At 44.5% G+C, this 57,671-nt stretch carries 49 protein-coding genes and 2 pseudogenes; 34 read left to right on the forward strand and 17 right to left on the reverse strand.

Annotation, left to right across the window (positions count from 1 at the left end):
• The first annotated feature begins 12 nt into the window (after positions 1 to 12).
• The gene (locus ACTD55_RS15175; RefSeq protein ID WP_438865256.1) at positions 13 to 165 is read left to right on the forward strand and encodes a GntT/GntP/DsdX family permease; all 153 of its coding nucleotides are present in this window, start codon (positions 13 to 15) and stop codon (positions 163 to 165) included.
• Positions 166 to 185: 20 nt separating this feature from the next.
• Here the strand turns inward: ACTD55_RS15175 and arcB are convergent, their stop codons facing one another.
• Positions 186 to 2,543 carry an aerobic respiration two-component sensor histidine kinase ArcB gene (arcB, locus tag ACTD55_RS15180; RefSeq protein ID WP_438865186.1) on the reverse strand — a complete coding sequence of 786 codons (2,358 nt, stop codon included), beginning with the start codon at positions 2,541 to 2,543 and terminating at the stop codon, positions 186 to 188.
• Positions 2,544 to 2,814: 271 nt separating this feature from the next.
• Between arcB and folE2 the strand changes: the two genes are divergently transcribed.
• The 6 genes from folE2 (at position 2,815) to ACTD55_RS15210 (ending at position 12,091) form a co-directional block, all read left to right on the forward strand.
• Positions 2,815 to 3,741 carry a GTP cyclohydrolase FolE2 gene (folE2, locus tag ACTD55_RS15185; RefSeq protein ID WP_438865187.1) on the forward strand — a complete coding sequence of 309 codons (927 nt, stop codon included), beginning with the start codon at positions 2,815 to 2,817 and terminating at the stop codon, positions 3,739 to 3,741.
• Between the two features lie 527 nt (positions 3,742 to 4,268).
• A complete protein-coding gene (gene gltB / locus ACTD55_RS15190; protein ID WP_438865188.1) occupies positions 4,269 to 8,735 on the forward strand; it encodes a glutamate synthase large subunit in 4,467 nt (1,488 codons plus the stop codon).
• Between the two features lie 9 nt (positions 8,736 to 8,744).
• Positions 8,745 to 10,160: an FAD-dependent oxidoreductase gene (locus ACTD55_RS15195; protein ID WP_438865189.1), complete on the forward strand. Its 1,416-nt coding sequence runs from the start codon at positions 8,745 to 8,747 to the stop codon at positions 10,158 to 10,160.
• A gap of 174 nt (positions 10,161 to 10,334) precedes the next feature.
• On the forward strand, positions 10,335 to 11,243 hold the full coding sequence (locus ACTD55_RS15200) for an AEC family transporter (protein WP_438865190.1): 909 nt from the start codon (positions 10,335 to 10,337) through the stop codon (positions 11,241 to 11,243).
• 69 nt (positions 11,244 to 11,312) lie between these two features.
• Positions 11,313 to 11,804, forward strand: coding sequence for a hypothetical protein (locus ACTD55_RS15205; RefSeq protein WP_438865191.1), 492 nt, complete (start codon positions 11,313 to 11,315; stop codon positions 11,802 to 11,804).
• A 5-nt stretch (positions 11,805 to 11,809) separates the two neighbouring features.
• Positions 11,810 to 12,091, forward strand: coding sequence for a helix-hairpin-helix domain-containing protein (locus tag ACTD55_RS15210; protein ID WP_438865192.1), 282 nt, complete (start codon positions 11,810 to 11,812; stop codon positions 12,089 to 12,091).
• 38 nt (positions 12,092 to 12,129) lie between these two features.
• Here ACTD55_RS15210 and ACTD55_RS15215 read toward each other — a convergent pair whose 3' ends face one another.
• From ACTD55_RS15215 to rssA, 4 genes are all read right to left on the reverse strand, one after another.
• Positions 12,130 to 13,359 carry an ABC transporter permease gene (locus tag ACTD55_RS15215; RefSeq protein ID WP_438865193.1) on the reverse strand — a complete coding sequence of 410 codons (1,230 nt, stop codon included), beginning with the start codon at positions 13,357 to 13,359 and terminating at the stop codon, positions 12,130 to 12,132.
• A complete protein-coding gene (locus tag ACTD55_RS15220) occupies positions 13,356 to 14,078 on the reverse strand; it encodes an ABC transporter ATP-binding protein (protein WP_438865194.1) in 723 nt (240 codons plus the stop codon). The genes ACTD55_RS15215 and ACTD55_RS15220 overlap by 4 nt, the downstream gene beginning before the upstream one ends.
• A complete protein-coding gene (locus ACTD55_RS15225) occupies positions 14,078 to 15,553 on the reverse strand; it encodes an HlyD family efflux transporter periplasmic adaptor subunit (protein WP_438865195.1) in 1,476 nt (491 codons plus the stop codon). The genes ACTD55_RS15220 and ACTD55_RS15225 overlap by 1 nt, the downstream gene beginning before the upstream one ends.
• Before the next feature lie 178 nt (positions 15,554 to 15,731).
• Positions 15,732 to 16,691: a patatin-like phospholipase RssA gene (gene rssA / locus ACTD55_RS15230; RefSeq protein WP_438865196.1), complete on the reverse strand. Its 960-nt coding sequence runs from the start codon at positions 16,689 to 16,691 to the stop codon at positions 15,732 to 15,734.
• Between the two features lie 177 nt (positions 16,692 to 16,868).
• Between rssA and ACTD55_RS15235 the strand changes: the two genes are divergently transcribed.
• The 5 genes and pseudogenes from ACTD55_RS15235 (at position 16,869) to ACTD55_RS15255 (ending at position 20,974) form a co-directional block, all read left to right on the forward strand.
• Positions 16,869 to 17,204 carry a hypothetical protein gene (locus ACTD55_RS15235; protein ID WP_438865197.1) on the forward strand — a complete coding sequence of 112 codons (336 nt, stop codon included), beginning with the start codon at positions 16,869 to 16,871 and terminating at the stop codon, positions 17,202 to 17,204.
• Between the two features lie 107 nt (positions 17,205 to 17,311).
• Complete coding sequence (locus tag ACTD55_RS15240; RefSeq protein ID WP_438865198.1) at positions 17,312 to 17,890, forward strand: DUF2726 domain-containing protein; 579 nt, start codon at positions 17,312 to 17,314, stop codon at positions 17,888 to 17,890.
• Between the two features lie 229 nt (positions 17,891 to 18,119).
• Positions 18,120 to 18,629 (forward strand): annotated as a pseudogene (locus ACTD55_RS15245) (M16 family metallopeptidase); the annotation flags it as partial.
• A 69-nt stretch (positions 18,630 to 18,698) separates the two neighbouring features.
• A pseudogene (locus tag ACTD55_RS15250) lies at positions 18,699 to 19,427 on the forward strand (M16 family metallopeptidase); the annotation flags it as partial.
• On the forward strand, positions 19,424 to 20,974 hold the full coding sequence (locus ACTD55_RS15255) for a M16 family metallopeptidase (protein ID WP_438865199.1): 1,551 nt from the start codon (positions 19,424 to 19,426) through the stop codon (positions 20,972 to 20,974). The pseudogene ACTD55_RS15250 and the gene ACTD55_RS15255, both read left to right, overlap by 4 nt.
• Positions 20,975 to 21,054: 80 nt before the next feature.
• Here ACTD55_RS15255 and ACTD55_RS15260 read toward each other — a convergent pair whose 3' ends face one another.
• The gene (locus ACTD55_RS15260; protein ID WP_438865200.1) at positions 21,055 to 21,696 is read right to left on the reverse strand and encodes a DUF1707 and DUF2154 domain-containing protein; all 642 of its coding nucleotides are present in this window, start codon (positions 21,694 to 21,696) and stop codon (positions 21,055 to 21,057) included.
• A 233-nt stretch (positions 21,697 to 21,929) separates the two neighbouring features.
• On the opposite strand from ACTD55_RS15260, the gene ACTD55_RS15265 reads away from it, so the two are divergent.
• The 9 genes from ACTD55_RS15265 (at position 21,930) to ACTD55_RS15305 (ending at position 30,075) form a co-directional block, all read left to right on the forward strand.
• On the forward strand, positions 21,930 to 22,628 hold the full coding sequence (locus ACTD55_RS15265; protein WP_438865201.1) for a 5'-methylthioadenosine/adenosylhomocysteine nucleosidase: 699 nt from the start codon (positions 21,930 to 21,932) through the stop codon (positions 22,626 to 22,628).
• A complete protein-coding gene (locus ACTD55_RS15270) occupies positions 22,625 to 23,581 on the forward strand; it encodes a cobalamin biosynthesis protein CobD/CbiB (protein WP_438865202.1) in 957 nt (318 codons plus the stop codon). The genes ACTD55_RS15265 and ACTD55_RS15270 overlap by 4 nt, the downstream gene beginning before the upstream one ends.
• A complete protein-coding gene (locus ACTD55_RS15275) occupies positions 23,578 to 24,390 on the forward strand; it encodes a cobalamin-binding protein (protein ID WP_438865203.1) in 813 nt (270 codons plus the stop codon). Before ACTD55_RS15270 ends, ACTD55_RS15275 begins: the two co-directional genes overlap by 4 nt.
• A 131-nt stretch (positions 24,391 to 24,521) precedes the next feature.
• The gene (gene ahcY, locus ACTD55_RS15280; RefSeq protein WP_438865204.1) at positions 24,522 to 25,913 is read left to right on the forward strand and encodes an adenosylhomocysteinase; all 1,392 of its coding nucleotides are present in this window, start codon (positions 24,522 to 24,524) and stop codon (positions 25,911 to 25,913) included.
• 190 nt (positions 25,914 to 26,103) lie between these two features.
• Positions 26,104 to 26,517, forward strand: a complete 414-nt coding sequence (locus ACTD55_RS15285) for a hypothetical protein (protein ID WP_438865205.1) — start codon at positions 26,104 to 26,106, stop codon at positions 26,515 to 26,517.
• Positions 26,518 to 26,521: 4 nt separating this feature from the next.
• Complete coding sequence (locus ACTD55_RS15290) at positions 26,522 to 26,920, forward strand: DUF2721 domain-containing protein (RefSeq protein WP_438865206.1); 399 nt, start codon at positions 26,522 to 26,524, stop codon at positions 26,918 to 26,920.
• Positions 26,917 to 27,495 (forward strand): GNAT family N-acetyltransferase, encoded by a 579-nt coding sequence (locus tag ACTD55_RS15295; protein ID WP_438865207.1) that lies wholly within the window; start codon positions 26,917 to 26,919, stop codon positions 27,493 to 27,495. Before ACTD55_RS15290 ends, ACTD55_RS15295 begins: the two co-directional genes overlap by 4 nt.
• Before the next feature lie 11 nt (positions 27,496 to 27,506).
• Positions 27,507 to 28,859, forward strand: coding sequence for an NAD(P)/FAD-dependent oxidoreductase (locus ACTD55_RS15300; protein WP_438865208.1), 1,353 nt, complete (start codon positions 27,507 to 27,509; stop codon positions 28,857 to 28,859).
• Positions 28,860 to 29,253: 394 nt separating this feature from the next.
• Positions 29,254 to 30,075 carry a hypothetical protein gene (locus ACTD55_RS15305; protein ID WP_438865209.1) on the forward strand — a complete coding sequence of 274 codons (822 nt, stop codon included), beginning with the start codon at positions 29,254 to 29,256 and terminating at the stop codon, positions 30,073 to 30,075.
• Positions 30,076 to 30,097: 22 nt separating this feature from the next.
• Here ACTD55_RS15305 and ACTD55_RS15310 read toward each other — a convergent pair whose 3' ends face one another.
• The 3 genes from ACTD55_RS15310 to tyrS form a co-directional block, all read right to left on the reverse strand.
• Entirely contained in the window at positions 30,098 to 32,260 is a 2,163-nt protein-coding gene (locus ACTD55_RS15310; protein WP_438865210.1) for a tetratricopeptide repeat protein, read from the reverse strand.
• 97 nt (positions 32,261 to 32,357) lie between these two features.
• Positions 32,358 to 34,553, reverse strand: a complete 2,196-nt coding sequence (locus ACTD55_RS15315; RefSeq protein ID WP_438865211.1) for an SLC26A/SulP transporter family protein — start codon at positions 34,551 to 34,553, stop codon at positions 32,358 to 32,360.
• A gap of 207 nt (positions 34,554 to 34,760) precedes the next feature.
• On the reverse strand, positions 34,761 to 35,960 hold the full coding sequence (gene tyrS, locus ACTD55_RS15320; protein ID WP_438865212.1) for a tyrosine--tRNA ligase: 1,200 nt from the start codon (positions 35,958 to 35,960) through the stop codon (positions 34,761 to 34,763).
• A gap of 276 nt (positions 35,961 to 36,236) precedes the next feature.
• On the opposite strand from tyrS, the gene ACTD55_RS15325 reads away from it, so the two are divergent.
• Genes ACTD55_RS15325 through ACTD55_RS15335 form a run of 3 tightly spaced genes read left to right on the forward strand, consistent with a single transcriptional unit; the run spans position 36,237 to position 39,205 of the window.
• Entirely contained in the window at positions 36,237 to 37,541 is a 1,305-nt protein-coding gene (locus ACTD55_RS15325; RefSeq protein ID WP_438865213.1) for an OapA family protein, read from the forward strand.
• A gap of 55 nt (positions 37,542 to 37,596) precedes the next feature.
• Positions 37,597 to 38,709, forward strand: a complete 1,113-nt coding sequence (locus ACTD55_RS15330) for an anhydro-N-acetylmuramic acid kinase (RefSeq protein ID WP_438865214.1) — start codon at positions 37,597 to 37,599, stop codon at positions 38,707 to 38,709.
• Positions 38,710 to 38,731: 22 nt separating this feature from the next.
• The gene (locus ACTD55_RS15335; RefSeq protein WP_438865215.1) at positions 38,732 to 39,205 is read left to right on the forward strand and encodes an Lrp/AsnC family transcriptional regulator; all 474 of its coding nucleotides are present in this window, start codon (positions 38,732 to 38,734) and stop codon (positions 39,203 to 39,205) included.
• A 58-nt stretch (positions 39,206 to 39,263) separates the two neighbouring features.
• Here the strand turns inward: ACTD55_RS15335 and ACTD55_RS15340 are convergent, their stop codons facing one another.
• From ACTD55_RS15340 to ACTD55_RS15350, 3 genes are read right to left on the reverse strand one after another with little or no spacing between them, the layout of a single operon-like run.
• The gene (locus tag ACTD55_RS15340) at positions 39,264 to 39,683 is read right to left on the reverse strand and encodes an SRPBCC family protein (protein WP_438865216.1); all 420 of its coding nucleotides are present in this window, start codon (positions 39,681 to 39,683) and stop codon (positions 39,264 to 39,266) included.
• A gap of 28 nt (positions 39,684 to 39,711) precedes the next feature.
• A complete protein-coding gene (locus ACTD55_RS15345) occupies positions 39,712 to 40,269 on the reverse strand; it encodes an AAA family ATPase (protein ID WP_438865217.1) in 558 nt (185 codons plus the stop codon).
• A gap of 57 nt (positions 40,270 to 40,326) precedes the next feature.
• Positions 40,327 to 42,126, reverse strand: a complete 1,800-nt coding sequence (locus ACTD55_RS15350) for a trans-sulfuration enzyme family protein (RefSeq protein WP_438865218.1) — start codon at positions 42,124 to 42,126, stop codon at positions 40,327 to 40,329.
• Between the two features lie 215 nt (positions 42,127 to 42,341).
• Between ACTD55_RS15350 and ACTD55_RS15355 the strand changes: the two genes are divergently transcribed.
• Entirely contained in the window at positions 42,342 to 43,592 is a 1,251-nt protein-coding gene (locus ACTD55_RS15355; RefSeq protein WP_438865219.1) for an ATP-binding protein, read from the forward strand.
• Entirely contained in the window at positions 43,589 to 44,092 is a 504-nt protein-coding gene (locus tag ACTD55_RS15360) for a response regulator transcription factor (RefSeq protein ID WP_438865220.1), read from the forward strand. The genes ACTD55_RS15355 and ACTD55_RS15360 overlap by 4 nt, the downstream gene beginning before the upstream one ends.
• Before the next feature lie 18 nt (positions 44,093 to 44,110).
• Here the strand turns inward: ACTD55_RS15360 and ACTD55_RS15365 are convergent, their stop codons facing one another.
• Positions 44,111 to 44,689, reverse strand: a complete 579-nt coding sequence (locus ACTD55_RS15365) for a glutathione S-transferase family protein (protein ID WP_438865221.1) — start codon at positions 44,687 to 44,689, stop codon at positions 44,111 to 44,113.
• A gap of 192 nt (positions 44,690 to 44,881) precedes the next feature.
• Between ACTD55_RS15365 and ACTD55_RS15370 the strand changes: the two genes are divergently transcribed.
• Positions 44,882 to 45,667 carry a hypothetical protein gene (locus tag ACTD55_RS15370; RefSeq protein ID WP_438865222.1) on the forward strand — a complete coding sequence of 262 codons (786 nt, stop codon included), beginning with the start codon at positions 44,882 to 44,884 and terminating at the stop codon, positions 45,665 to 45,667.
• Positions 45,668 to 45,703: 36 nt separating this feature from the next.
• Here ACTD55_RS15370 and erpA read toward each other — a convergent pair whose 3' ends face one another.
• Both erpA and ACTD55_RS15380 read right to left on the reverse strand, forming a co-directional pair.
• Positions 45,704 to 46,048 (reverse strand): iron-sulfur cluster insertion protein ErpA, encoded by a 345-nt coding sequence (erpA, locus tag ACTD55_RS15375; protein ID WP_438865223.1) that lies wholly within the window; start codon positions 46,046 to 46,048, stop codon positions 45,704 to 45,706.
• A 115-nt stretch (positions 46,049 to 46,163) separates the two neighbouring features.
• Entirely contained in the window at positions 46,164 to 46,880 is a 717-nt protein-coding gene (locus ACTD55_RS15380) for a DUF6776 family protein (RefSeq protein ID WP_438865224.1), read from the reverse strand.
• Between the two features lie 125 nt (positions 46,881 to 47,005).
• Here ACTD55_RS15380 and ACTD55_RS15385 point away from each other — a divergent pair, with 125 nt between their 5' ends.
• The 7 genes from ACTD55_RS15385 (at position 47,006) to ACTD55_RS15415 (ending at position 55,074) form a co-directional block, all read left to right on the forward strand.
• On the forward strand, positions 47,006 to 48,691 hold the full coding sequence (locus tag ACTD55_RS15385) for a chloride channel protein (protein ID WP_438865225.1): 1,686 nt from the start codon (positions 47,006 to 47,008) through the stop codon (positions 48,689 to 48,691).
• Positions 48,691 to 49,113, forward strand: coding sequence for a CopD family protein (locus tag ACTD55_RS15390; protein WP_438865226.1), 423 nt, complete (start codon positions 48,691 to 48,693; stop codon positions 49,111 to 49,113). Before ACTD55_RS15385 ends, ACTD55_RS15390 begins: the two co-directional genes overlap by 1 nt.
• 62 nt (positions 49,114 to 49,175) lie before the next feature.
• The gene (locus ACTD55_RS15395) at positions 49,176 to 50,543 is read left to right on the forward strand and encodes an MATE family efflux transporter (RefSeq protein ID WP_438865227.1); all 1,368 of its coding nucleotides are present in this window, start codon (positions 49,176 to 49,178) and stop codon (positions 50,541 to 50,543) included.
• 86 nt (positions 50,544 to 50,629) lie between these two features.
• Positions 50,630 to 51,646, forward strand: a complete 1,017-nt coding sequence (locus ACTD55_RS15400) for an aspartate carbamoyltransferase (protein WP_438865228.1) — start codon at positions 50,630 to 50,632, stop codon at positions 51,644 to 51,646.
• A 10-nt stretch (positions 51,647 to 51,656) separates the two neighbouring features.
• Positions 51,657 to 52,937: a glutamate-1-semialdehyde 2,1-aminomutase gene (hemL, locus tag ACTD55_RS15405; RefSeq protein ID WP_438865229.1), complete on the forward strand. Its 1,281-nt coding sequence runs from the start codon at positions 51,657 to 51,659 to the stop codon at positions 52,935 to 52,937.
• A gap of 79 nt (positions 52,938 to 53,016) precedes the next feature.
• On the forward strand, positions 53,017 to 54,126 hold the full coding sequence (locus ACTD55_RS15410) for an adenylate/guanylate cyclase domain-containing protein (RefSeq protein ID WP_438865230.1): 1,110 nt from the start codon (positions 53,017 to 53,019) through the stop codon (positions 54,124 to 54,126).
• Positions 54,127 to 54,135: 9 nt separating this feature from the next.
• Complete coding sequence (locus tag ACTD55_RS15415; protein ID WP_438865231.1) at positions 54,136 to 55,074, forward strand: phospholipase A; 939 nt, start codon at positions 54,136 to 54,138, stop codon at positions 55,072 to 55,074.
• Between the two features lie 18 nt (positions 55,075 to 55,092).
• Here ACTD55_RS15415 and ACTD55_RS15420 read toward each other — a convergent pair whose 3' ends face one another.
• Both ACTD55_RS15420 and mrcB read right to left on the reverse strand, forming a co-directional pair.
• On the reverse strand, positions 55,093 to 55,383 hold the full coding sequence (locus ACTD55_RS15420) for a DUF1244 domain-containing protein (protein ID WP_438865232.1): 291 nt from the start codon (positions 55,381 to 55,383) through the stop codon (positions 55,093 to 55,095).
• 14 nt (positions 55,384 to 55,397) lie between these two features.
• Positions 55,398 to 57,662 carry a penicillin-binding protein 1B gene (gene mrcB / locus ACTD55_RS15425; protein WP_438865257.1) on the reverse strand — a complete coding sequence of 755 codons (2,265 nt, stop codon included), beginning with the start codon at positions 57,660 to 57,662 and terminating at the stop codon, positions 55,398 to 55,400.
• Positions 57,663 to 57,671 lie beyond the last annotated feature (9 nt).

The raw sequence follows: 57,671 nt of genomic DNA on the forward strand, positions 1-57,671 counted from the left end.
GCGGGCAGTTTAATGTGCTCCCATGTGAATGATTCGGGCTTCTGGATGTATAAAGGCTATTTTAACCTGAGCCTCAAAGACACCTTCAAATCATGGTCGCTGATGGAAACGATTGTCGGCGTAGTAGGAATTATCATGGTATTGCTATTAGACGCGGTGGTTTAACACCGCATCTATCATCTTGTTTAAGCTTGTTCACCGGCTAATTGAATATTTAACCAGTCAATTAATTTAGGCAGGTCCTGCTCAAGGGCCTGCTTAAGCTCTTCTAACCAGTCATGTACATTTTCCCACCAAGCCGGATGGTCTTCTTGCTGGATTAAATTTGCCAGTTTCCTTACATGACATAAGCCAATGGAGCTAGCCGCGCCCTTAATTTTATGCGCTTCTTCACACACCTGCTTTTGTTGTTCTGCGGTTAGGTTGGACTCCAATACATTCAAATACTCCGGCATTTTTTGCTGAAACATTTCAACACTGGTTAACAACATCTGCGCCCCGATAGTGTCCACCAACATCGTTAAATTGGTAATATCCAACACGGATTCGTCTTGTACAGATTCAGCATTATTATCTTGCACGGGTTGTTCCTCTTGTTGCACCACTGGGGCGAAAAGTTCGTTCATGACTTCGGTCATACGGCTGACCTTGATAGGTTTGGCGATCACATCATCCATACCATTATCTAAATATTCCTGACGGGTTTTTATCACATTGGCGGTTAACGCCACAATCGGGGTCTGGGTAACTAATTCTTCTTCATGTAGCACGCTGGCAACATCAAAGCCGGTCATATCCGGTAGTTGAATATCTAACAAGATTAAATCAAATTGTTCTTTTCTGGCCATGTCGATGGCTTCATTACCGGTCATGGCAACAGACACGCGATGACCCATTTTTTCCAATACCGCTTTTGCCACAACAACATTGAGCTCGATATCCTCCACCAATAGAATTTTTAAATCCGTTACCAGCAGTTTAGCTTTTTCAATCGGTGTATTCATCACAATCAACGGGATCTGAATGGTAAACTGACTTCCCTGGCCAATGGTGCTCTCAACTCTGATGTCACCGCCCATCATATGTACCATTTTTTGACATATGGCCAAACCGATCCCGGTACCGGTTGCAGAGCTAAAGTTGCTATCTTTCACCTGATAATACATGGCAAAGATTTTCTTTAATTCGTCATTGGGAATACCAATACCGGTATCAGACACTTTGAATTCCAGTACTGGCATACCGGCTTCATTATTGAGTTTATCTATTTCAAAACGCACTTTGCCCCGTTGGGTAAACTTCACAGCGTTGTATAAAATATTCCATAACACCTGACGTAAACGAGTGCTGTCAGCCTCAATAAAGGCGGGTAAATCATCGGCAAACCGAGTTTCATATTGCAGACTTTTTTCATTGGTGATTAAACCGATAACACTATTTAATTCTTTATAAAATAAGCGCAAATCAACACTTTCTTTTTTAAGTTCAAGGCGATCCCGTCCCAGCTTATCCAAGTCAATAATGTCATTAAAAATAATCCCCAAGGTTACCGCACTGGTATAAATGGTATTAACCCAACCCGCTTGTTCTGGCTGCAAAGGGGTATCCCGTAACATGCGGCTGAGTCCCACAATACCGTTAAGTGGGGTACGTAACTCATGGCTGATGGTGGCGATAAAAGCCGTTTTGTCGCGACTGGCTTTTTCCAATGCCATTTCGGCTTCTTTACGTTTGGTAATATCACGACCAAAAGCCAACAGGCCTAAACGGTTACCCTGGTTATCATAAAAAGGCACTTTACGTATTTCGAACAGATGCTTGCGACCACCAGCAAAGTTTAGCCAGCGTTCATCAGTCATTTCCACATTCGATTCCAGTACTTCCTGATCACTCGCAACGATGTCGCCTGCAACATCTTCGGCAAATACGTGGTGCGGTGTTAATCCTAATAATTCGGCCTCGCTTTTACCGGTAACTTGCTCGGCAATCCGGTTACAACCGGCAAATTTTCCCTGTTCATTACGGTAGTAAATTAAATCCGGTGAGGCATCGATGATGGAACGTAATAAAGTGGACAGGCGCTGAGCTTGCTGTTCTTTCTCGGTACGCTCTTTTATTTCCGCTTCTAAATCGGTGTACAGCTCTTCCAGTTCTTTTTGCGCCTCTTTGCGCTGTTCGGCCTCGTGATTAAGCTGATGAATGTTATTTTGCAGCTCGCGATTAAGCAGTATGTCTTCTTCCCGAAGACGCTCCAGTTGACTCACTACCTCGGTTAAATTGGTACGTGAAAGCTCGAGTTGTTTAACCAGCTCACTAAAGAAAAACAACACCCATGGCGCGCTTAATAAAGTCAGTATAATAGCGGTAACAAAATCAACCAGTTGCACTTCACCGGTAACCTGCATTCGCAAGACATAAGAGCCCACCAGCGTAAAAGTCAACGCAATAAAGACAAACAGAAAACTGGCTTTTAGCGTACCTACCCGTTTCACAAAACGGGCAAAACGAAAAGCCCAGGAATCCGCTGGCTGATGTTGTTGCATAGAATAAGTACCCCAATTCCGTTATATGAACAGTTTGAATTAAAATGTTATTATTAGCGGTCAATTCAGCATACGGATTGACCGTCTGGATATTGACTTGAATTTATAAAATTCAATCCCATATTGGGTTTTATCCCAAATTGACTCGCTTAAATAAACTTAAGCAGCAATTTATTTTTAACGGGTTTGTTGTTTTCAGCCTAAATCTGAAAATCAGCGTTATGGCATTGCCTGACGATTTTACCCCAATTAAATGCAGTTCGGAGTAGTAATGCCAACAAATTTACCAGATGTCGCCAATCACCTGACCGCTCAAACAGAAGGAGTGCTTGATCGGGTCGGAATGAGCAACATTGAAGTACCATTAATGCTAGCCAGCGATGATACCCAAGCCAGGGTTGTTAGCGCCAGTGTTTCTGCTTATGTAAATCTTATCCAGCCACAAGCAAAAGGCATTCATATGTCGCGCTTATATTTATTGCTGGATAAATTATCTACCGATGACAGCCTGACGGTAAGCAGCCTTAAAGCACTGTTGGGTGAATTTATTACCAGCCATGGCGATTTAAGTGATAGCGCCCAAGTTATCGTCAAGTTTGACTACCATATGCGCCGAAGTTCCCTTATCAGTGGCAAACAAGGTTGGAAAGCCTATCCGGTGGTGATTAACGGACAATTGCAACAGGGTAAGTTATCGATTGAATTATCGTTGGATGTCCCTTATTCCTCTACTTGTCCCTGCTCGGCTGCCCTGGCCAGACAATTAATTCAGGAAGCCTTTGCACAAGAATTTACAAAAGAGGATAGTGTTGATCTGGAACAAATCCATACATGGTTAGGTTCCGTCCAGGGGATCGTCGCAACCCCACATAGTCAGCGCAGTGTCGCTGAAATTAAAGTAAAGCTGGCTGAAGGGATCACAGAGTTTCCAATAAAAGCGCTAGTCGATAGCGTTGAAAACACGCTCAAAACTCCGGTACAAGCTGCGGTCAAACGTGAAGATGAACAAGAGTTTGCTCGTTTAAACGGCCAAAACCTGATGTTCTGTGAAGATGCCGCTCGGAAATTAAAATACTTGCTGGATAACAGTCCAGCCTATTCAGACTTTTGGTTGAAAGTGAACCATCTCGAATCATTGCATGCGCATGATGCGGTGTCGATTGCCACCAAAGGCATAGGGCAAGGCTATCAAGCCTAAAAGTACTCGTTTATCTGTCCGGCAAGAAGATCAATAGGGTTAAAATTGATCTTCTAACCGGCTGATTACTGAATCATTTCTCATCGAATCGCCCCTAAACTCTTATTTATGCAAAATAAATAATTATTTATGCATAAATTATTCTTTTTAAACTGTCCTTAAAATCTTCGTAATAACTTATTATTTGACCAATTAAAGAAAAATTCTAAAAACATAGCCGACATTTTTTAAATTTGTTTTAACCATATATTTCAATAAGTTAAATAACAAATATAGCGATAACCCTGATTATTCAATCTCTCTTGGATATAGAACAATTGATTTTAGCAAGGGAACTAGGTATGTTCTCCGGTTCCGGTCTGGATAAATGCATAAAGATTCTTCGAAATCACAAAACGCCTAGACGCGCAAAGACGGGACCCCGACGAAATTTCTGTAGTCTAATAATATTGAATAATTATTAGACATAGTTACTTATATACTTAAAAAACTTCCAGCCAATCTACATGTTGAAGGAGCAAATCATCATGAGTTTATATCATCCTAATGATTCGCGGGATAATTGCGGCTTCGGTTTGATCGCCCATACCAAGGGTGAAGCGAGTCACAAGCTGGTACAAACCGCTATTGAAGGGCTTGACCGCATGCAACATCGCGGCGGTATCGCGGCCGATGGTAAAACCGGTGACGGTTGTGGTTTGCTAATGCAAACACCGGATGCTTTTTTCCAGCATGTGGCTAAACAGCAAAACTGGACACTGGCACAAAATTACGCGGTGGGAATGATCTTCCTAAGTCAGGATCCAATCAAAGCGGAACTAGCGCGTACAGTCTTAAATGAAGAACTGGATCGTGAAACCTTAAACATCTTGGGCTGGCGTGTAGTGCCAACAAATCATGATTTATTAGGTGAACTGGCCGCAAGTTGCGTGCCGCAAATTGAACAAGTTTTTGTCAACGCTCCTAGCGGCTGGTCTTCGCATGATTTGGAACGCCGTTTGTTTATGGCTCGTCGCAGAGCAGAAAAACGTCTTGCGGACGACGAAGAATTCTATATTGCCAGCTTGTCATCGCTGGTAACCGTCTATAAAGGACTGGTATTAGCCGGTGATTTACCCAAATTTTATCTGGATCTGGCCGATGACAAAATGCAATCAGCCATCTGTGTATTCCACCAGCGCTTTTCCACCAATACATTACCGCGCTGGCCACTAGCCCAACCATTCCGCTTTTTAGCTCACAATGGTGAAATTAATACTATTCGTGGTAACCGCGATTGGGCCAGAGCACGTACCGGTAAATTCCGTACACCATTAATCCCGGATTTGCATGAAGCAGCCCCTTTCGTCAATGAAGTGGGTTCAGATTCTTCCTCACTGGATAATATGCTGGAGCTGTTTTTAGCCGGAGGCATGGATTTATTCCGTGCGATGCGCTTACTGGTGCCGCCCGCATATCAAAATAACAAAACCATGGATCCGGACTTAAAAGCCTTCTATGAATTTAACTCCATGCACATGGAGCCATGGGATGGGCCTGCCGGTATCGTCTTAACTAACGGACGCCATGTTGCATGTAATCTGGATCGCAATGGGTTACGACCTGCGCGTTATGTACTGACTAAAGACGGGTTAATTACCCTGGCGTCGGAAATTGGTATTTGGGATTACGATCAAAAAGATGTGCTGGAAAAAGGTCGGGTTGGTCCTGGCGAAATGCTGGCGGTAGATACCTATAATGGCAAAATCTGGCGTACTAACGAAATAGACAATGATTTAAAAAGTCGTCATCCATACCGGGAGTGGCTGGACAAAAACATCCGTCATCTGACACCTATCGATCAATGCGAACATCCTGAAATTGGTAAACGACTGTTCGACGATGACATGATGAACACCTATTTTAAGCAGTTTAATTTCTCTTATGAAGAAATTGATCAAGTGGTTAAAGTGCTGGCCAAAGACGGTCAGGAAGCCACAGGATCGATGGGTGACGATACGCCAATGGCAGTGCTGTCCTCCAAACATCGCACCATTTATGACTATTTCCGTCAACAATTTGCCCAAGTGACCAATCCACCGATTGATCCACTGCGTGAAAATCATGTTATGTCACTAGCTACCTGTATTGGCCGTGAAAAAGACGTATTCAGTGAAACCTCCGGCTATGCCGATCGCGTGTTGTTCGACTCACCTATTATGGTCTACACCGATCTGAAGCAACTGCGTAATTATGATGCGGAATATTACTATTCTGAATTTATCGAACTGAATTACAAGCCGACTGAAGGCTTAAAAAATGCCATCAAACGTATTTGTGATCAGGCGGAACATTTGGTTAAACACAAAAAAGCCGCATTCGTTATTTTAACCGATCGGCATATCAAACCTAATTTGATCCCCATTCCGGCAGCTATGGCCGTGGGTGCGGTACAGCGCCGCTTGGTAGATAAAGGTTTACGGTGCGATGCCAATATTGTGGTAGAAACCGCATCTGTGCGTGACCCCCATCATTTCGCGGTACTGATTGGCCTAGGTGCAACTGCGGTATATCCGTTCCTGGCCTATGAAATCATTGAGCAGCTGGTAGAAAGTGGTCAAATTGATCTGACGCCAATGCAGGCCATCATGAATTACCGTAAAGGGATCAATAAGGGCTTGTATAAAATCATGTCCAAAATGGGTATCTCGACTGTGGCCAGTTATCGTTGTTCCAAGTTGTTTGAAGCCATTGGTATCAGCGATAACGTGATGAAATTGTGCTTCAAAGGCATCCCTAGTCGTATCCAAGGCGCTGATTTTGAAGACTTTGAACAAGATCAGATTAACCTTAATCGCATCGCCTGGTTAAAACGTAAAAATATTTCCCATGGTGGCCTGCTCAAATATGTCCACGATGGCGAATATCACAGTTATAACCCGGATGTCGTGACCACCTTGCAAAAAGCCGTGGTGAGCGGTGACTACGCCGATTACCAAAAATTTAGCGCACTGGTTAACGAGCGCCCGATTGCAACATTGCGTGATCTACTCAAATTAGCTCCACAAACGGATTCGATTTCTATTGATGACGTTGAAGGGCCGGAAAATCTGTACCCACGTTTTGATACCGCCGCTATGTCGATTGGAGCCTTAAGCCCTGAAGCTCACGAAGCTTTGGCTATTGCCATGAACCGTTTGGGTGGACAGTCAAACTCCGGTGAAGGTGGTGAAGATCCAAAACGTTTTGGCAATGAACGCAATTCCAAAATTAAGCAAGTGGCCTCGGGGCGTTTTGGCGTGACCCCCCATTATCTGGTTAACGCAGATGTCATCCAGATTAAAGTAGCACAGGGCGCCAAGCCCGGTGAAGGCGGGCAGTTACCCGGTGACAAGGTAAATAAATATATCGCCGAATTACGTCACTCGGTACCGGGCGTGACCTTGATTTCGCCACCACCCCATCACGATATTTACTCTATCGAAGACTTGGCACAGCTGATTTTTGACTTAAAACAAGTTAACCCAAATGCATTAATTTCGGTCAAATTGGTGTCAGAACCCGGTGTTGGCACTATTGCCTGTGGTGTAGCGAAAGCCTATGCCGACTTAATTACCGTGTCAGGCTATGATGGTGGCACCGGGGCCAGCCCGTTAACCTCGGTTAAATATGCCGGCAGCCCATGGGAATTAGGCTTGGCCGAAACCCAACAGGCGCTAGTAGAAAATGGTTTACGCCATAAAGTCCGGGTACAAACCGATGGAGGTTTAAAAACTGGTCTGGACGTAATTAAAGCGGCCATTTTAGGCGCGGAAAGTTTCGGCTTTGGTACTGGCCCCATGGTCGCACTTGGCTGTAAATATCTGCGAATCTGCCATCTGAACAACTGTGCGACAGGTGTAGCCACTCAAGATCAAAGCTTGCGTGATAACTATTTCATCGGTTTACCTGAAATGGTGATGAATTACTTTAAGTTCATCGCGCAAGAAGTCCGTGAGATTATGGCCGGACTGGGCGTGAAGAAACTCGACGACTTAATTGGTCGTACCGAGCTTCTTAGCGTACTCGATGGGATTACCGCCAAACAGAATAAGCTGGATCTTAGCCCTATTCTGGCTAAACCAACAGCCGGTGATCACACTCGCTTATTCTGTAGTGAAGATGAAAATGCCCCTGCCGACAAAGGCGATCTTAACCAACAACTATTGGTGGATCTGCAAAGCGTCATTGAACGTAAAGGTGGTGGAATATTCAAATATTCCATCCGTAATACCGACCGTTCAGTAGGTGCGATGATTTCCGGCAGCATTGCCAAAAGTCACGGTAACAGGGGGATGGAAGAACATCCGCTGAAATTACACTTTACCGGTACCGCCGGACAGAGCTTTGGTGTATGGAATGCCGGTGGCCTGGAAATGACGCTGGTCGGTGATGCTAACGATTACGTAGGCAAAGGGATGACCGGTGGCAAGCTGGTTATTCACCCACCAGTCGGTGTGAGCTTCACCACTAAAGATAGCGTTATTGCCGGTAATACCTGTTTATATGGTGCCACTGGCGGCAAATTATTTGCGGCCGGTTGTGCTGGTGAACGTTTTGCAGTGCGCAATTCAGGCGCGATTGCGGTGGTAGAAGGGATTGGTGACAACGGTTGTGAATACATGACCGGTGGTATTGTTGCCATATTAGGCCGTACCGGGATCAACTTTGCGGCCGGTATGACCGGCGGTTTCGCCTACGTATTGGATGAAAATAATGATTTTGAGCAACGGGTTAACGGTGATCTTGTGGACACCTTAGGCATTGAAGACAAAATGATTCTGTCTGAACACCTCCGTGGCTTAATCAATCAGCATTATGAAGAAACCGGCAGTGAGCATGCGCTTAACTTGCTGACTAATTTTGCTGAATTTTTACCTAAATTCCGTTTGGTTAAACCTAAAACCAGCGATGTTAAAAACTTACTTGGCCATATTAGTCGCTCGACTGAAGAGCTACGTGTGCAGGTTAACTAAGGAGGCGTTATGGCAAAAAATATATACCAGTTTGTTGATGTAGAGCGTATCGACCCTCCCAAAAAACCGGTCATCATCAGACGTGAAGAATTTGCTGAAATTTATCAGCCAATGAGTGACACGCAAGTACAAGGTCAGGCAGATCGCTGCCTTGATTGCGGTAACCCTTATTGTGAATGGAAATGTCCGGTACATAACTTTATTCCTCAATGGCTCAAATTGGCCAACGAAGGACGAATTTTTGAAGCCGCTGAATTATCCAGTAAAACCAATACCTTGCCTGAAGTATGTGGACGAGTCTGCCCGCAGGATCGTTTGTGTGAAGGGGCCTGTACCCTGAATGACGATTTTGGCGCGGTCACTATCGGCAGTATTGAAAAATACATCACCGATACCGCCTTTAAACAAGGTTGGCGTCCGGACATGTCAGGCGTCGTTAAAACCGACAAGAAGGTGGCCATTATCGGTGCTGGACCGGCCGGTTTAGGCTGTGCGGATATTCTGGTACGTAATGGAGTTAAGCCGGTTGTATTCGATAAATACGAGAAAATTGGTGGCTTGCTGACTTTCGGTATTCCAGCGTTTAAACTGGAAAAAGAAGTGATGGAATTACGCCACCAGATCTTTGAGGAAATGGGTATCGAATTCAAACTCAATACCGAAATCGGCAAAGACATTCCCTTCCAGCAATTACTCGACGAATACGATGCAGTATTCCTCGGCATGGGTACTTATAAATATATGCAAGGTGGCTTTGAACATGAAAAAGCCCCGGGTGTATACGAAGCCTTGCCTTATTTGGTCGCCAATACCAATCGTTTGATGGGACTTGAAAAAGATCCCGCTGACTATGTGGATATGAAAGGCAAAAAAGTGGTCGTTCTGGGTGGTGGTGATACCGCCATGGACTGTGTGCGGACAGCCGTTCGTCAAGGCGCTGAGCATGTAATCTGTGCTTATCGTCGCGATGAACAGAACATGCCAGGTTCACGTCGCGAAGTACAAAATGCCCGTGAAGAAGGGGTTGATTTCCAGTTTAATCTGCAACCTTCGGATATCGCCGTCGACGATAATGGTAATGCCTGTGGTGTACACATGGTCAAAACCGAATTAGGCCCAGCCGATGCTGCAGGACGTCGCAGCCCGCAGCCTATTGAAGGCTCTGAGCATGTGTTGGAAGCAGACGCAGTCATTATTGCCTTCGGTTTCCAACCTAGCCCAAGCCCCTGGTTTGCCGATTACGGTATTATTCTGGATGAAAAAGGCCGAGTACGCGCACCTCGCAAAGGTAAATTTGCGTTCCAGACCAGTAATCCACAAATTTTCGCGGGTGGCGATATGGTACGAGGTTCCGATTTGGTGGTCACCGCCATTGACGAAGGCCGCAATGCCGCAGACGGAATACTGGATTATCTGGGTGTGTAACTAACACCGCTAATGTTATGTAAGAAAGGCACTGCAAGGTGCCTTTTTTGTATCAGGATTATGCAACACAGGTGCTTCATCAAGCACAGATATAATTTGGTCAACCGGTAACTATTGTTTTCACAGCTATTTTGCCTATGATGGCAAAAAACCACGCGCCAGGTAGCCCATTCAATGGATAATTTTTACCTAATCCTGATTTATTTATGTATCGGATTTTCACTCAAGCAAATCAAAGCCATTCCGGAAAATACCAGTCTGGTACTGAACTGCTTTGTATTATATGTGTGCTTGCCCGCGGTTATTTTACAAAAAGTGCCCGCGTTAACCCTTTCCAGTCAATTACTTATTCCCATCATCACGCCATGGGTATTGTTACTCTGTGTCGCGGGCATTGTGCTGGGCTTAGCGCATTATTTTAACTGGTCAAAACAGATTGTTGGCGCCTTACTGATAGTGGTGCCTCTGGGTAATACGTCGTTTTTAGGTTTTCCAATGATTGAAGGCTTTTACGGCGCTGAAGGAATGCCTTATGTGGTGATTTATGACCAATTGGGTACGTTTATCGCCTTGGTGGTCTACAGCACAATCATCGCGGCAATGTACGGGCAATCAGACACGCAGGTATCCTGGCAAAAAATTGCGGTCAAAATACTGACCTTTCCAGCCTTTGTCGCCTTAATCGTGGCGTTAGCCATTAAAGGACAATCCTATCCTTCCATCGTCCAACAGGTGATTGATCATTTAAGTGGCACATTGGTGCCAGTCGTAATGGTTTCGGTAGGTTTTAGTCTAAAACTGCAACTCGATAGTCATCACCGTGCTCCGCTATTCGCTGGATTAACCATTAAACTGCTACTTATGCCCTTGCTAGCACTCATCGCCTGGCACGGTATTGGACAAGATAATTTAGCCGTAACGGTATCGGTTTTTGCCGCAGCGATGCCACCGATGATTTCTGCGGGCGCGGTTGCCATGATGGCAGGACTGGCACCTGAGTTAGTTAGTGCTTTGGTGGGAATGGGCTTTTTAATCAGTCTGATTACCTTACCCATACTACACTGGCTATTGACGATGTTGTAAGTCAGCCAAATCAGCATATCCAAAGGCCAATAATCACCTATTTACTGCTTACTAAGAGGAATGATCACTATGTTTACGTTACATCAATTGATAAAAACCACTTACATCAGCTTGCTTGTCGGCTTTATTAGCATAGCCCATGCTAACGACATCGAATCGGATCAACAGGCTGTACTGGACGTCGCCGATAAATTGTTTGACGCTGTAAGCAGCGGCAATCCGGATGATTGGCGAGCCTTGCAACTGGCAGATGGAGTCAATATTGCGTTGATCCAGAAAAAGGACACTGACAATAAAGACTACAGCTTACGCCTTGTTACCAATGAATCCTTTGCCAGCAAAGTGTCCCCCAGTGAACACCATTATATCGAGCGTTGGACGGCTCCCCCAACGATATTAATCCAAGGTCCCATGGCGGTTATCTGGGGTGAATACGAATTCTTAGTCGATGGAAAACGGTCCCATTGTGGGGTTGATTCGATAGATTTGATCAAACAGGATGGACAATGGAAAGTGGCCAATGTTATCTGGACCATGCTACATGAAGGTTGCGAGGGCTAAAAGTGATGCCAACTCACCGAAACAATATTCAGCGTTTTCAAGATATTCCCAATATTGGTCCGGCCATGGAGCGAGACTTTATCCAGTTAGGATTAACTCAGCCAACCGACTTGATTGGTCAGGATCCCTATCAGTTGTATCAACAAATGAGCACTCTTAGTGGTGTCAGGCAAGACCCCTGCGTGCTCGATACCTATATGGCCGCGATCGATTATATGCAAGGTGGCAGTGCCAAAAAATGGTGGGAATTTACTGCCGAACGGAAAAAGCGTTTCCCAGAATGTTAAGCCAGACTGAACCAATCTGACTTAACATAACTGCCAAATTACTCATATCTTAGTGCATCTATCGGTTCGAGTCTGGACGCTTTCAGCGCGGGGTAATAACCAAAAAAGATACCAATAAGAGCAGAAAAACCCAAACTTATCATCACTACATCTGGGTTAATCACTCCACCAGCACCAATACCGTAATGATTGCCCAGATACACAAAACCATAAGCGATTAGCACTCCGATGGCACCGCCCAGTCCGCATAACACAATAGATTCAATTAAAAACTGGCGTAAAATATCTGCCGGTTTGGCGCCTACCGCCATACGCAGACCAATTTCACGGGTACGTTCGGTCACCGACACCAGCATAATATTCATAATACCGATACCGCCCACCACCAGACTCACTGAGGCCACCCAGGCCAACAACGTATTAAATACTTGCATGGTTTCAGCGCGGGTAGCGATCATTTCCGATACATTACGGATACGGAACAAATCATCACCATTGGCCGGAATACGCATCCGCTGGCGCAAAATTTCTGCCATTTGTTGCTCGATATAATCCATATCTTCACCGTCATACACCCCCACCTGAATAAAACGCACCGATTTAGGATTTGTCGAATCAATGCCGGTAATCTTGGTACGCACTGTTTTGATGGGCAGAAAAATCACGTCATCCTGATCTTCACCACGGGCATCCTGACCTTTTTCCACCAACACGCCAATCACCGATACATTAAAGTTCTGTACTCTAATAGTTTGTCCTACCGGATCACTGATACCAAATAGTTCCTTGCGCACCCGTTCACCAATAATCGCCACTTTGGCGCCGCTTTTTACTTCCTGAGCGGTAAATTCACGGCCTGAAGATATTTGCCAGTCTCGTACCTTAAAATAACGGTTATCAATCCCGTTGATCCCGGTTGACCAGTTCAGGTTACCGTAAATCACCTGACCGTTAGAAGACAGGTAAGGTGCTGCAGCTTTGACACCAGGGATCTGTTTTTCAATTAAATTGGCATCGTCCTCGTTAATTCTCACCACCGAGGCAGATCTTGCGCCGCCGCTGGAACGAAACGAACCGGTGACGAAAAACACATTGCCCCCCAAGGATTTAATCTGCTTATCTACCTGTTGCTGGGCGCCCGCCCCCATAGCCACCATAATAATCACTGCCGAAACGCCGATGATAATCCCCAGCATGGTCAGAAAACTGCGTAACATATTCACCCGCAGCGCCGTCATGGCCGTTTTGAGTAAAATGACACTCTTCATGACAAATCCCGCAAGGCAACCTGACGGGGAGATGGATTGACTTGATCCGCGACCAGTTCACCATCGCGAAACACCAAATTACGGCTGGCAAATTCGGCAATATCCGGTTCATGCGTGACCAGAATAATGGTCTTACCCTGACGATTCAGTTGCTGGAATAACGCCATCACTTCCAATCCGGTTTGGGTATCTAATGCACCGGTAGGTTCGTCAGCCAGAATCATCACCGGCTGGTTGACTAACGCACGGGCAATCGCTACCCGCTGTTGTTGACCTCCGGAAAGTTGCGACGGGTGATGCCCCATTCGGGAGCCCAGCCCCACCAACTCGAGACACTCTTTCGCCCTTATCGACCATTCAGATTCAGGAACCTGAGAGTAAAGTAATGGTAAAGTAACATTATCCAGCGCTGTCGTGCGAGGCAATAAATTAAATTGCTGGAAGACAAAGCCAATACGTTGATTGCGGATCGTCGCGAGCTGTTTTTTATCCAGTTTGGACAATTCCAGCCCATCCAATGAAATGCGCCCTTCGCTGGCAATATCCAAACAACCAAGCAGATTCATCATGGTAGATTTACCGGAACCGGAAGAGCCCATAATGGCAACAAATTCCCCCTGCCGTATTTCCAGATCGATGCCTTTTAAGGCCCACACACTTTCTTCACCCATGTGATAGACTTTTTTGGCTTGCTGTACCTTAATTAAGACTTCAGACATTAGCCACCTACCCTTTGCGCACGTACTATAACTGGGTCGCCATCATGCAATTGGTCACTGACTATTTCACTATATTCCAAGTCAGCAATCCCCACCCGAACATTCACTTTATGTGGCTTACCATCACGTAACACCCATATCGTACCTCGTGAATAATCAGAATTTATGCCACCAGCCGCGAAGGTTTTACGGCGTTGCTGATTAAAAGCTGCATATTTTTCCATTTGTTCAGGGCTCAGAAAGCTCTTCAATTCCGCTTCGGTTTTAGCCCGGACTGTCTTCATCATTTCACGTATATCCGCTGGTGGGCCCGGTATTGAAGAACGTGAACTGCGCATTTCCCGTATCGACTGTTGCATGCTTGTCATCACTTTCTCTAGTTTATCTTGCTGGGCGGCGTCCAACGCTAGATATTGAGCTAACTGCTGCACTCGCTCAGACATATCCGGACCTTTATCATGATCATCATTAGCACTTTGCGGACTAAAACGCAGTGCCGAGTTAGCCACCCGCAACACATTACTGCGCTGACCAAGAATAATATCGACATTGGCTGTCATACCGGGTAACAACAGCAAGTTTTTGTTTTCCAGACTAATAATGACTTTGTAAGTAACAACGTTATTAGTCACGGTGGCCGCCTTACGCACCTGAGACACCACACCAGTAAATTTCCGCTCCGGGAAAGCATCTACGGTAAACTTCACTGGTTGTCCTTGTTTAATGCGGCCAATGTCGGCTTCATCTACATCCGCTTCAATCTGCATTTTGACCAGATCCTGAGCAATAGAAAATAACACCGGTGCGGATAAACTGGCCGAAACCGCTTGGCCTTTATCCACTTGACGGTCGATTATCACCCCGTCGACAGGAGAGCGGATGAAGGTACGATCCAAGTCTAATTTAACCTGCTCCAGACTGGATTGAGATTGCTGTACCCTGGATTCCCCCACCAAAATAGCGGCTTTGGCGGTATCAATATTGACTTTGGCTAATTCATAAGCGGTTTGACTAATATCCAGTTCGGATTCACTGACCAGATTCTTTGCCCGTAATTCACGAGTTCGTTTAAATTCTCGCTCTGCCAAGGCTTCTTCAGCTTGAGCTTTGACTAAACCCGCTTTTAATTGAGCTAATGATGCTTTTGATGAGGCCAAATCAGCCTGACTTTGTTTAAGCCGTGATTGCACAGTACGATCATCAATACGGGCAATTACTTGTCCGCTGGTCACCACGTCATTAAAATCCACATTAAGTTGGGAAATCAGTCCCGATAACTCGGATCCCACATCCACGGTGACCACCGGTGAAATCGCACCAGATGAATTTACCGTACTTTCAATGTCGCCTATGGATAGTGGTTGGGTTTGATATTGAATTTGCTGCTTAGCTTGTTGGGGCTGTATAAACCACCACAACGCCAACGCTGGAATCACCACCAGCAGTACTATTTTTGGAAAAGACAGTTTTTGCATAAATTATGTATTCAATTTAACCATTATGTAGATAAAGGATTAAATCATAATTGCTGTAGGCAAACTGTCAGCTTTGTGTAAAGGCAACGAAAGATTATGTTTCAGTCGATGTTAGCTGGAGTGAAAAATGATCGCCCAAGCATGGCAACAAAATGCCATGCTTGACGCATTAACAACATCAATCCAACAGACCTAAACGGTATTTAATTTGTTCAGCCAAACGTGCAACGTTGGCACGCCCTTCAGCAATGAGTTCCTCGGCACGATGAAATTCCATCATACCGACCCGTCCCAGCTGCGGCTCCAGCAGAATATCCGGTGGCTCGCCAGCCAAACGTGAACGGGTAACACGGTCTTGCATAATATCCAATGCGCCGGACATGGTGCCAATCATGGTTGGTGACTTTTTCGGACGACGTTGCCCAAGAGACGGGTTTCCGTCGCTTCCATCTTCATCATCCACTTCATTTTGGCGGCTTTCATCCCCCCACCACTGGGCAACCACACTTTTACTCTTACTTAAAAAATTGGAAAATTGATCTTCACTGGATTTTTGATCTTCTTCTAACTGATCTTCATAGGCAGAGTAAAAATTGGAGTTTAAATTTACCGCTATCACAATATCCGCCCCCATATGACGGCAAAGTGATACCGGTACCGGATTCACCACCGCGCCATCGACCAACCAGGTTCCGCGATACCAATGCGCGGGGAAAATTGCCGGGATCGAACAAGACGCCCGCACCGCATCAACCACGTCACCGTCGGTAAAAGAGACTTCACGTGCACGGTACAAATCCGTAGCCACTGCGCCAAATTTTTTATGTAACTGGCTAATATCCTGAGGTACAAAATCTTCGGCTAATTTAGTAAACACTTTCTCACCGGAAATCAGTCCACCGCGTTTGAATCCGACTCCTAGTAATCCTGCCACTTGCCATTCGGTAAAACTGCTGACCCACTCTTTCAATTCCGGCAGCTTATTATTGGCAAACGCAGATCCTACATAGGCTCCAATTGAACAACCGGCAACAATATCAAATTCAATCCCCAGCTCCTGCAGGGCTTCGATAATGCCAATATGTGCCCAACCACGTGCGGCACCACTGCCCAATGCCAAACCGATTTTCTTGCCCATTCACGACTCCTTTTATCAATCTTTAATTATTCTACCGACTCCTACCCTACTTCGATATACCCAATAACCCAGCAATATACCTGTTAGCCTTGCTTTACTATTGCCGCAATCATGCCAGACCACTATAGTTAAGCTCTAATTCGATGTTAATCATCACTATCAACTGAGGTTTTACGCATGAAAAACAGCCTACTCCTTGCCGGATTGCTGGTCAGCATGGCTGGACATGCTACAACAAATTGTCCCGCCGATTTCCATCAAACGCCGCTTTATCCGGAGGCACGTTTTTGCCAGAGTTTTGATGATAAGTTACCCGCCAGTTTAAGTTATCACGCCAACAGTGATATACAGCAAGCGGCTGATTTTTATCTACAACAGCTAGGGACACCGGATAATGACGAAACCTTGAAAGGTCGACGTGTACTGCAGTTTGACCAGGGCCAAAAAGTGGTGGTGCTATCTGCCGATGGGCAAGGAACCCAAGTAGATATATTAGTTAAATCATCTTCCTAATTCATCAAACGTCAATTATCTAGAGGCTGGCACCTTCTTTGCATTATTTTCTTCAACTGATCCCCGTGGTCAAAAATCTGACGTAGGTCTATTGAAGAGGATATTTTATGGAACTGGCAATTGTGCTGATGATCATGCTCATTGTTGTAGCGGTCGTTGCAATCAAGCTTAATGATACCGGACTGGCCTTTCCGTTTCACAAGAAAACCAATTTGTTTACACCGGTAGAGCGTAACTTTTTAACCTTGCTGGATGTAGCAGTAGGTAATCAATATCGGATTATCTGCCGAGTGAAACTGGCCGATATTTTGTCGATTAGACACGGCACCGACAAAAAAACCTCACAAACCGCATTACTCCGGGCTAACACCAAACAACTCGACTTTGTATTGTGTGACAAAAACGATTTAAGTCCGGTCGTGGCGATCGACTTAGTCCACCCTAATGGAAAAGAAGGTTATAAAACCCAACGTGATTGGTTTGTTAGCAGTTCACTGGACGCGGCTAAAATTCCACATCTGCGTATAAAAGTAAAATCCGGTTATAAACCTCAAGATATTCGCGAATGTATTGACGCAAAATTAGCCCCTTTGCGTTATAAAACCCCTAAAGCCCCGATTATTAAAGGCACAACGGGTTACCAAGAAGACAAGAAAGGCGGTTTACGTAACCCAGTGGCGGCATAACCAGCCCATTTGATTACAGATACCGTCTAAAGGCGGTATCTGCTTCAGCATCACAAGTTTACAATTTCCGTTACATTCTATTTCCTGACCCTATCTTTAATTCTGATTTATTTTAAGCCAGACTGGTATCGCTTACTCTATTTCGAATGACTTATCAGGAATGTTAATAATGAAAAAATTTATCGTCGCCTTTGCATTAGGATTAGTGCTCAGTGCTTGTAGCACCAGCATGAAACCTGATACAACGGCAACCGACAGCAGTAAAATTCTGCCTTATCCAATTTATCAACATAAATTGGATAATGGTCTCAACGTCGTCACTGTGCCATTTGACTCTCCCGGACTGGCCGCTTTTTATATTATTACCCGCGTTGGTGCTCGCAATGAAGTGGAACCGGGTGTAACCGGATTCGCCCACTTTTTTGAACACATGATGTTTCGTGGTACCGATAAATACCCCAAAGAAGCTTATAGTGCCGCACTCAAGTCAACAGGTGCCGCGGCCAATGCCAATACCACTCAGGATCGCACCCAATACCATATGACCGGTAATGCGAATAAATTAGAGCTGATGTTTGAACTCGAAGCCGATCGTTTTCAACATTTGAAATACTCCGAGCATGAATTTAAAACCGAAGCGGGTGCGGTCAAAGGTGAATACACCAAAAACTTTGCCAGTCCATACAGTCAAATTAATGAGAAACTAGCGGAAACCGCCTTTACTACCCATACCTATTCACACACCACGATGGGCTATTTCAACGATATAGTGGATATGCCCAATCAGTATGAATATTCCAAAACCTTTTTTGACCGCTATTACCGCCCTGAATACAACACCATTCTGGTGGTGGGTGACGTTACCGCAAAGCAGGTTAATGAATTAGCCGAAAAATATTTTGGCCAGTGGCAACGTGGCAATTATGTGGCAAAAATTCCTACTGAACCTGAGCAAACCGAAACCCGTTATACCCATTTACAAAACGGTTCGATCCCGCCCTACTTCAGCATGAGCTATAAAGGACCGGCATTTAGTGACAGTAAAATTGATATGCCCGCGCTGGACGTCTTGTCGTCAATGGTGTTTTCGCCAACATCGGATCTCTATAAAAAACTGGTGATTGACGAGCAAAAAGTGCGTTTTATTGGAGGTGGAGCACAGGATAGCCGCGATCCAAACTTGTTTACCATTCAGGTATCCATGGTCAACAAGGCCGACATGCCCTATGTCAAAGCTGAAATCGAAAAAGCCATTGCTAAAGTGCAAGAGCAAGGTGTGGATAGCGCCAAATTACAGCGCACCAAATCTAATCTTAAATATGGCTTTGCCATGAGTATTGATACACCCAGTGCGATTGCGGAATCCTTGAGCCATTATATTCAGTTAACCGGCGATCCCGAGTCCATCAATAAGCTATACGCCCTGTATGATCAAGTCACAGTAAACGATATCAAAATGGTGGCGAATAAATACTTCGATCCGGCCCGGTTAACCATAGCGACTATCACTGACGACGCACAAGGAGCATTGCAATGAGATCTATACTAAAAAATACCATTGTCGTCTTAAGCCTGTTATTTACTATTCAGGCACAAGCCTTGGATGTGGTAGAACTCAAGCAGGATAAATCCAATAAAGTCGTCATCAAAGTCCGTTTTAATAACGGTTCCGTATCGGATCCCGCCGATTTAGCCGGTTTAACTTATGCCACCGCTTCACTGATGGCACAAGGTGGCGCAGGTGGCATGAGCTATGCCGATATTCAGGATAAAATGTTTCCCTGGGCGGCAAGTTATGGCGTCAACGTCGATAAACAAGTGGTGACCTTTACTTTTCAGGTACCTACCGAGTTTGTAGATCAGTTCTATCCCATTGTTAAAAACGTATTACTGGCACCGGATTTTACCCAAGCCGATTTCGAGCGGGTAATGAAGGCCCAGCAAAACTATGTGGATCAAGTGGTACGGGCATCTTCTGATGAGGACTACAGTAAGTTTGCTCTGGAAGATCAGTTATTCCGTGGTGGTAATATGCAACATTTATTACAGGGTACGTCTGCATCGGTAAAACGTATCAGCCTCGACAAGATCAAAACGTTTTATCAACAGGCGTTTACTCGTCACAACGTGTCTTTAGGTATTGCGGGCAATTACAATGACCACTTGCTTAACAAGTTAAAAAGCGATTTGAATCAGTTGTCTGATTCACCCTTTACTCCAGCCACACCATCCAAAGCTAATCATGCCGATGGTATTGAAGTCGAAATAATCGCCAAAGACGGCGCTTTTGGCTCTGCCATATTCACCGGCGCACCGCTGCCTATTACGCGTGCTGATGATGATTTTGCCGCACTGATGATTGCTAATTCATGGATGGGTGAACATCGCAAAGCTTACTCACGCCTATATCAGAAAATCCGTCAAACCCGCTCGATGAACTACGGTGATTATTCCTATATCGAGTGGTATGACAATGGCGGCCGTAATCAACTTCCACCCTCCGGTGTACCAAGAGCATCGAATTATTGGTCCATCTGGATCCGCCCGGTACAAATCGCCGAACAACTTAAAGCTCAATATAAAGAACTGGCGGATATTAATATTGGTCATGCCCACTTTGCTTTGCGACTGGCTTTGCGGGAATTCGACTTGCTGATTAAAAATGGTTTAAGTCAAGCCGATTTCGAGGCAACCAAGACCTTTTTGCGCAGCTATATCAAGCTATATGCACAAGGACCAGAGCAACAACTTGGCTGGTTAATGGATTCCCATTTTTATGGACGGACTAATTATCTGGCCGAAATGGATAAGCTGCTAGCCAATACCACACTGGAACAAGTCAATGCAGCGATTCGCCAATATTGGCAAACCGATAATTTGTTTGTGACTATCGTCACCGATAAAAGCGAAGCGCAACCACTGGCTGATAGCCTGTTAAATAACACGCCTTCACCAATGACCTACTCGAATCTAGTGAAATCAGGATTACCTGCCGACGTGCTGGCTGAAGACGCCGAGATTGCCAACTATCCACTTAACGTAAAGAAAATCACGATAGTGCCCTCGGCTGATACCTTTCAATAACAGGTTAGGGTAAAAAAAGCCGATAAAGATAATCTTTATCGGCTTTTTTAGTTCATGGAGCAATTAAAAGTCAGTGGGTGTTAACCCAACATCTGTTTCAATTGTTCTGCAAATTCCACAAAACGCTGTTTAACGGTACGTTTCATTTTGACATTGGTACTGGCTAACATACAGAGCCCTTCAATAATCACTGTAGGGGCTTCGGGATTGGTTTTGCCTTCTAATTTGGTATTGGTACTGCCTAGCACATTAGAGGTGCGGATAATCACATTAACGTTATCTGGCACATAAATAGTGTCGTCAGATAATAAGCTCATCAACTTAATTCGCACACTAGGGTGGGTAAAACGCGCTTCGCTAAAATCGAGCACCAAGTTTCCCAACAGACTAAAACACTTAAGCTCTTTGGGCACATCCCATTTGCCAATACGCTTATTACTGCTAAGGATATTGGTAATGTTTTCCTGTTCGACAGCATTACCCGGTGTGTAATGTGTTCCCAAAGATTCATTTTTCGATTCAGTGTAGGATTCATCTACCTGTAAAGTCAGATCTTCAACCTGCTTCACGAGTAAATGGTGATCATCGGTTTGATTGGCAATATCCAAGCGTCGCTCGAATGCGGCTAAGGATATTTGTCCATGACTGTAATTCATAATCAGTTGATCGATGACTTCTTCTCGAACTTTTTCGATAGGTCTGTCGGTTAAGGTAACGGTCATATTGAATCCCTGTAATGTGGTTAACCTGAAATATTGCCTCTGTATCCAGAAGCAATTCGTATACCAATATAAAAAACCTTTAATAACAGTGCGTTATGAAAACACATCGCAATGGACGACAGCGAATTACACCAATTATTAGTGAATTATACGAATTACTCTAATTTACAGGTAAACTATTACGCTAATTATTAGGGCAAATAAATTGCCGAAGCCAATATAGAGTAAGCGAAATGAAAATCGGTATTTTGGGCGCGATGGATCAAGAGGTCGCCTTATTACAGTCAACCTTGGACAACATCAGTATCAGCCATTGGGCACATTTGACCTTTTATGCCGGTACCTTGCATGGTGTTGAGGTCGTCGTGGTGAAATGCGGTATCGGAAAAGTGGCCGCATCGGTGGCCACCACCGTGATGATTGATCGTTTCGCACCGGATTATGTGGTTAATACTGGTTCTGCTGGCGGTTTTGACGCCGATCTGGATATTGGTGATGTAGTCGTCGCTTCTGCGGTACAACACCACGATGTAGATGTCACCCATTTTGGTTATGAGCGGGGACAAGTTTACGGGATGCCGGCTATTTTTCCTTGTGATGACAAACTCATTCAAGCCGCCGAGCAAGCCGCGCATGAAGTGGCCCATGTCAAAACCAAACGAGGTTTAATCTGTACCGGTGATTCATTTATTGGTTGTGATGATGCCGTTGCGCGTTTACGTGGATTATTTCCGGATATGCATGCGGTAGAAATGGAAGGTGCTGCGATTGGGCAGACTTGTTTTATGCTCGACACCCCTTTTGTGGTGATCCGCTCTTTGTCGGATATTGCCGGAAAAACCTCCAGCATGTCCTTTACCCAGTACATTGAAATTGCAGCTAAGCATTCGGCCGAACTGGTGATGGGTATGATTGCTATCTTGGCTAAATGACCGAGATTTTACTCGCCCCGCAATTACAACCAATATGGGTCTTATTAGTCACCGTATTAATTGAGCGTTTGTGGGCCTGGCCGGATCGATACCATCCTCTTGGTTTTATCCGGCTATTAGCCAAACGTATGGCCAGTAAAGTTAATCCGCAAGGCAATACTGCGGTACAACAAAAAATATCAGGAACACTGGCACCTGCAGTGCTGTTATTACCCACCATTGTGATCCTTATTCTGTTTATTCAACTAGCTGAATTTCCGTTATTTTTCGACAGTCTGCTACTGTTGATAGCGTTACAGTTTAAATCCGTATTAGATCGTGCCAAACGAATTGGCAATGCCTTGGCACATAATAAAAAAGTGTTATCACGGGATATTCTGCAATCCCTTTGCTTACGGGAAACGCAACAGCTATCCAGTGTCGGAATCAGCAAAGCCTGTATCGAAACCTTATTGCTGCGTTATTGCTATCAATATATTGCGGTGATGTTCTGGTTTTTAGTCAGCGGTGGCGTCGCTGCGCTCAGTTATCGTTTAATTTATGAATTTAGTCAGCACTGGAACAGCAAACTGCCACGCTATCGGCACTTTGGTTTTCCCATTGCCAAATTGGCCGCTTTACTTTACTGGCTGCCGGCCAGATTAATGATTATTGCCTTGATGCTCAGTGAAAATATTAGCACCAGTATCAAGGCGTTAAGACAGCGTAGCGGCAATAGGAATACCCATACTGCTATTTTAGCCGCCAGTGCTGGTGCCTTGCAGATGCAACTTAGTGGTCCGGTCATGTATCAAGGACAAAAGTACCGTCATGCCAAACTGGGGAATAGCCGTTTACCAGTGCCACAGGACATCAAACGCACACTCAATGCACTGGATAAAAGTTTGGTAATTTTATTGGTTTTCAGTTTACTGATTGCAGCATTGTTGTACGGTTTAAGGAAGGTATTATGAGATATTGGTGGTTGCTGTTTAGTGGCTTGAATTGGCTTTGTTATGGCATTGCCTATGCGACTCCCCAAAAAGTCATCAGCCTGTCTCCCCATCTGACCGAATTGGTTTACGCTCTTAATAGTGGCGATAAATTAGTTGCTACCAGCGATTATAGTGACTATCCCCCCGAAGCAGCGCAGCTACCGTCAGTGGCCAGTTATCTCGGAGTCGACTTTGAAGCCATTATGCGCTTGCAACCTGATTTAATTCTGGCATGGCAAGGGGGAAATAAACCTCAGGATCTGCAGCGCTTAGCCAGTCTTGGCTTTACTATTTTCTATTCCCATCCTGACAATCCAATGGACATTGCCAATGAAATACGACAGCTGGGTCAGCTACTCAATCAAAACGAACTCGCCCAGCAGATCAGCGAGCACTACGTAAACCAGCTCAATGCCATTAAGCAACACTATACAGACCAACCACGACTAAAGGTGTTTTACTATATGTGGCCCAAACCCTTGATGACTATTGGGCAGGGAGCATGGGCTAACCATTTACTCGACTATTGTGCAGCCAATAATATTTTTGCTGATGTGGATACTGCGTATCCGGAAGTGGGTATCGAAGCGGTCATCGCGCGTCAGCCACAAGTGATTATCGCAGCACAAAAAGCCAATACCGACGAAGTACAACAATTTTGGCAACAATGGACCCCGTTAATCCAGGATAAGGCCCTGAAAGTAGTACAGGTTAACCCGGATTTGTTACACCGTTTTACCCCACGCTTGGCAGAGGGTATAGGGACATTGTGCGAGAAAATTCGCTAACGATTTATGTTACTCAGCTTGATATCAGCATGGATCAATCTGAACGGTTGTTTTATGCTGCTCTTCCAAACTCATGAACATCTAATCGCTTCCGATAAGCTTTTAATATTTATTCATCACAGGTCGACACTATGACAATTAGCAATACCACACTGAACAATAATGACTATAAAGTCGCGGATATGAGTCTAGCCGAATGGGGTCGCAAAGAACTGACCATTGCCGAAAGTGAAATGCCTGCATTAATGGCCATCCGTGCCAAATATCGGGATCAACAACCTCTGGCTGGCGCCAATATTTTGGGTTGTATTCACATGACCATCCAAACCGGCGTATTGATCGAAACATTAGTGGATTTAGGCGCCAATGTCCGTTGGTCATCCTGCAATATTTTCTCTACACAGGATCACGCTGCCGCTGCGATTGTTGCAGCAGGTGTCCCGGTATATGCCTGGAAAGGTGAAACCGAAGAAGAATATGAATGGTGTCTGGAACAAACTATCCTCAAAGATGGTCAGCCGTGGCAAGCCAACATGGTACTGGATGATGGTGGCGATTTAACCGCCATGCTGCACGACAAATATCCGCAAGTATTAGTCAATGTGCATGGTATAACCGAAGAAACCACTACCGGTGTCCATCGTTTGGAAGAAATGCTGCGCGATGGTAGCCTGAAAGTGCCGGCTATCAACGTCAACGATGCGGTAACTAAATCGAAAAACGATAACAAATATGGTTGCCGACACAGTCTTAACGATGCGATTAAACGCGCCACCGATCATCTGTTAGCCGGAAAAAAAGCCTTGGTCATCGGCTATGGTGATGTAGGTAAAGGCTCGGCTCAATCCTTGCGCCAGGAAGGCATGATTGTCCGAGTTACCGAGATTGATCCGATTTGTGCCATGCAAGCCTGTATGGATGGTTTCGAAGTGGTATCTCCTTATAACTTTGGCAATAACACGGGCAAACTGGAAGATATTAACACTGCGTTGTTAGCCAACACCGATCTGATTGTCACCACCACCGGTAATTCCAATGTGTGCGATGCCAATGTGCTACGAAGCCTTAAATCTGGTGCCGTAGTATGTAATATTGGCCACTTCGATAACGAAATCGATACCGCTTTTATGCGTAAAAACTGGCGTTGGGAAGAAATTAAACCGCAGGTGCATAAAATTTATCGCAGTGAACTGGACGCTGATCATTTATTGCTGCTGTCTGAAGGCCGTTTGGTCAATTTAGGTAACGCCACAGGTCACCCTTCACGGATTATGGACGGCTCTTTCGCCAATCAGGTATTAGCGCAAATCCACTTATTCAAGCAGGGTTTTGCCAATATGAGTCCTGAACAACAACAAACCGCGATGACAGTAGAAGTATTACCTAAACAGCTGGATGAAGAAGTTGCCCGTTATATGGTGCAAGGTTTTGGGGGAGTTATTACCAAACTGACCGAGGCACAGGCCAAATATATCAATGTGGATGTGAATGGTCCGTTCAAATCGGACTTGTATCGTTACTAATCTTACATTTTTCTAACATCCGTAAACTAATCAGGATGCTTCAGCATCCTGTTTTATTGGTAGTTTAATAACCTCGCATAGCCTTGCCAATAATATCAGGTTAAAATTAGAGCGCTTTTTAGAATGGAATCTAACCGATTCGTGCGACAATTATTATCCCCCAATTATTTTTTGAGAGTGACGCTAGATTATGTCGGAAGTCTTCAGTCAACGTGATAAATACGGTCACTATTCAATTCACATTGATGATCGTATTCTGGTAGTGACTGTCGGTGGTGCGTTGGGCAAAGGATTAACGAATAAATACAGCCAAGATCTTCGCACTGCGATTGAATATATTAAAGATAAGCCTTGGGCTTATTTGGCCGATGCCATGGAACTGGAAGCATTGACTAATGACGGGCTTCAGTATTTAACAGAAGCCTTTAAATACAGTATGCAAAATAATTGTGTCGTGGGGGCTTATTGCATGACGTCCAGTCTGGCAATTCACCAAGCCGATAGCGTCAGACGTCAATACGGTGCAGAAGGCACCATTGAACAACGTCTGTTTGATGATGTCACCTCTGCCAAAGCCTTCCTTAATCAGCATTTGGAGCAATAACGCCATGATGATTACCTTAACCACCCCGGCCATTTTATTTCCGGCGATTTCCTTATTGTTGTTGGCTTACACCAATCGTTTTGTGACCTTAGCCAGTATTATTCGTACCTTTGACTCAACTGAAATTAGCGAAAGTGCCCAAAAGCAAATCGCCAACTTACGCAAACGCATTCAATTAATTAAACGCATGCAGGAAGCCGGTGCGGCCAGTTTTTTTCTGTGCGTGTTGGCCATGTTAGCGATTTATTCCGAATACCAGCAATTAGGCAGCTGGATATTCGGTGGTTCACTGGTACTTCTGTTGTACTCACTATGGATGTCGGTTTGGGAAATTAGAATTTCCGTCGAAGCATTAGATGTGCATTTACAAGAATATAATTTGTCCTATAAGAAGCGCAAATGATTCACATTGACTATCAACAGCTCAATCCACAGCATTTCGATGCGGTCATCCAACTGGGTAATCATGTACATGGTGACAATTACCTTGATCAGGCTGCCATTCAGCAAATTTATCAATTGGGTTTAAAAAATAATATCAATGCTAGCTGGGTCGCCTTTAACAAAGATAAACTGGTTGGCTTTCGTTTGACCATCGCTGCCGGGAACTGGCAGCCGGATAAATGGTGTAGCCCTGAATTATGGCCCACTTCAATCGAGACCACCTGTTACTTTAAATGCAACACCGTCAACCCCGACTATCAGGGCAATGGTATAGGTTCATCGATGCTGAAACACTCAATCAAAACCGCCCGTCAACAAGGTGCACAAGCAGGGTTGGCGCATATTTGGTTAGCCAGTCCGGGCAATAGCGCATTTAAGTATTTTTCAAAATGTGGTGGAACACTGGTTAAAGAACATCCGGGAAAATGGTTGGAAAACTGTATTTATGATGGCTACGTTTGCCCCATTTGCGGTACCGACTGCAATTGTGTCGCCGCAGAAATGATTTTACCCTTTGATCAAACAACCTTTTAAGCCCAGTACTCATGTACGATCCATTGGTAGATACTAGCCCCGGTCAAAATGCCCCCTATCCCGCTTCCTATTGGGCTAGTACAGTTGCACCGACCAACTATCCGCACGCCGAAGGTGAGGTGGATACCGATGTTGCCATTATCGGTGGCGGTTATACTGGACTCTCCTGCGCTTATCATTTAGCCCGGCAAGGAGTACAAGTCACCTTGCTGGAAGCCAATCAAATCGGTTGGGGATGTAGTGGTCGCAACGGTGGCTTTGTATTAAACGGGACGGGTCGCTTATCCTTCCCACAAATGCAGCTTCAATGGGGCGAACAGACTGCTAAATTAATTTACGCAGAATATCGCAGTGCCATTGAAAAAGTCGCCGAGCTGATTGAACTGGGTAATATTGCTTGTGATACACAGCCAGGCGGTTATCTCAAAGTTGCGCATCGCGCCAAACTGGTTTCAGGATTAGAGCAGCAAGCCGAGTTAATGCGCAACAGCTTTGATGATCCGGTGCAGTTTGTTGATCGTCAGCAACTACAGCAGCACTATATGAAAAGTGAGCAAGCCTATGGTGGCTTATTATTCCCTTACTGTTTTGGCGTACATCCGTTAAAAATGGTGCAAGGCTATGCCGCACTGGCTCACAACACCGGCGTACAGTTGCATCAAGGTTCACCGGTCATTAACTGGCAAAAACAGCAGGATAAACAAATACTGCATACCCCTTCGGCTCAGGTTCGCGCTAATAAAGTGGTGATTGCCAGTAACGGTTATACCCTGAATAAATTTCACCCCGAGATCGATAACCGCCACTTTCCGGTTTTGTCCAGCATCATTGTCACCGAACCGTTAACACAACAGCAGTTAACCGACTGTGGATTAAAACCGGGCTTAATGGTGATGGATACCCGATCGCTTAAATATTATTACCGTTTACTGCCGGATAATCGCATCCTGTTTGGTGGACGCGGAGCAATTTATGGCAAGCAGGCCAATGATCCGGTTTATCAAAAACGGCTTTTAGCTGCACTTAAACAAAGTTTTCCGCAACTTACCCAACTTAACGCCGAGTTTTTCTGGAGTGGCTGGGTCAGCGTCTCGCTGGATGACTATCCGCGCATTGCACAAGCTCAAACCGATGCCAATATCTTTTATGCGATGGGTTATTGTGGTTCGGGGGTGTCTTTTTCTACTCAGGCAGGATATCGATTAGCCCAGCGTGTGATGGACGAACCTATGACTGGAAATACTAGCCTGCCCGATTTACCCTTTTTTAACTCGCCACTGAAAAAATTCCCCTTCTCCCCCTTTCGCCGCATTGGGTTATCCGCATTTTACCACTGGGGCCGCTTTAAGGATGAATGGCTGTGAGCTTAGCCTATGGTGCGCTGAAAATGCTGAGTGGCAATGGCAATAAATGACATCACCTAGGCTTTTGTCATATCTGGCTTTGAGACTCCATAGAGCTTACGTTTGATGCCATCAGAGGTTAGCTATAGCGTGCAACTAAGTTGTTGTTCTACCTATGTTTTGACCAACAAACCTAGCACTAAAGCAATATGGTAAAAGCAGCGAAACAAATACGGAAAATGGTAAGGTAAACTAACCACAAGCACAGTCCGCTGCATAGCGGTGTTTATCAATTATCCAAAATAACTAAACTATTTTGACAATACTGATTTTAAATTACGCTTATATCATTATGAGGTTCCGCACAGCGCAAATGCATTAAATCTGCAACAGTTTATAGATAAGGAATAAGTCAATGACCACCAACAGAACATTTTATGGGTTAGCTCCCCTGGCTCTTGTGTTGATAGCTTTAATGGCCAGTCAGGCAGAAGCACGCATTATCCGCAGCGGCGGGTCAATAAAAGGTACAGATTCGTTTAACCATACCGTTAAGTTGGTGGATCAAAGTAATATTAATAGCGTAGGGTTAAGTGGTGGTAATGACTATGGCAGCTACTCCTACAATAGTTTTAGTCATTACGTTTATGCGACCCCTGCAATGGACTGCCACTATAAGATTGAGGATACCCGTGATGGCTTTATTCGCACCGACTGCGATTATGAGTTTGATTTGGGCGACCGCCTGCAATTACAAGGTTTTGTGGAAGTTTTCCTTAATAATTCAGCCAGCTACGACATTGTGTGGGAAATATTTCAGGGCACTAATAGTTGGGTATTTAGTGGCAGCGATACATGGTTAGCCGAAGATGATGATCCCGCCAGTGATAGCGATGATATCAAGAAAAATATCTTTCTGGACGCAGCTATGCCTCTGGATATGCTTGCCGGTGATTATACTGTGGCGTTAACTTTTAAGCAGTTCGCAGCTGATGGACAGCAGTACTTCAGTTACGATAGTCTTCGTGAGTTCTATGAATGTGAGCAGCACCAAGTAGCTCAGGATGAATTTGAAGAATTGTGTGGTCAAAGAGGTTTTGCAAGCGATGTTGACTCATATACCTCTTATAGAGAAGATTTGCACATTTTAGCCACTGATGTGCCCGAACCACCATTATTTTCGCTAATATTGGCTGGGTTTGGCGCCATGAGTTGGCGTCGGATTAAACGAGCATAATATATGAAATATGGGGGACGACTTATTTGTCTCCCTCACCGTCTACTTCTTTTTGTTGCTGTAAAAACGCACTGGCTTGCTCTGACTGTTGCTGCAATTTAGCTTCAATCTGCTTAAATAAAACCTGCGCTTCGGGATTTTCTTTTATGACATTGATTAGTGGATCTTTGCTGGTCCACCATTCTAACCAACCTGCATCCACCACTTGCTGTAAACGTTCTATGGCTAATTGAGGATCGTTGTTTAATGCAGCGATTCTGGTCATCAGGTACGTGTAAATATTATCAATCCCACCCACATTCAACGCCGCTGTTACTTGCTTATGGCACTGTGATATCAGTTTCTGTGCACTGTCAGTTTGCTCACTTTGTTGCAATGCCCAAGCGATTTCAATCGCCGGACTGCAATAAGGCATGGCATAGAGCTCTTGTTCAGAAAAAAGTGGATAGGCTTGTAATAATAGTGTGATTCCACGCTGGTCATCCCCAACCAGCATTTGATACCAACCCGCTTCGAACATGATCCACGGATCATCCGGATTAGCCGCCAGTTGGAAGTCCATTAGTTTAAATAGCTCATCATACTGACCAGATAGCAGCAAAAACGTCGGCTGATAACCTTCATCATCGGTAAGCGATTGGGCTTGATCGACCATTTTTAACTGCAGTAACACATTCAAATATTGTTGTTGAAAGTTGCTGTCCTCAGGGGAGATATCCAGTGTTTTTTTCCAGTATTCTAAACTGTCTGCCAAATGCCCTTGGTTATAGGCAACTCCGGCTAATCCCTTATATCCCATAGGCGAAGCCGGGAAGTCTTTAATTAACTGTTCGAATTGCAACTGTGCCTTTTGATAGTCAGCTTTACGAAAATATTCGTAGCCCAGATTATATTGCGTCGCAATGGATACGGGATCCAGTCTGGCTGCTATCTGCAATGATTCCAATGCTTCGTCATAACGATTTTGTCGCTGCAATTCATTAAATCGCCACATATAGGCGATTGCCAAATTGGGATTTAAGCTTATCGCTTTTTCATAAGCTGATAGCGCTTGATCATTTTGCTGTTGCAATTCAAATACCTTGCCTTGAATGGCATATGCACGGGCGATATTCTGATCGCGCACCAACGCTTTAGTAAGATTTTTTTCAGCTAACTGGGCGGCAATTTCCGGCTCCAACACCCCAAATCGATAGGCGCTTTTGGATAACATCAAAATACTATCAGCCAATCCCACATAGGCTTCAGCATATTCCGGATCCAAAGCAATAGCCTGTTGAAAATACTGGCGAGCCTGCTTCATTGATTCGGTAGTTTGCTGGCGATACTGTTCACGTCCCTTGAGGTATATCACATACGCATCGGTGCTATTAGTTTTGGCTATTTTTGCATTGCTATCGACGCCGAGATAATTGTCTTGTAACAAGTTGACAACTGAGCGCCCTACCTCGGATTCTACTGCAAAAATATCGGTTAACTTACGTTGAATATTGTCCGTCCACAGCGTACGCCCGTCAGAAGTGTCGATTAATTCCAGACGCAACTTTAATCTGTCACCGACAGTACGAATACTGCCGGATAAAATGGTTTGAACTTGTAGCCGCCGACCAATATCAATCGGTGTCATCTCTTTTTGACTGAGCACTAAAACCGAACTAAACGCTGAGACAGACAGCTCCGCCCGCTCTCCCAGTAAACTGGTCAATTCTTCGGATAAACCTTCGGCTAAATACGCCTGATCCTGATCAGGACTCAAATCCCTAAACGGCATTACCGCAATAGAATCGGCCTGTTTAACGCTTTCCACCCCTTGCTGAGATTTGGCTAAGTCTCCTTTTATTTGGTCGAACAATTCAAACCCTAATAATCCACTGCCAATCACAATCACTGCCAGTCCCGCCCAACGCCAAGGGCCTAAAGGTTTTATTGGCTCGTCGGTATCATCTGTAATACGTTCCAATCCATGCAGGGTAATATCAAAATACCAGGCTATGTAAAACACCACCGGGATACCCGCTAACAATACGATGGTAAAAAAACTGCCCACTAATGGAGACATATTGAGTAATGGCACCACCGTCGCCACTACTTGCAAGATCACCCAAACCAGTCCCAAATACGCCACCATAGTGCGTACGACATTACGGCGACGAAGTTCAGATAAGAAACGCATTAATACGTGCAAAGAATCACTCCCTGAGAGATTTTATGGACATCTTTTATTCAACATCCTATTCAATATTACCAACATTTCAACACTGCTTAGCCGCTAACACAATCGGCTAAAGATAATTCGCGCTACTTTTCGCCGCTCGTGCCAATCGCTCAGACAGATCGGTGCTTATATTGGCCAAAAGCTGAAAAGCCAACGCTGGATTATCTTGATGTAATTGATGTAATTGTTCATTTGTCAGCTCTATACAGGTTACCGGTCCCAGCGCCAAGGCACTACTGTATCGTTTACGCTCTTTTACTAATGCCATTTCGCCAAATACAAAACCAGGACATAGGGTCGCTACCACTTTAACCGGTTCAAGACGAGACTGTATTTTCAGGGTAACCTGTCCTTTAAGTACCACAAAAATTGAATCCGCAGCGGCATCTTGCGCAAAAATCTGTTCACCACATTGAAATTCACGATAGACAACATACTGACTTAAATCATCACGTTGCTGCGCTGTTAAACCAGCAAAAATGGGAGTGTTATTAATTGCCGTGATCTGACTATAACGATCTTGGCCAAATATTTTATCTAACAAGTTATTTTCAGCTTCAGCCAAGGCATCGAGTAATGAAATAAAATGTCCCTGACTACTGAATACATCCAGTGTTCCCATTTTTTGCAAAAACGCATTATCAGCTTCTCGCGTATCGATACCACTTAGTAATAATTGCTGACCAAAACGCTGACACTGATGTCGCAAACGCAATAACAACTCTGAGCCGGTACTGTCCACATCGGTAATGCGCTTCATATCCAGAATAATGGTATCTACATCCTGTTTATTCAGGTCTTGGATCCGGTTGCTGACTGCATCTGTGGTACCAAAAAATAACGCGCCTTCAATTTCAATGACTCTGATTTTGTCACCTTGCTCTTTGAGTAGTTGACGCTCGGCATGACAACGAACCACATTCGAACGCAGTTGTTTTCCACTGCGATCCTGACGAATAATTTCTCTTCCCATTCGATAAATAAACAGTATCAACGAAATAGCAATCCCCGCTCCCACTGCAGCGAAAACACCTATCGTCAGCATAATTAACATCACGGCTAACATGATCAATAAGTCGGGTACTCCCTCTCGGGATTCCTTATCTCCGCCAATCGCGATTTTGCCGAGTTTAACGCTCCATTTATCGATAGCCTGAATGGAAAATGCGATTAATAAACTAGCTAATACGATAGTGGGTAATAAACTGATCAACGGGCCTAAAAACAGCAATATCAACAATGAAAAAAGGCCACAGCTGAATTTAGATAATGTGTTACGACCACCGTTGGCATAATTAACCAAAGTATTGGAATTACCGGCAACCACCACACCACCAAATAGCGATAACAACATATTGCCTAATCCCTGACCGACCAACTCATGATTACCATTGGAACGCTCGGCCAGTAAATTGTCGGCACTGGCCATAAATAGCAAACTCCACAACGACAGCACCGCTGCAACAGCCATAGCAAACGGTAATAAATCTACAACGAGCGGTAACTGGCTGCTATCTAGCTGCAAAAATTGGATAAGATATAGAGGTTGTGGAATACCACTGGGTAATCCTTGCAAGGTGGTTCCCGGTGCACTCCCCTGCAACCAAGCGATGCCATAAAAGGCAGCGCAGCCCAATGCAATTCCAATAAATACCGGTGGTATTCTGCTAATAAAAAAGGGTCCATAAACTAACGCCAACATGGTGACCAAACCGATCCCCACTAACGACCAATTGATGTAGGCCAGCTGTTGCAAGCCACTTACATCAGGATGGTCTGGCACGTTTAAAAATGCGGGTAGTTGGCTGGTCACAATCAGAATCGCCACACCATTAACCAGTCCTGAAATGACCGGTTGGGGAATATACTTGACTAAACTGCCCATCTTTAACACCCCGGCGATAACCTGAAACACCCCACTGAAAAACATCACCAAGAACAGTAACGTTAATGCCAATGGAATCTGCTCCGCTGCGGGTAACTCAGTGGTATGGTTAAGGATAAATGTCAGAGCAGACGCCAACATCATCGACGCGAGTGAAAAGGTACTATTAATTACAATTCCATTACTTCGGCCAATCGTAATAAGGTTACCGAAAATCAGTGCCAACATGCCGGCCAGAATTCCCAAAGGCAAATAATCCGGCCCCAATGGCGCAAATGCCACGGTGGCATAAGCCATTGCTTTAGGCAGGGTAACTATCGACGCGACGACGCCACCGGTAATATCACTGCGCCACGCAGAATTGGTCATTTTTTCCATAAATTTTACGACTTCTTTTGAATCAGCAAAGGCTCCTGACTAATAAGCGTAAAAGGCTGAAGAATTTGTCACAGAATGCGAGGGTTAGTAGACGTTGTATTATCAATAACGCCAAACTAACCAGACAATATTGAAGAACGACAGCGTCTTCGGGGTTAGCAATAAAAAAGGGAAGCCGCGCTTCCCTTAATCAATGACAGAGGTGATTTAATTTAATGTAATTCTGGCAAACTTACGTTTACCCACCTGATATACTTTAGTCGTAGAGTCAGTTAGTACCAACTTAGTATCCTCGACTTTATCACCATCAATTTTAACTGCCCCTTGCTTAATCATCCTGATTGCATCGGAGGTAGAGTTCACCAGCTCCGCTTCTTTAAGCAAATTAGCAATCGCAATACCGTCTGCTTCCAAAGCAAAGCTTAACTCAGGCATATCATCAGGGATGGCATTTTTTTGAAAACGCTGGATAAAATCCTGATGGGCACCTTCGGCAGCCGCTTTATCATGAAAACGTTCGATAATTTCTTTGGCCAAGGCGATTTTAATATCACGTGGATTAGCACCGTCAGCCATCTGCTGTTTTAACTGACTAATTTCTTCAAGCGGACGGAAGCTTAACAAGTCGTAGTAACGCCACATCAATTCATCAGAGATCGACATGATTTTGCCAAACATATCGTTCGGCGTATCAGTGATGCCAATATAATTATTCAGCGACTTGGACATTTTCTGTACGCCATCGAGGCCTTCGAGTAGCGGCATCATTAATACGGTTTGGGGGCGTTGGCCTTCCTCTTTTTGCAGTTCGCGCCCCATTAGCAGGTTAAAGCGCTGATCTGTACCGCCCAACTCGACGTCGGATTGCAGTGCCACTGAATCCCAGCCTTGTACTAACGGATATAAAAATTCATGGATCGCTATCGGCTGACCACCGTTATAACGCTTTTTGAAATCATCACGCTCCAACATCCTTGCCACCGTTTGACGGGCAGCCAGTTTGATCATGCCCGCAGCGCCTAACTGTTCCATCCATTCTGAATTAAAACGAATGGTGGTTTTGGCCGGATCGAGAATTTTAAATACCTGCTCTTTGTAAGTTTCGGCATTGGCTAATACGTCTTCTTTGGTCAGAGGCTTACGGGTGACGTTTTTACCAGTGGGATCACCAATCATGCCGGTAAAGTCGCCAATCAGGAAAATAACCTCGTGACCTAACTGCTGGAAGGTACGTAGTTTGTTGATTAATACGGTATGACCTAAATGCAGATCAGGCGCAGTAGGATCAAAACCCGCTTTAATTTTCAACGGTTTACCTGTTTTCAGTTTGTCGGCTAATTCTTCTCCGACCAGAATTTCTTCTGCTCCCCGCTGAATTTCCGCCAAAGCGGCTTGCCAATCTGACATTATTTACTCCTCAATCCGTCATACTAAATGCGCTAAAAGCCAGCAGCGCATTCTACTTGGGCACATCAGGCATTTAAAGAGTAACGAGAATGAAAAGGGAATTTTATTGTTCGATGATGGACTAATTAGCGTCAGGCCAATTAGTTATGACTATTTTTTAACCAATTGCCGATACATAATAATAACCCGCTATACCCTTTAACTATCGGGTTTACTGGAAAATCATATTGATTTCTTATATTCTGCGCTTAGTACTACATAGGTTGTAAACGTTTTATGCTTAAATCTACTTTCCAACAGTTACCTCATCGCCACAAGGTGCTGCTCTCATTTTTCCTGGCAATCACTTTTATTCTGATTCTTTTACCCTCAGAACCTGCCAGCGCCTCCAAGCAAACTAACGTCAATGCCGATGATTTGGTTTTAGGTCAGTTGTACCCTTTACCATTGCATTTGGAAAGCCTATCTGAAGATGCCTTACTCGATGAGATGGACAGCCCCGACTGGAAAACCTACACCGTGCGTAAAGGTGATAACCTGGCCAAAATATTTGATCGGGCCGGTTTAACACCACAAGAAGTGTATGCGGTTTCTCATGCGGGTAAAGATGCCAAAAAATTACTTAAAATGATGCCTGGTGATGAATTATCCATATTAACCAACAAGCAAGGGCAATTTCGCTCTTTGAATTTCCGCTTTTCTCCAACCGAATCACTGAATATCAGTTTTAACGATAAAAATCAGCTACAGACGCAAATCGACAAAAAGCGGATAGAAAGCTTACTGAGCTTTACTAACGGTGATATTGAAAGCAGTTTCTGGAATGCCGGTGTAAAAGCGGGCATGACTGAAAAGCAAATTATGAGTCTGGCCAATATCTTTGGTTGGGATATCGATTTTGCTTTGGAATTACGCACCGGAGACAGTTTTAGTGTCATCTTCGAAGAAAATTACATAGATGGTGAATTTGTTGGCTATGGCGATATTGTTGCGGCCGAATTTGTTAACCAAGGTGAAAAATTCTCTGCCATTCGTTATGACGATGGCCGTTATTACACGCCAGAAGGGCGTAGTTTACGCAAGAGCTTTTTGCGTGCTCCGGTTAACTTTAAATATATAAGTTCAAACTTTAACCCTCACCGTTTCCACCCAATTCAGAAACGTTATAAACCCCATAACGGTATTGACTATCGCGCTGCAACTGGCACGCCTGTTGTCGCATCAGGTGATGGCAAAGTGATTAAAGCCGGTTATAACCGCTTTAACGGAAACTATGTATTTATTCAGCACGGCGAAAAATACGTGACCAAGTATTTACACTTTTCCAAACGAGTAGCCAAATTGGGACAAAAGGTAAAACAGGGTCAGGTTATCGGTTATGTAGGCATGACGGGGATGGCCGAAGCACCGCATTTGCACTATGAATTTTTAGTCGATGGCGTACACCGTAATCCTCGTACCGTGAAATTACCTAAAGCAGAACCTATTGCCAAATCTGAACGCGCTAAATTTATGACTATTGCCGATCATTATCTGGCCCAGTTACAAAATAACAAGCGCATTATGTTAGCCATGAACTAAAATCAGTTGCCTTAGTAAAACCAAGGCAACCTCATCACATTATTGAGCCTAAACTATGTCCTCGATTTACATTGGTTTAATGTCCGGTACCAGCATGGATGGCATCGATGCCGCGTTGGTGGACTTCACCGATCCTAGTCTTCCCAAGTTACTCGACTTCACCACCTTACAATACGATGATGAATTACTGGCTGAGTTGCATAAACTCAATCATCCGGAACAAGACGAAGTTCATCGAGTCGGCACCGCTAATCGCAAAGTAGGCAAAGCTTTTGCCGCTGCAGCCGTGGATTTGCTAACGCGCAATAACCTTGATGCGCAACAAGTCATTGCGATAGGTTCTCACGGACAAACTATCCGCCATTTACCTGATGGTGAATTGGGTTTTAGCGTACAGATCGGTGATGCTCATACCATTGCAGTCCAAACCGGTGTGGATGTCATTGCCGATTTCCGTAACAAAGATATCGCTCTGGGTGGCCAAGGTGCACCGTTAGTCCCCGCCTTTCACCGTGCCATATTTAGTCATGCCGAGATCAATCGAGCCGTTGTCAATATTGGGGGAATTGCGAATATTTCCTATTTACCGGCCAATAACCAAAGTGCAGTAGTTGGCTTTGATACCGGCCCTGGTAATACCCTAATGGATAGTTGGTGTCGTAAACATCTCAATATGACCTATGACAAAGATGGCGAATGGGCAGCGGGTGGTCAATGCGATCCTCAATTGCTCAGAAGTTTGCAATCTCACCCCTATTTTAAAGAAGCCGCGCCTAAAAGTACTGGCCGTGATGCGTTTCATCTTGACTGGCTTGAGCAGCAATTAGCCGTTCAACCCCAAAAAATTAGTCCACAAGATGTACAGGCCACATTGCTGCAACTGACAGCTCAAAGTATTGCAGATGGCTTATCGGCATTTGCCTTATCCGAAGTTTACATTTGTGGTGGTGGAGCTCGTAATATCGCGTTGATGAAAGCGTTACAAGCCAGCATGCCGGATTGTAAAACCCATACCACAGATGAATTGGGTGTCGATGCAGATGCAGTAGAAGGGATGGCATTTGCCTGGTTAGCCTATGCGCATAAAAACAATATCTGCGGTAATATTCCCCATGCCACTGGCGCATCTCGTGAAGCAATATTGGGTGCCTGTTATCCTGCTGGTTAATTTACCCTAGGCGGCTAAAACTATGAAACAAGCTCATCGTCCATTGGATAATATTGACATCGAGATCCTGTCCCACCTGTTTCGGGATGCGCGCATCAGCAATAAAGACTTGGCTGAACATATTGGTATGTCACCGTCATCTTGTCTGGAACGCGTTAAACGATTGCAAACCGATGGCATCATTGAAGGTAGTAGCTTATCTATTAACTTTAATGCGCTGGGCGGGCACATTCAGGCAATGGTATCGGTGCGCTTATCTGATCATAGTCGCCACACGGTGGATCAATTTCAGCAAGATATTTTGCAACAGCCCGAAGTGATTGGTGTATTTCACATGGGCGGGGTCGATGACTTTTTATTGCATGTTACGGTGTCTGACACCGCCCATTTACGCGATTTTGTGTTTAATGCGATTACGGCCAGAGCTGAAATTAATCATGTGGAAACCGCTCTGGTTTACGATTACAAAATAAGTAAACGCTTACCTTCATTTTAGATAACGTCGATGGGCAATAAATAGGGTTATTCCTTGACGCCACACTGACCTGTCGTGACTACAACGTCAGCAACGACAACTTTTCCAGGCAACCGATCCAGCCATCCTGATGGTCATTACACACTTGCTGATCCGGCAATTCACTATGAACTAATTCCAGTTGTGACGTATTGTCATTCACAGCGCTGAAGGTTAATTCCACTCTACTTACCTCGTCACTGCCTAACCATTGCCAGCTAAACACCAGCTTTTCATTGGTTTCAATTTGCAGGTATTCGCCCATCACAATATTCTGTTCACCGCTGGGCTCCTGCATCACAATCCGGTATTTGCCACCTTCAGTAAAACTGCTCATGGCTTGCGCTACTACCATATTGCCGGGGGCAAACCATTGCAATAATAAATCAGGCTTGTACCAAGCTTCATACAGCGCACTGACAGGTGCATTAAAGGTGACACTTAACTGAGTTTGGTACATAAGGCCTCTACTTGACTGGAGATTGTGTTTAATTCAATTGCAGATGATGACTAAATAACTGCGTTAGTGTATCGGCATTTTGCGCACCTTTAATAGCGAATATTACTAATTCTTGCTGGTTAGCGAGTAATTTTGCCAGAAACCCCAAATCAATCATTCCATCGTCAAGGTGGGAATGAGTTGCTTCTGCCCTGCTGCGCTTAGCAAACAACGCATCGGCTTCATCAAAGAACAGGATCCATTGCTGAGCCTGTGCTTGACTAAATAACTTGGCCAGGTTCTTCTCTGTCTCGCCAATATATTTTTCTGACCATTTTGCACAATCAATCAAACAAACCGGCTGTACTAGTCGCTCAGCTAACCATGTAACAGTGTAATATCTGGTCAACGCTGTAGGCCCTGTCATCAGTACTGTGATTTGACGTTTTTTACTGCTAAGCAACCTAATATCGTTTAACTGTGCACGAACATCATCACTTAAGTCCGGTTCTTGACGCAACTCAACCACATGGTCGAGCCTGTAAGTTCCGGCCATACGCCCAGCCTGAATATGGCTAAAATGCTGCCTGAAGAATTCGATTGCCATTTTTATCTCCCACCTTGTTTCATCCCTCATAGCTTAGTTCAATCAGGCGATTTCCGTTTAAACCGAATGGGATTCCAGCACATCTTCCATTTTAGCCGTGGAGTCAAGATGTTGTTGATACACTTGCAGACTAATCTGCCTATACAGTTCATCTATTTCCTTTGCTGGCATAAAACCATCACTGAATCCCGGACGTACCGGATCGATATGCATTCTGGCGCTGTTAATCAAATGAGCAATCAGTTCCTTAACATTTTCGGTGCCCATGGCTATCCGCATGGTTGTCAGATGAATGCCTGCCGCTTGTTGAGCGTTACTGTCCAGTTCAGAATGAGAAGTCAACGCCGGGCACAGAATGATGGTGTTATTTTGGCCAATTGATACCTGATGACTAAAACCGGGTTCGAGCGCATCAAAAAAACGCACAAAAGTATCACGATCCAGTCCGGCATTTTCCATATCCACAGTAAATAGCGCACAAGGCCAGCCATGGCGTAATTGAGATTCACGCAACGCTGCGTTTTTATGTTCAGCCAACCCGTGACAATTCACCCTAAAATCCGGGTGAGCCGCCAGAAAACGACTAAAAATCCGGGTATTGATCACTTTACTGATGACTCGTTGTTCCAACGTTTTCATGCCAGTGAGTACGTCAAAGGCTTTCTCCGAGTCCAAAAAAGCCCCCTTGATGTAGTATACATCCCAGAACATGGTCTTCGACCAGTTCAAACCATTTACCTCATCGCCTTTGGCCTGAAACATACGGTAGGCTTCACCGATAACCACACCGGCAGTGGTAGCGCCGCTGCCGCAAATATCTTTGGTATAACTGTGCACCACATAATCAGGACGCTCGGTTTTATCATCCCGTTGTAACGACTGTTGTAAAATAGGCGTCGCCAAGGTGGCATCAAGCATCACCAAATATCCCTGTTGATGAGCAATTTTACTAATACCGGCGACATCCAGTACATAACCATGGGGATTACAAGGTGATTCAATATACACATGGCAGTATGCGCCATTACTCAGTTTATCTTGATGGCGTTGCTGCACTTCTGCTTGAAAGACAGCGAATTCATTGGCACTGTAGCCATCAAACCATTCAAGCTGGATAGCCATTTTGTCTGGCCGCGCAAAGTAGTCCTGTAACAGCTGAAAAACGCCACCATACACGTTACGTGACACAATCAGCACATCGCCGTGGCTTAAAACATTGGATAGCAACCCGTCAATTGCCGCCATGCCCGAATTAAAATTCCATGCCATATAATCCGCTGCGTACTGCCCTGCTTCCAAATCAACAATGGCATTGGCCAGAGAAATGCTGGTGGGATTCAATAGGCGGGAATAAATCTGATGGGTAAATTCTTTCCCCTGAAACGCATCATCAATCCATTCGGTACAGGCATAAACATAGGTTGCCGTTTTGACAATCACCGGATTAGCCGAAAACAACGCCGTCACATTATCAAATAACGGATAATGGCCTTTGACTAAATGTGAACCACTTTGCTTGTGTAAACTTTGATGGGTAGCCCGAAACGGGTTTTGTAAAGTATCAAGTATTTTGGCCAACTGGAATGACAGGAACTTCTTCGCATTGAAATAGGCAATACGATCCTGTTTATCCAAACTGGCCAACGTTTCGTTAGTAATCGCCCACAATTGATGCACATCCACATGAGTCTGATAAAGGTGTAATGCAGCATGATATAAGGCATCACCATAATCGCTATGAATATCGATGCCAAAATGCTGAAGTTGCTCTTTGGCTAATGACTCCATATCCGGCGCGCGGGTAGAGTTACGTTTGGGTGAAAGTATTTTGGCTTGTTCCAGTTGAGTGGTATTCATTATAAATCTCTTGATAAAATTCAATAAACCCATTATCAACAGAATTATATTTTTATATAAGCCAATTAATCAGAATTATATTTCAAACAATGCAAAGTTAACTTTACTTTATCCATATATCCCGGCTACAGACGCCAATCAGTGCGACAATTTGCCGCAGCACCCGTTACTTTTTATGCTTGAACAGCATCAGTGAATAGGCTTCAATAACCGTTATGCGCGCAAATCTGTTTGTCTCTTTTTCTCCCGGCAATTCCCTTTTCCCTCAATTAATTGAGTTACGGGTTATTTATGCCTTAACCGCTGTGATCAGTGGTTATTTGGCACAGTTAAGTGGCTTGTACTGGTTGATATTAGGGATTTACATCGCGCTTAATCCCCTGAGCTATTTGTTGCGCCAACGATTAGTCTCGCTGCCTGCACTGGCGTTATTACTTATCGTTGATGTACTGGCATTGAGTTATTTTATTTACGCCAACAATGGTGTGTTATCCGGCTGGGTGTCCGCGTTGTTATTGCCTGCGGTGATAGGCTCTTTATCGTTATCGCGTATACTGGCCTGGATGACCACAATTGTCGCAATGCTATGTTACGCGTTACTCATCTTTATCTATTTACTACCCGCAGCACAACCTCATATGCACCTGCATTCCAGCAATATGAATGAACATATGCTAGGCATGTTAATCACGTTTTGGGTGTCTGCCTTTTTAATCACCGCGTTTATTACCGCACAAGCCAGAATCTTGCGTGAACAGCACCAGCATATTATGCAACAGCAACAACGCCAATTGCGCGATGAACAAATTATGGCAGTCGCAACACTCACCGCTAATACTGCCCATCATATCGCCACACCACTGGCTAGTGCACAAATGCTGGTAGATGAACTGGATGAGTTAACGGAGATTGAAAGACACGAGCATCAACAGTTGCTTACCCAGCAATTGCAACGCTGCCAACACGCTTTGGATACGGTGATCCAGCAAGGTAAAAGCTTTGATCCGCAAAAGTATCAACGTAGTCAAGTCACTCAATGGTTAACCCAACTGTGCGATAGTTGGTGGCTAACGCATAATGAAGTGGTATTGGAGCGACAGTTTGACGAACAGCTTACCCATTGCAGTATTGAATATAAAGACAGCCTGAATTTAGCCATTGCTAACATTTTAGATAATGCCGCACGTGCTTGCGCCAACAATCAACGGGCGCAGATTATTCTGCAAGCCCAACTTAACCAACAACAGTTGTTAATTAATATCATTGATAATGGTGAAGGGATAGACGATGCGTTGATTGATCAGCTTGGTCGTCACTTTGTATCGGGTAAGGGTTATGGTATTGGCTTAGCGCTGGCCAATGCCAGTATCGAACAGGCTGGAGGTTCCGTCTTTATTCGCAATCTGACCGAAGGCGTTTGCACCGAAATCCGTTTGCCTTTAATTGCACAGGAAAATCAACCTTGATCGCGGTCGTCGATGATGATGAGGTGTATGCCAGCGCCTTAATGCGTCGCTTACAACGACATGATCTCGCGGCATGTTATTTTACTCATCCTGAACCATTACTATTAACCCATCAAGCCTATAGCCACTTGTTACTGGACTTGAATCTGGGTAGTGAATCGATGTTGCAGTATATCCCGGCTATTCGACGGCATTATCCGGACAGCAAAATCTGGATCGTCACCGGTTATGCCAGTATTGCCACCACAGTCAACGCAATCAAACTGGGTGCTGATGATTACTTAACCAAACCGTTAGATTTTAAAGGACTATTGGCCAAAATCGATGATCAACAAATCGAAGACAATGAACTCAGTCCATTATCTTCAGCACAACTGGAATGGGAACATATTCAGCGGGTATTACAGGAAAATAACGGCAATATCTCGGTCGCCGCCAGAGTATTAAATATGCACCGGCGGACACTACAGCGAAAACTGCAAAAGAAACCGATCTGGTAACTGTCGATTATAATGAATTTAGCTACTACGAGGATCGGTACTGGCGACTTCGATTCGGTCTTTATGTTTGGTCTGAAAAGCCAATAGCGCCGGCACTCCTTGCAGGTTATGCAATTGACGAAATTCCACCCAGTCAATTAAGCAGAATAGGCAAATTTCCGGATAACCCCACTGCTCAAACTGCTGTTGTTCCACCAGGCTATTAAGGTGTTGCAATGTCGCCTCAATACGTTCCCGTTGTAACTTGAAATACAGCTTATCGGCTTGGGTATCAATGCCCGAACGTTGTAATAGCAGTAGTTGTACAAATGAATCATTCGCCGAATCAATTAGCGTGAGTTGATTCTCTTGCTCCCAGCTTAAGGGTTGACCCGCCTGTTTTTGTTGCAGATACCTGAAAATGACGCGTGAGTCATAAATTAACTCACCTTCGTCTTCGATCATGGGTATTTTCATAGTGGGATTGCGAGAAGCCAGTAACGCCCGATCTTCACCTTCAAAAATCTGCAAATTAATATATTGATGTTCCACATTTGCCAACCACATTCTTATGCGTCTAACAAACGGAGATGTCGTAGATCCGTAAAGTTTTAACATGCTTTATCCCCCATTTAACTGCCAGAAAAACATCATACAATGCCGTTCCTTATTCTAGCCAGTGCCGATTGATAATTGTTGTTTAAACATCGATTAATACCCAAATTATGATAAAATTATCTGATCAGTTTTTTTGCAGTCTGGCTGCAATCAGGCATCAATATTATTAATCCGTAGGTAGTAGAGTCATTGTTGAATTATTGTCATCACCTTTCCAGTCATGCTGTCGCTAAGCGTTTGGCCGTATTGTTGTGCTTATTGCTCATCAGCAAGGCAGACATAGCCGCTTCACAAGAGTTCGTCATTGGGGTAGAGGATGTTCCTTATTATCCTTTATTTGATTTTCAACAAAACAAACCAAGCTTTACGACGGAATTACTCGATGAATTTGCCCGCAGCAAAGGCTACAACTTTCGTTATGTGCCTTTACCAATTAAGCGTTTCCACAAATGGTTAGTGGATGAGGATATCGATTTTAAATATCCCGATAACGAGCGGTGGCTGGGAGATAAAAATAATCCAGAAAATCTGGTGTACAGTGATCCTACTATTAAACTGATAGGCGGCACATTAGTCTTAGCCAAAAATCTGAATAAAAACATAAACGATTTCAAAATCGTCGGCACATTGTTGGGGTTTTATCCGACCTTGTGGGTAGACGAAATTAAAGCGGCAAAGGTCACGTTATATGAAAACTCATCAACTATGGTGTTGATTCAACAGGCGTTACGGGAACAAATAGATGGGCTAACCCTTGACCCTTCTGTGGTCGAATATCATTTACAACGTTTGGGTAGAAGTGGAGAGTTGGTGCTCAATCAGAACTATCAATATCAAATTTACAATTATCATCTTTCAACCATTAAACACGCGAATATTATCACCGAATTTAATGCGTTCTTGGCACAGCACCAAAGCTTCCTGCAATCGCTGCACCAAAAATACCAACTCACTGATTATCGACAATATGTTAAATAGTCAATGAGTGGGCGGTTTGGCATCCGCACAGATAGATTAAATACTAAAGCTGGAACCGCATCCACAGGTGGTGGTCGCATTGGGATTATTAACCAGAAAACGGGAACCTTCCAAGCCTTCCACATAATCTACTTCACCACCAACCAGATATTGCAAGCTCATAGGATCAACAACTAACGTCACGCCTTCTTTATCAATGGTGGTATCACCATCATTGACTTTTTCATCAAAGGTAAAGCCATACTGAAAGCCTGAACAGCCACCACCGGTAACAAAAACCCGTAATTTTAATTGGGGATTTTCTTCCTCAGCGATCAACGCCTGCACTTTTTTGGCGGCCGAATTGGAAAACTCGATAGGTACTGCGGTTTGTACGGACATGCTAACCTCTTGCAAAACGGAAGTTCATAAAACAGATAATGAACGGTGGCGAATTATCTAATACTTGACTGAATTGGTCAAGAATAGCCTTATTGTTGGCCCTCATTCATTCAAGCTACTCTTCCCGCGCTTGGTCGAGTATTTCTAGCCAGTCAAATCTGCGCTCGTGCTCGGCGTTATTGCTACCTTGACTGGTCAATCTAGCCTTGACCAAGACTTTTTCCGGGATAAATCCCACCGGCAAATCTACTTCACCATTTAAGGTTTCGAAATAACGAAAATGAAAGGCTAACTTATCTTGGGGCGGATCTAACTGGGCCAGCATATCCACCACTTTCATTTCACCATCAAGGCTACCTTGCAAGGTTACGCTAAGCTCCCCCTTAACGAAATTCTTGCGTTTCTGTTGCTGTAACAGCACCAGTGAATATCGGTAATGCTGCTCAATATTGGTAGACTGAAAGTTAAAACTATCGATCACAAAACCATTATCATTTAACTCTGGCGCCATGACTTTTTGATAAAAAGACAATTGATTGCGCACCTGTTGATTTTCGCTAAAGGCCTGTTGAAGATCTTGTTGGGCTTTTTGGTTGGCGCGTTTCTCTATTTCCAGCTCCACCCCCAATATATTTAACTGTTTGACCAACCGGTTATTCTGCTGATTGAACTCATCGATGGTCGTTTGCATACCATTAATTTGCTGTTGCTGATAATCAGCAACTTTATTTCCAACTCGATAACCCAAATAAGCCGCTAAGCCTAAAATAACCAGACTAATGGCATAAAACTTAAATGCCCCGAGCCGTTGTTTTATTTCAATTTTACTCACTATTTAACTCTCATTTCGGCATGGCATGGATTGTTCGTTAGTTCTAGCACCGAAGACTCGGTTAATTAGCTTTAATTACAATAACTTGTGTTAAACTTAACCGCAAACTCGTTTAATTATCCCGTATGCAGCTAAAACCTTACCATTATGAACTTGCCCACCCTCGCACCTCTTTGCAGTGTTGTCTGCTAGGGATCATAGGGGGCTGCAGTGCTGCATTTGTCATTATTTTATTTCGTCTAGCGTTTGAAACTATCCAGACGTTCTATCTGCAACAAGTCGATTATTTTACCACGCTTGATCCTTCATTTCGTTTTATTCTTCCGGTGAGTGGTGCAATTTTAATTGTGTTATTTGCGTATTTGACCCGTTTTAAACACTATCGAATGGGTATCCCCTACGTTATACATCGATTAAAACAGCGTTATGGCCACATCCCGTTACGTTCCACTATCAATCAGTTTTTTGGCGGGATGATTGCTTTGGCAAGCGGCTTTTCAGTTGGACGTGAAGGTCCGTCAGTGCATTTAGGTGCAGCAGGCAGCAGCTTTTTGGGCGAATGGCTCAGACTACCCTACAACAGTATTCGTATTCTGGCTGGATGTGGCGTCGCCGCCGGTATTTCAGCGTCTTTCAACACCCCTTTTGCAGCGGTTATTTTTGTGATGGAAGTGGTGTTGAGAGAGTATAAAATCCATATTTTTATCCCGGTCATGCTTTCAGCAGCATGTGGGTCAATCTTAACCAGACTGGTATTCGGCGAAGATCATGAAATGGCTTTTTTGCATTTTATCACCCTCGATTACTGGATGTATTTGTACCTTGTCATTCTGGGTATTTTTCTGGGAGCAATGGCCAGCCTGTTTAACAAACAACTGATGCGTGTCATTCAAGGTTTTCGGCCCTTAGGCATGGCTTCAAGGTTACTATTGGCCGGCTCAATTACCGGCGCGGTAGGTTATATATTACCTGAAGCCATGGGTTCAGGTTTAAGTGCCATTGATGTCGTGATCGCCTCGCCGGACAATGTCCAATTACTTCTGGCCATTTTGGCCGGTAAATTTTTCCTGACTATTGTCGCGATTGGTCTTGGGGTACCGGGCGGGATTATTGGTCCTATCTTTGGCATTGGTGTTTTAATTGGGGCAATTGCATTATTACCCATGGGAATGGTTTTAGATGACGTCAATTCCTATACCAGCAGTTTCGCTTTGCTGGGCATGGCCGGGATGATGACCGCAGTCTTGCATGCCCCGTTAGCAGCGCTTTCTGCGGTGATGGAACTGTCTTCAAATCCAGAAGTCATTTTACCCGCCATGCTGGTAATTGTGTCCGCTTATGTAACGTCTACCCAGATTTTTGGCAACAGCTCTATATTCATTCAGCAATTGCAATATCAAAAACTCAGTTACAAATCTTCATCGGTGCAAATAGCCTTGCAAACCACCGGTGTCTTATCTGTGATGGATACCGATTATAAACTGTTTAAAGGATCACCCGATAAAGCGATTCGAGATTTTCTGGAACACTCACCGACTCAATTAGTTGTTAAAGGCGAAGATTTCGAAATTGGCATGCAATATTCACTGGTAGAATGGGATACCAGTCTCAATCCTCATCAGGAAGCGACTCCATTAAAATTAACGACAATGGAAGGCGTACCTGCCCAAGCAACGCTAGCCGAAGTGTATGAAATATTACAAGCCAGCCGAAATGGAGCGGTATATGTTTATAACGATCTGGCAGATGAGATTATTGGTGTCATTAATTGGCACAATTTACGTAGTTATTTACATAAGGAACATTATTGATGTTATGGCTAAAAGCGTTACATTTGTTTTTTGTCATTGCGTGGTTTGCGGGTATTTTTTATTTACCAAGACTATTTGTCTACCACGCTGAAAGTGACAATACCGCGGTAAAAAAACAACTGGCAATCATGGCTTATCGGCTGTTTTGGTTCATCACCCCTTTTGCAATATTGACCCTGATTTTTGGTTTATCACTTATTTTTAGTTATGGCATGCCATGGTTTATCGCCAGTCATTGGCTGCACCTCAAATTAGCGTTGGTCATCCCCTTATATGCTTACCATTTTTATTTGTATAAATTAATGATGAACGTTAAACAGGATAAAAAACCTCATTCAGCTAAATTTTACCGAATCATTAATGAAGTACCTGTGTTATTTCTGTTTGCGATAGTTGCTTTAGCGGTAGTGAAATTTATTTAGCCTCTTTCATTATATGGCTCTTTTGCTCATGATCGCGCCGTCAAATTAACTTCGGATATTCAATGAATACTGCTGCTCAACAAAAAGGCTTATGGGGCATGAGCCGCCCTTTGCTGATTGAACAATGTTTACAATTCAGCGTACCCTTACTGGATACTTTTTTCTTAAGTCGGGTCAGCGATTCTTCCGCCGCCGCCGCGGGTGCCATTACTCCGATTTTATTTTTCTGTTCGAATATTCTGTGGGTAGCGGTTTTTTCCGGTGCCAGTGTGGCCTCACAGCGCTTAGGGGCGGGAAATCCCAAACGAGCCAACGCCACAATAGCAACTTATGCAATATGGGTAATGGTGCTGGGCGCCATCCTTACCGCAGCACTGAGTGCGATTGCACCTTATATTACCGCTTGGATGGGATTGCCGGGTCAGGTCAGACTTGATGCCAATACCTATCTGAGCATTGTGTGCTGGTTAATGATGGTGCTGGCTTTAAAAGGACTGTTCCAGTCGATATTAAATATTTACGGTAAACCACAATGGAATATGTACGCCAATACCGTATATTTTATTGCCAATGTACTGGGCAATGCCATTGTGGTATTCGGTCTGTTTGGCGTACCTCAGTTAGGGTTAGTCGGTGTTGCCTGGGCCAGTGTATTTGGCTCGCTTATGGGCGTGATTGTCAGCGGCGCGGCGGTTTATTTACGTCTTAAACTCCCTTTCAGTTGGCAACACATACGCGAAGAGTTTTCCTCAGCCAGCAAAAACATTCTGCGCCTTGGTATTCCCAGTATGATTGAGCCGTTATCGTTTGATATCAATATGATAGTGCTCAACAGTATGGCTGCCAGTTTAGGTGCAGTGGCACTGGCCGCTAAAATCTATACCTTCAATACCTTTATGCTGGGGCTGATTATTAGCGTAGCACTGGCAACCGCAACCGATGTATTACTCACCCAAAAAGTCGGCGCAGGTCGTTATGACGAAGCTAAAACTCAGGTAAAACAAGGATTAAAAGCGGGACTGTGGGGTACAGGTATTGTAGCTTTCATATTGTTTGCTCTGCACCACCCTATCATGGATATTTTTACCGACAATGAAGCACTGATTGGCAGTTCAATGTGGTTGTTTTTACTTGCAGCCCTGTCTGAGCCACCCCGTACCGCCAACATTATGTTAGGTCGTGCCTTGCGTACTACCGGTGATGGCTGGTTTATTTCGATTATTGGCCCGTTGTTTACCTGGTGTGTCGCCTTACCCGCCGCTTACGTGATGGCTTTCGTGTTTGAATGGGGCATATACGGTATTATGGCCTCGGCTATTTTAGATGAAGGATGTCGCGCGGTATTCTACTGGTTCCGCTGGAATAAAGATCGTTGGCATCACACTCACGTTCACGCGCGCGAACAACGGAAAACAAGCATACAAATATAATGATATGACGGGCGGTAAACCTTCAATCGCCCCCGTTCATCGTGTTAGAATCACCGCAGTTTTCAGCCACTTAAAATGTTGTGATCATGAGTCATTTCCGCGGTAAGCATATTTTGTCGGTGAATCAGTTTGATCCCGATAGTATTCAACAAATTTTTGATGTGGCCGACCAAATGGCGCCCTATGCCCATCGTCAAAAACGAACAAGGGTATTAGACGGGGCAATCTTGGGAAATTTGTTTTTTGAGCCGAGCACCCGTACCCGGGTCAGCTTTGGTACTGCTTTTAATTTACTCGGTGGTGAGGTACGCGAAACCGCTGGAATGGCCACTTCGGCATTGTCCAAAGGCGAATCACTGTACGACACGGCACGAGTACTTAGCAGCTATTCGGATGTCGTCGCGATGCGCCACCCACAAAGTGGCTCCGTGGCAGAGTTTGCCCAAGGTAGCCGTGTACCGGTGATTAACGGTGGCGATGGTGCCAATGAACACCCCACTCAAGCATTGCTCGATTTATATACTATCGAAAAAGAACTCAGAGCCCATGGTAAGGGTATTGATGGGATGCACATCGCCATGATTGGCGACCTCAAACATGGTCGTACCGTGCATTCATTATCCAAACTCTTAAGCCTGTATCGCAATATTCGCTTTACCCTGATCTCACCAAAAGAATTAGCCATGCCCATTAATATTTTGGATGTTATTCAAAATGCCGGACATCGCTTTAGTATTACCGAACAACTGGAAGGCAATATGGATGCGGATATTTGCTATCAAACCCGAATCCAGGAAGAACGCTTTACCTCACAGCAAGAAGCCAATTTATATCGCGGTAAATTCCGTCTAAATCAGGATATTTACACCAAGCACTTTCAATCCAAAACTGTCATCATGCACCCTTTACCGCGCGACTCGCGAGCCGACGCCAACGAGCTGGATAACGATTTAAATCTCAATCCAAATCTGGCCATTTTTCGGCAGGCCGACAATGGCGTTTTAGTCAGAATGGCCTTATTTGCCCTGACCTTGGGCGTCGAGCATATTATCAGTGACTACGATTGTGACGTGCAATGGTTCAGTACCAAATCTGCAGAATAGTGAGAAGTCGATGAATAAATCCCAACAACTGTTCCAACAAGCCCAACAGCATATTCCCGGTGGCGTCAACTCTCCGGTTAGAGCATTCAAAGCGGTTGGTGGTACACCACCTTTTATTGAACGTGCCGACGGGCCTTATATCTATGATGCCGATGGCAAACAATATATCGACTATGTGCAATCTTGGGGGCCAATGGTATTGGGGCATAATCATGCGGCAATCCGCCAAGCGGTAATGGACGCTGCTGAAAAAGGCTTAAGTTTTGGCGCACCAACTGCGGCCGAAATACACATGGCGGAACAGGTTTGTAAATTAGTGCCATCGATGGATATGGTGCGCATGGTGAATTCCGGAACTGAAGCCACCATGAGCGCGATTCGTCTGGCTCGCGGTTATACCGGCCGTGACAAAATTGTTAAGTTTGAAGGCTGTTACCACGGTCATGCCGATGCCTTGTTGGTAAAGGCTGGTTCAGGCGCCCTAACCTTAGGTGTACCAAGTTCACCCGGTATTCCGGCCGACTTTGCCCAGCACACCATTACGCTTGAATATAATAATATAGAGTCAGTACGTGAAGCCTTTGCCGAAATCGGTGATCAAATCGCTTGTATTATTGTTGAACCTGTAGCCGGTAATATGAACTGCATCCCGCCTGTAGACGGTTTTTTACCGGGCTTACGAGAGGTATGTAGTGAATACGGCAGCGTACTGATTTTTGATGAAGTGATGACCGGTTTTCGTGTGGCCTTAGGCGGTGCACAAGCCCATTACCATATCGTGCCGGATTTAACCTGTTTAGGCAAAGTCATCGGGGGTGGTATGCCCGTAGGTGCATTTGGCGGCAAACGAGAGATAATGCAGCATATTGCTCCTCTCGGCCCGGTTTATCAGGCAGGTACCTTATCTGGTAATCCGGTTGCAATGGCTGCCGGTTTAGCTGCGTTAGAAGCCATCCAGCAACCTGGGTTATACCAACAGCTTAATCAAACCACCGACACGCTAGTCAATGGTATGCAAACACTGGCGGATAAACACGGCATCCAGATGACCACCAATCATGTGGGCAGTATGTTTGGCCTGTTCTTCACCGACACTGAAAAAGTGGTTAATTATCAGCAGGCAATTAGCTGTAACGCAGACGTATTTAACCGTTTTTATCATGGTATGCTAGACAACGGAGTGTATTTGGCACCGGCATCCTACGAAGCGGGCTTTGTGTCAGCTTGTCACACTGACGATATTATTCAGCAAACCTTAGCGGTTGCTGACAAAGTAATGAGTGGATTGTAATCCCTATTTCACTTGGCAGAAGCCTTGCTTTCTGCCATCTTAGTGATTGATAAATAACTTTGTTTGTAGATGTATCCCAGTGATTGAAACAATAGCGTCACCCACATTAACCGCTTTTTTGTTGTTTGTTGTCATCGTATTCGGCGTGATTATGCTGTGGATGACGGCACGCTTGCGTAATGTCGCCAAATTATATCGGGTATTGCGTCAACAAACGCATATGAGTTTATCCAGTGACACCACCTCAGAAAGTGCGCAGCAAGAACTGGTTTTGCAATTGCACAATCAATTAGCTGAAGCCAAACAGATTAGTGAAACCTTCCGAAAATTCGTCCCCAATCAATTTTTTGACCATTTGGCCAAAGATGGTCTGGACTCCATCGAATTAGGTAAGGCCGACGAGGATGAAGTTGCGATTTTATTCTGTGATATTCGTGGTTTTACCAGCTTGTCAGAGAAAATGTCACCACAAGAATTAATGAATTTTCTTAATTCTTACTTTTTGCGGATGAATGCCCCTATTCACCAAAATAGTGGTTTTATCGACAAATTTATCGGCGATGCAATTATGGCTATCTTCGATCACCCTGATGGCAGTAACGCTGATAAAGCGCGAGATGCCCTCAAAGCCGCATCGGATATGCGCATCGCTTTGGATTTATATAATGAACATCGGGCCAACTGTGATTATCCCCCGGTGAATAATGGGATTGGCATCCATTTTGGCCCGGTCATTATGGGCACGGTAGGCTCCGAAGAGCGCATGGACAGTACCGTGATAGGCGATAGCGTCAACACCGCATTTCGGCTCGAGTCACTGGCTCCCAAGTTTAATGCCGATATTATCGTCACTGCGCAAACATTGGATATATCCGGAATGCGTGACACCTATCCGCATCGCGTGCTCGATTGGGTCAGGGTCAAAGGTAAACAACAGCCCATTGAGGTATACGAAATACTCGAACATCTTCCAGAAGAAGAACGTAAGCGAAAACTTTCCACTGCAAAGCTAGTGGAACAAGGGCTAGCCCTGCGCATTCAACAAGATTGGGATCAGGCGATTAAATGTTTTCAACAGGCGTTGCAAATTCAACCTGACGATAAGCTGGTCAATTATCATCTTGAACATTGTTATCGTATGCGTAGCAACCAGATGCCCGCAGATTGGGACGGTGCACTAAATATATAGGGGATAATCTTGTCGGCTAAACCGTTTCTATTGGTTTTACTACTGTTGCATTGTTGTCAAGCTGTAGCCTCATCGGTGCAGCAGGATGAGAAACAAGTCGAACTCAACAGCACTGATGAAGCCTCTCCAGCGGCTTTATCTTCTTCACTTATCGATAAACGGATGCAGTCGGAACAAAGCCTGCTCGCCGATCCTTTTGGTATTACCCAGCACAAACGTAATTATGTGCTGGCTTTCAGTTATATTGATAATCCCAACCAGATTGGTAGCAGTGAATCCAATCAGGATAGTATTGATAATGTAGAAGCTAAGTATCAGATTAGCGTTAAGATGCCCCTATATCGCTCGGATACCAGTGCTGACGCACTATTTTTTGGCTTTACTGCCTTATCTTTCTGGCAGGTTTACAGTAGCGAAGTATCCAAGCCATTTAGGGAAACCAATTACGAGCCTGAAATTTTTTATAACTGGAACACCGAATACAAATTGTTAGGCTACCGGTTTAACGCCTTCCAATTAGGCTTTAATCACCAATCCAATGGCCAGAGTGAATTACGTTCACGTAGCTGGAATCGGTTGTTTGCTTCAATGCTGATGACCGACGCTAATAATCTGTATGCCTTAAAAGTGTGGTACCGCATTCCCGAAGATAACAAACTCGATCCACTGCAACCCACCGGTGATGATAATCCTGATATAACCGATTATTTGGGTCATTTTGAATTTGTCTATGGCACCGAGATCGGCAATTTTCAGGTATTGGCTAAATGGCGTAACAATCTCAAATTTAACCATAACAAAGGCAGTATTGAGCTGAATCTCACCTATGCAATTTCAGAACGTTATGAACTGATGCTGCAATACTTTAATGGCTATGGTGATTCACTGATCGATTACAATAACTACCAGCAACGCATTGGTATTGGCCTACAACTGGCCTTTTTCTAGTAACCTGATCAAATTCGATTATTTATGTTTATTTAGCGCATTAAATTTTGCCATTTGCTCTTCTGTAGCCGGTAGTTGATATTTTTCCTGCCACTCGCTGTAGGGCATACCGTAAATTTGCTCACGGGCAGTGTCCATATCTATCTCGACTCCCAGTTTTTCCGCTTCTGCGACTGTCCATTTGGAAAAACAGTTACGACAAAACCCGGCTAATATCATTAGGTCAATATTTTGCACATCTTTACGATTGTCCAAATGTGCCAGCAAACGACGAAACACCGCCGCTTCAATTTCAGTTTGTTTATCCATTTAAATATCCTCAACTATTTATCACCAAACAACCGTTGCCAAAAGCTTTTGCTTTTGGGTTTACTCTGCACCGGCTTACCACACACTTGTTCAGGTGATGACAGTCCATCCAGAATAGCCGGTAAATTAATACTATCGGCACAGGCATTCGCCAGTAAATGACCACTTTGTTGATCAAAGTGGACAATATTCACCCCTTCCGGCATCGGCCTTATCAGCGATTTGGGATGCTGACTGTGCTGATAACGGACATACAAATCCAATGCGCCACTGGCTCCGGTTAAATGCGTGGTCTGGTTGTCATCTTTTCCCACCCACACAGTGGTCACCATATTGCGATCAAAACCGCTAAACCAGCTGTCCCGATAATCATCGGTCGTGCCGGTTTTACCTGCCATATTCACCCGTGGAAATTCCTGTTTTAATCTTTTCGCAGTACCTTCACGAGCTACCTTGTGTAGCGCATAATTAACCAGATAGGTGGCTTTGTTATCCAGCCGTTGTTCAGTTGTGTGCTGATTGCGCCAAATGAGGTGATTATCGGTAGACAACACTGCCACCAAGGCATGCAAGGGAATGTATCGACCTTCATTTGCAATAGTCTGATACATTTGATTAACCTGCAGTGGACTAAAATTGACCGCCCCTAAAGTCATTGCCGGATATTCAGATATTGGCTCTTCAATACCTAAACGGTGTAGCGTGTCGGCTACCTGATCGAGCCCTACTTGCATGCCCAGATTCACCGTTGGAACATTTAGGGAATGGGATAGTGCTGTAATCAGATTCACTTCACCACGAAACTTTTTATCTGCGTTGAGTGGCTGCCACAATTGCCCATGGGTGCTTTTCATTGTTAGCGGTTCATCGGGTAATACCGTCGCTAGCGTATAGTGGTCATATTGCTCCAATGCAGTCAGGTAAACGGCAGGCTTGATCACCGAGCCCACCGAGCGTTTGGCATCCAGCGCTCGATTAAAGCCGCTAAAATCAGGCTCCCGACTACCGACAATCGCTCTTAACTCGCCACTTTTAATATCCGTGACCAACATGGCACCTTGCAGTTGCTTAATGCTTTTACGCTGTTCTAACACTGGAACCCCCTGACGCATTGCACTTTCGGCTCGACGCTGGGCGAGAGGATCCATCGCGGTAAACACGCGAAGGCCAGATTGAAATAACTCTGGATTAGGTAAGACGTCATGTAATTCCCGTCTGACTTCATCCATAAAAGCCGGATGTTTACTTTGCGACAAACGCGTATCACTAGCTAATTTCATCGGTTTGGCTATTTGCTGTTGATACTGGGCTTTGCTTAATAGATCCGCTTCAAGCATCATGCGCAATATCATATCCCGTCGCTCAACAACCCGATCAGGATGACGACGTGGATTATAAAATGACGGCCCCTTAACCATTCCAACCAGTGTGGCGATTTCCGCTACATCCAGCTCCGATAACGGACGATCAAAATAAAAGCGACTAGCCAAACCAAAACCATGCACACCGGTAGCGCCATTTTGACCGAGAAAGACTTCATTTAAATAGGCCTGCAGAATCACATTTTTGCTATAGCGTAATTCAATTAATAACGACATCCAGGCTTCATTAATTTTACGCAAAATCGATTTTTCACGGCTTAAAAAGAAGTTTTTCACCAATTGCTGAGTGAGCGTACTGCCGCCTTGTACATTGCGTCCTGCTTTAATATTAGTGACCAGAGCGCGCAAAATAGATAAAGGCACCACGCCGTGATGGGAATAAAAATCCCGATCTTCCACTAATAGCAGCGCTTGAACTAATGCTTTTGGCACATCGTCTAAATTTACCAGCATACGATCTTCATGAGCGGCGCTGATTAATCGCGTCACGAGCCAAGGCTCAAGTCGGATATGGGACAACTCCGCTCCCGATTGCAAATCAGTAATACGTTTGATTTTCCCTCCGCCAAATACGATTTGAATAAAACGCACCGGCTGCGATCCATCGGCAAAATCAAACGCCCGACGTACAAAACTGATACTTTGGCCCTGCTGTAAATAGTCACCACTTTGCTGCAGTTGCTTAACCGGCCGATACGCCAGTAACCTCAATTCATCCACCAATTCGGCCTGACTTAATTCCAACTCTGTATTTAGAGACAAAGGTCGCGCGTAAATTTGCGCTGGCACTTCCCATTTGTTGCCATTAAAGCGCGACTGGATCAGGGCATCCAGATACAGGCTATAGCCCGCTATCAAAGTCAACATTACCAGCATCAACTGCCACCAGTGACGCATTAACCAATA

It is taken from the genome of Neptunicella sp. (assembly GCF_048268085.1).
Lineage (GTDB): Bacteria > Pseudomonadota > Gammaproteobacteria > Enterobacterales > Alteromonadaceae > Neptunicella.

Bases quoted from the DNA above. Each gene is read 5' to 3' on its own strand.
- ACTD55_RS15175 (WP_438865256.1), top strand. From the start codon at position 13: ATGTGCTCCCATGTGAATGATTCGGGCTTCTGGATGTATAAAGGCTAT.
- arcB (WP_438865186.1), bottom strand. From the start codon at position 2,543: ATGCAACAACATCAGCCAGCGGATTCCTGGGCTTTTCGTTTTGCCCGT.
- folE2 (WP_438865187.1), top strand. From the start codon at position 2,815: ATGCCAACAAATTTACCAGATGTCGCCAATCACCTGACCGCTCAAACA.
- gltB (WP_438865188.1), top strand. From the start codon at position 4,269: ATGAGTTTATATCATCCTAATGATTCGCGGGATAATTGCGGCTTCGGT.
- ACTD55_RS15195 (WP_438865189.1), top strand. From the start codon at position 8,745: ATGGCAAAAAATATATACCAGTTTGTTGATGTAGAGCGTATCGACCCT.
- ACTD55_RS15200 (WP_438865190.1), top strand. From the start codon at position 10,335: ATGGATAATTTTTACCTAATCCTGATTTATTTATGTATCGGATTTTCA.
- ACTD55_RS15205 (WP_438865191.1), top strand. From the start codon at position 11,313: ATGTTTACGTTACATCAATTGATAAAAACCACTTACATCAGCTTGCTT.
- ACTD55_RS15210 (WP_438865192.1), top strand. From the start codon at position 11,810: ATGCCAACTCACCGAAACAATATTCAGCGTTTTCAAGATATTCCCAAT.
- ACTD55_RS15215 (WP_438865193.1), bottom strand. From the start codon at position 13,359: ATGAAGAGTGTCATTTTACTCAAAACGGCCATGACGGCGCTGCGGGTG.
- ACTD55_RS15220 (WP_438865194.1), bottom strand. From the start codon at position 14,078: ATGTCTGAAGTCTTAATTAAGGTACAGCAAGCCAAAAAAGTCTATCAC.
- ACTD55_RS15225 (WP_438865195.1), bottom strand. From the start codon at position 15,553: ATGCAAAAACTGTCTTTTCCAAAAATAGTACTGCTGGTGGTGATTCCA.
- rssA (WP_438865196.1), bottom strand. From the start codon at position 16,691: ATGGGCAAGAAAATCGGTTTGGCATTGGGCAGTGGTGCCGCACGTGGT.
- ACTD55_RS15235 (WP_438865197.1), top strand. From the start codon at position 16,869: ATGAAAAACAGCCTACTCCTTGCCGGATTGCTGGTCAGCATGGCTGGA.
- ACTD55_RS15240 (WP_438865198.1), top strand. From the start codon at position 17,312: ATGGAACTGGCAATTGTGCTGATGATCATGCTCATTGTTGTAGCGGTC.
- ACTD55_RS15255 (WP_438865199.1), top strand. From the start codon at position 19,424: ATGAGATCTATACTAAAAAATACCATTGTCGTCTTAAGCCTGTTATTT.
- ACTD55_RS15260 (WP_438865200.1), bottom strand. From the start codon at position 21,696: ATGACCGTTACCTTAACCGACAGACCTATCGAAAAAGTTCGAGAAGAA.
- ACTD55_RS15265 (WP_438865201.1), top strand. From the start codon at position 21,930: ATGAAAATCGGTATTTTGGGCGCGATGGATCAAGAGGTCGCCTTATTA.
- ACTD55_RS15270 (WP_438865202.1), top strand. From the start codon at position 22,625: ATGACCGAGATTTTACTCGCCCCGCAATTACAACCAATATGGGTCTTA.
- ACTD55_RS15275 (WP_438865203.1), top strand. From the start codon at position 23,578: ATGAGATATTGGTGGTTGCTGTTTAGTGGCTTGAATTGGCTTTGTTAT.
- ahcY (WP_438865204.1), top strand. From the start codon at position 24,522: ATGACAATTAGCAATACCACACTGAACAATAATGACTATAAAGTCGCG.
- ACTD55_RS15285 (WP_438865205.1), top strand. From the start codon at position 26,104: ATGTCGGAAGTCTTCAGTCAACGTGATAAATACGGTCACTATTCAATT.
- ACTD55_RS15290 (WP_438865206.1), top strand. From the start codon at position 26,522: ATGATGATTACCTTAACCACCCCGGCCATTTTATTTCCGGCGATTTCC.
- ACTD55_RS15295 (WP_438865207.1), top strand. From the start codon at position 26,917: ATGATTCACATTGACTATCAACAGCTCAATCCACAGCATTTCGATGCG.
- ACTD55_RS15300 (WP_438865208.1), top strand. From the start codon at position 27,507: ATGTACGATCCATTGGTAGATACTAGCCCCGGTCAAAATGCCCCCTAT.
- ACTD55_RS15305 (WP_438865209.1), top strand. From the start codon at position 29,254: ATGACCACCAACAGAACATTTTATGGGTTAGCTCCCCTGGCTCTTGTG.
- ACTD55_RS15315 (WP_438865211.1), bottom strand. From the start codon at position 34,553: ATGGAAAAAATGACCAATTCTGCGTGGCGCAGTGATATTACCGGTGGC.
- tyrS (WP_438865212.1), bottom strand. From the start codon at position 35,960: ATGTCAGATTGGCAAGCCGCTTTGGCGGAAATTCAGCGGGGAGCAGAA.
- ACTD55_RS15325 (WP_438865213.1), top strand. From the start codon at position 36,237: ATGCTTAAATCTACTTTCCAACAGTTACCTCATCGCCACAAGGTGCTG.
- ACTD55_RS15330 (WP_438865214.1), top strand. From the start codon at position 37,597: ATGTCCTCGATTTACATTGGTTTAATGTCCGGTACCAGCATGGATGGC.
- ACTD55_RS15335 (WP_438865215.1), top strand. From the start codon at position 38,732: ATGAAACAAGCTCATCGTCCATTGGATAATATTGACATCGAGATCCTG.
- ACTD55_RS15340 (WP_438865216.1), bottom strand. From the start codon at position 39,683: ATGTACCAAACTCAGTTAAGTGTCACCTTTAATGCACCTGTCAGTGCG.
- ACTD55_RS15345 (WP_438865217.1), bottom strand. From the start codon at position 40,269: ATGGCAATCGAATTCTTCAGGCAGCATTTTAGCCATATTCAGGCTGGG.
- ACTD55_RS15350 (WP_438865218.1), bottom strand. From the start codon at position 42,126: ATGAATACCACTCAACTGGAACAAGCCAAAATACTTTCACCCAAACGT.
- ACTD55_RS15355 (WP_438865219.1), top strand. From the start codon at position 42,342: ATGCGCGCAAATCTGTTTGTCTCTTTTTCTCCCGGCAATTCCCTTTTC.
- ACTD55_RS15365 (WP_438865221.1), bottom strand. From the start codon at position 44,689: ATGTTAAAACTTTACGGATCTACGACATCTCCGTTTGTTAGACGCATA.
- erpA (WP_438865223.1), bottom strand. From the start codon at position 46,048: ATGTCCGTACAAACCGCAGTACCTATCGAGTTTTCCAATTCGGCCGCC.
- ACTD55_RS15385 (WP_438865225.1), top strand. From the start codon at position 47,006: ATGCAGCTAAAACCTTACCATTATGAACTTGCCCACCCTCGCACCTCT.
- ACTD55_RS15390 (WP_438865226.1), top strand. From the start codon at position 48,691: ATGTTATGGCTAAAAGCGTTACATTTGTTTTTTGTCATTGCGTGGTTT.
- ACTD55_RS15395 (WP_438865227.1), top strand. From the start codon at position 49,176: ATGAATACTGCTGCTCAACAAAAAGGCTTATGGGGCATGAGCCGCCCT.
- ACTD55_RS15400 (WP_438865228.1), top strand. From the start codon at position 50,630: ATGAGTCATTTCCGCGGTAAGCATATTTTGTCGGTGAATCAGTTTGAT.
- hemL (WP_438865229.1), top strand. From the start codon at position 51,657: ATGAATAAATCCCAACAACTGTTCCAACAAGCCCAACAGCATATTCCC.
- ACTD55_RS15420 (WP_438865232.1), bottom strand. From the start codon at position 55,383: ATGGATAAACAAACTGAAATTGAAGCGGCGGTGTTTCGTCGTTTGCTG.
- mrcB (WP_438865257.1), bottom strand. From the start codon at position 57,662: ATGCGTCACTGGTGGCAGTTGATGCTGGTAATGTTGACTTTGATAGCG.